Below are 57,371 nucleotides of genomic sequence, written 5' to 3'. Positions count from 1 at the left end.
GGTGCCATGTCGATCAAGCGTAGGCGGGGCGGTGCACCGGTGAACAGTGCCGGGCGAACCCCCGGTTACTGGCCAGTCATTTAGGGGGTCGACTACTGTGCGCACTGGAACATCAATCCGTGTGACGCAGCGAACATCTCACCGGGACCCCCTGTCGAAAAAACATACCGACGGGTAACGTCCGGGCCGTCCAGTCGTGCTCTGGCTTTCAACCACCGTCGCATCACACATCGTCGTGGCGCCGGCGCCCTATGAGGAGCAGCAGTCTTGCGCGAGTTCAGCCTTCCGGCTTTGTACGAGGTCCCTGCGGACGGCAACCTGACCGACATCGTCCGCAGAAACGCCGCGCAGCATCCCGATGTGGCCGTCGTCGCGCGCAAGTCCGGGGGCGTCTGGCAGGACGTGACGGCCCGGGACTTCCTCGCCGAGGTGCACGCGGCGGCCAAGGGCCTGATCGCCTCCGGCATCCAGCCCGGCGACCGGGTGGGCCTGATGTCCCGCACCCGCTACGAGTGGACGCTGCTGGACTTCGCGATCTGGAGCGCGGGCGCGATCACCGTGCCGGTGTACGAGACCAGCTCGCCGGAGCAGGTGCAGTGGATCCTGTCCGACTCGGGCGCGACCGCCTGCGTGGTGGAGCTGGACAACCACGCGGCCGCCGTGGAGTCGGTGCGCGAGACGCTCCCGGCGCTGAAGAACGTCTGGCAGATCGAGGCCGGCGGGATCGAGGAGCTGGGCCGCGCCGGGCAGGGCATCAGCGACGCCACGGTCGAGGAGCGCGGCTCGCTGGCGAAGGCGGACGACCCGGCGACCATCGTCTACACCTCCGGCACCACCGGCCGGCCCAAGGGCTGTGTGCTCACCCACCGCGCCTTCTTCGCCGAGTGCGGCAACGTCGTGGAGCGGCTGCGGCCGCTGTTCCGCACCGGCGAGTGCTCGGTGCTGCTCTTCCTGCCCCTCGCGCACGTCTTCGGGCGCCTGGTGCAGGTGGCGCCGATGATGGCGCCGATCAAGCTGGGCTGCGTCCCCGACATCAAGAACCTCACCGACGAGCTGGCCGCGTTCCGGCCGACGCTGATACTGGGCGTCCCGCGGGTCTTCGAGAAGGTCTACAACTCGGCGCGCGCCAAGGCGCAGGCCGAGGGCAAGGGCAAGATCTTCGACAAGGCGGCCGACACGGCGATCGCGTACAGCAAGGCGCTCGGCACGCCCTCGGGGCCGTCGCTGGGGCTGCGGATCAAGCACAAGACCTTCGACAAGCTGGTCTACAGCAAGCTGCGCGCGGTGCTCGGCGGGCGCGGCGAGTACGCCATCTCCGGCGGCGCCCCGCTGGGCGAGCGGCTCGGCCACTTCTTCCGCGGCATCGGCTTCACGGTGCTGGAGGGCTACGGCCTGACGGAGTCCTGCGCGGCGACCGCGTTCAACCCCTGGGACCGGCAGAAGATCGGCACGGTCGGCCAGCCGCTGCCCGGCTCGGTGATCCGCATCGCCGACGACGGCGAGGTGCTGCTGCACGGCGAGCACCTGTTCAAGGAGTACTGGAACAACCCGGGCGCGACCGCCGAGGCGCTGGCCGACGGCTGGTTCCACACCGGTGACATCGGCACCCTCGACGAGGACGGGTACCTGCGGATCACCGGGCGCAAGAAGGAGATCATCGTCACCGCGGGCGGCAAGAACGTCGCCCCGGCCGTGATCGAGGACCGCATCCGGGCGCACGCGCTGGTGGCGGAGTGCATGGTGGTGGGCGACGGGCGGCCGTTCGTGGGCGCGCTGGTCACCCTCGACGAGGAGTTCCTGGGCCGCTGGTGCGCCGAGCACGGCAAGCCGGCGGGTTCCACCGCGGCGTCGCTGAAGGACGACCCGGATCTGAACGCGGCGATCCAGGCGGCGGTCGACGACGGCAACGCCGCGGTGTCGAAGGCGGAATCGGTGCGGAAGTTCCGCATTCTGTCCTCCCAGTTCACGGAGGAGTCGGGCCACCTCACCCCGTCGCTGAAGCTGAAGCGGAACGTGGTGGCGAAGGACTACGCGGACGAGATCGAGGCGATCTACGCCAAGTAGGCCCCCTTCTACGCGAAGTAGGCCCCCTTTTCGCACAGCGTCATGGCGCGGTGTCCTCGGCGAGGACCCGCGCCATCGTGCGTTCGGCGAGCGCGGTGATGGTGACGAACGGGTTCACGCCGATGTTGCCGGGCACGAGCGAGCCGTCGGTGACGTAGAGCCGTGAATAGCCTTTGACCCGGCCGTAGTCGTCGGTCGCCCGGCCGAGCACGCAGCCGCCCAGCGGGTGGTAGGTGAAGTCGTCGGCGAAGACCTTGCTCGGGGTGCCGAACAGGTCGTAGCGGTAGATGGTGGCGTTGGCCGCGTTGATCCGGTCGAACAGCTTCCTGGCCATGCCCACCGAGACCGCGCTCTGCTCGGCGGTCCAGCCCAGCCGCACCGCCCCGGCGGCCGTGTCGTACGTGAAGGCGGCGCGCTCGGGGTTCTTGGTGATCGCCAGGTACAGGCTGACCCAGTGCTCGAAGCCCATGGGCAGCGGGGCGATCTCGGCGAAGACGGGGTTGCCGGCGTTGGACCAGTCGTCGATGCCCATGACCGGCATGGTCGCCTGGTTCGCGCCGACGGTGTCCCACACGTGGTTGGCGCGGCCGAGCATGGTGTTGCCGTTGGGGCCCCAGCCGGCGCCGACCTCGGCGTTCAGGTCGGGCAGGGTGCCGGTGTCCCGTGCGCGCACGAGGAGTTCGCTGGTGCCGAGGCTGCCGCCGGCGAGGAAGAGGTAGGTGCAGCCGTACTGCCGGGTGCCGGTGACCGCACCCGTGTCGTCGACGAGGTCGGCGGTCAGGACGTACGTGCCGTCGGCGGCCCTGCTGACGCTCCTGACCCTCTCCTGGGTGTGGACGGTGACGTTGCCGGTGCCGAGGGCCGCGGCGAGGTAGGTCTTGTCCAGGCTCCGCTTGCCGTGGTTGTTGCCGTAGATGACCTCGCCGGCGAGGGCGGACCTGGCGGCCGTGCCGGCGGCCTCCTTCTCCATGTAGCCGAAGTCGTAGACGTTGGGCACGAAGGCGGTCTTCAGGCCGGCGTTGGCGGCGGCCTGGCGGGAGGTGCGGGTGAACCGGTACCACTCGGTCGACTCGAACCAGTCCGGGTCCACGGAGTTGACGCCGAGCATGGCGCGGGCGCGCGGGAAGTAGGTGCCGTACATCTCGTCCACGTCGACGGCCGGGAACTGCTCGGCGAAGTAGTCGGGGCGCGGAGTGACGGCCATGCCGCCGTTGACCAGCGAGCCGCCGCCGACGCCCCGGCCGACGTAGACGGACATGGCGTCGAAGTGGACGCGGTCCAGGACGCCCGGGTACGGGCTGATGTCCCTGTTGACGACGTCCAGCCACAGGAAGGTGGCCAGCGGGGCCTCCGTGCGGGTGCGGAACCACATCGAGCGCCGGTCCGGGGAGAGGGTGGAGCAGAACACCTTGCCGTCGGGGCCGGGCGTGTTCCACAGCCGGCCCATCTCCAGGACCAGGGTGCGGATGCCGGCCCGGCCCAGGCGCAGGGCGGCCACCGCGCCGCCGTAGCCGGAGCCGACGACGACCGCGGGGGCGAATTCGACGGCGGCGGGCTCGGCGGCCCGGGCGGACTGGAGGCCGATCCGGGTGAAGCCGAGGGCGGCGGCCGTCTGGAGGGCCGCCATACCGAGGATGTGACGTCTCGTCAGCTGACGCTGCATCAGTTTTGCTGTCATGCGCGCAGCATCCGCGGATTCCGGCGTTCCGCCCAGAGCCGCGGCGATCCTCCCGCAACCGCTTTGGTCAAGCTTTTACAACAGCTCCTCCAGCCGCTCCGCGAGCAGGTCCCAGCGCCACTTCTCCTCGACCCAGCGGCGGCCCCGCTCCCCCATCCGCCGGCGCAGCTCCGCGTCGCCGAGCAGGGTGGTGACGCGGTCGGCGGCCTCCTCGGGGGAGCCGCCCCGCACGACCCAGCCGGTCTCGCCGTCGAGCACGGCGTCGGGCGCGCCGCCGGAGTCGCCGGCCACGACCGGCAGCCCGGTCGCGGAGGCCTCCAGGTAGACGATGCCGAGCCCCTCGACGTCCAGGCCGCCGCGCCGGGTGCGGCACGGCATGGCGAAGACGTCGCCGGCGCCGTAGTGGGCGGGCAGCTCCGACCAGGGCACGGCGCCGGTGAAGCGCACCGAGTCCGCGACCCCGGTCTCGGCCGCCATCCGCCGCAGGTCCTTCTCGTACGGCCCGCCGCCGACGATCAGGAGCACGGCGTCCGGCTCGGCGGCCAGGACGCGGGGCATGGCCCGGATCAGCGTGTCCTGGCCCTTGCGCCGCACCAGCCGCGAGACGCACACCACCACCGGCCGGTCGCTCAGCCCGAGCCGGGCGCGCACCTCGTCGCCGCCCGAGGCGGGGTGGAAGGTCTTCTCGTCCACGCCCGGCGGCAGTTGCACCATCCGCGCGGCTGCCTCCGGCGTCAGCGCGGCGGCGATCCGGGAGCGGGTGTACTCGCCGAGGTAGGTGATGGTGTCCGTGGACTGCCCGATCCGGCGCAGCAGGTCCCGCGCGGCGGGCAGCTGCGCCCACCCCGCCTCGTGACCGTGGGTGGTGGCCACCAGCCGCTCGGCGCCCGCCCGCCTGAGGGCCGGCGCCATCAGTCCGAGCGGCGCGGCCGCCCCGAACCACACCGAGGTGCACCCGTGCTCGCGCAGCAGCCCGGCCGCCCGCCGGGTCACGCGCGGGGTCGGCAGCAGCATGGTGGTCCGGTCGCGTACGACGGTGAAGGGCTGCTCGGCGTCGAAGGCGGCGGTCGCCTCCGCGCCCTCCCGGCCGCGCTTCCAGGTGGAGGCGTAGACGACCAGCCGCTCGGGGTCCAGCCGCAGCGCCATGTTGTGCAGGAACGCCTGGATGCCGCCCGGGCGGGGCGGGAAGTCGTTGGTCACGACGAGGGTCTTGTGCATCGCCGCCGACCCTATCCAACGGCGGTTGGGCGCCTGCCACGGCCGTGCCGCATGGCACGCGCACGGCTCCCGGGGACATCATGGGGGCCTCGGCGGTGTCGCCGGGGCGCGCCGCACGGCGGTGCGCGGAGGTGACGAAAGGCCGGCGGACAGGGGCTGACATGGACGGCGCGGGCAGGCGGTGGAGCGCGGGCCCGGCGGCGCCGCTCGCGGCATGGGGCGCGAGCCGGCTGGTGCTGCTGCTGTTCGTGCTCGGGGCGCTGGCCTTCCCCGGCCCGGACGTCACCACCGACGTGTCGGTGATCTACCGGGACTGGTACGAGGTGCTGCGGCACGGCTCCTTCCCGGTCGGCGACGTCAGCTGGCAGTACCCGCCCGGCGCCGCCCTGGCGATCCTCGCCCCCGCCGCCCTGCCCTTCCTCGGCTACGCCACCGCGTTCGCCGTGCTGGCCCTGCTGGCCGACCTGGCGGTGCTCTGCCTGCTGCTGTACGGCGGCCGCGGTCCCGGCCGGCCGCTGCACGGCGCCTGGTTCTGGACGGCGGGCGCGCCCCTGCTCGGCCCCACCCTCTACGCCCGCTACGACGTGATGGTGACCGCGGTGGCGGTGGCCGCCCTGCTGGCGGGCCTGCGGCGGCCGCGCCTGTTCGGGGCGCTGGCCGGGTTCGGGGCGATGCTCAAGGTGTGGCCGCTGCTGCTGCTCGCGGGCGCGCGCGGGAGAGCGGGACGGCGGGCGTGGGCGGCGGCGGCCGCGACCGTGGCCGCCTCGGCCTCGGCGGCCGCGCTGACGGTGCCGGGCGCGCTGTCCTTCCTGACCGCGCAGCGCGACCGGGGCACGGAGGTGGAGTCGCTGGGCGCGCTGGTCGTCCACGTGGCCCGGCACTTCGGCTGGAGCGGGCAGGTGCTGCTGCACTACGGCTCGGTGGAGTTCGTCGGCCCGTACGTCGGCCTGGTCAGCGGCGCCGCGCTGGCGCTGACCGGGGTGGCGTTCGGCTGGCTGGCGCTGTGGTGGCTGCGGGCGCGGAGGTCCCCGCCCGGGGCGGCCGGGCTCGCGGACGCCGCGTTCACGGCGGTGCTGCTGTTCACCACCACCAGCCGGGTGATCAGCCCGCAGTACCTGGTGTGGCTGGTGGGGCTCGGCGCGGTGTGCCTGTGCTTCCCCGGCAGCCGGATGCGGCTGCCGGCCTGGCTGGTGGCGGCGGCCGCGCCGGTGACGGTGCTGGAGTTCCCGGTGTTCTTCGTCGACGTCGTCGCGAGCGACCGCCTCGGCATCGCCCTCCTGCTGGTGCGCAACGGCCTGCTGCTGACCGCCTGCGTCACGGCCGCCCACGGCCTGTGGCGGGCCGCGGCCCCGCGCCCGGGGGCGTCCGCCCCGGCCCCCCGGTCCGCTCCGGACGGGCTCAGTCCAGCTGAGCGCTCAGGTACGCGCGCCACTGGGCCGTGAAGCGGTCCAAAGAGGTGCCCAGCTCCTTCTTCAGGGCGTCCTCCACCGCGCCCGCGCGGCGGTCGTGGGCGCCCACGGCGCGGTAGAACGCGTCGAGCCGTTCCTCGCCCCAGTGGGCGGCGATCATGCGGCAGGCCATCCAGCCGCCCTCGTAGGCCTGCGCGAGCCGCGTGGCTTCGCCGGCGAAGCCGAAGTCCGCGTCGGCGGGGAGCGCGGCCGGCACGTCGCCGTCCGCGACCGCGCGGGCGAGTTCGGGCGCGGCCTGGTCCGGGGTGCGGCCGGTGCGGCGGTAGCCGACCCAGTCCGCGTAGCCCTCGGAGAGCCACAGCGGCGTGGCCGGGTCGGTGTGGGCCCGGGTGGCCACATGGGTGGTCTCGTGGGTGAGCACGACCTGGCGGCCCAGCGCGCCGAGCATGCCGTACGCCTCGGGGTTGACGATGATCCGGTCTGCGGGCGCCTGCCCGGTGCCGCCCGCCTCTCCCGTGGTGACGGCGGCGATCCCCCGGTAGCCGGAGGCGGGCGAGCCGAGCAGACGGGCCATGCCGTCCAGCGACTGCGGCACGATCACGACGACGTGCCGGCTCCAGTCCGTACCCCAGGCGTCCGAGACGGCGGGCACCGCGTGGTCGGCGAGGTCGGCGTACCCGTGCAGCGCCCGGCCGCTCTGCCCGACCCCGAGGACCAGGCTGCTGCGCCCGCGGACCACCGAGACCGGTCCCTGGTCCCACAGTTGCTGCGCCGACTTGTTCTCGGGCCGGTCGGTGTCGACGTACCACTTCCCGTCCGCCGTGGTGGACAGGGTCAGCGTGCGGCCGGCCCGCACCGGCGCCCGGTCGTAGCCGCTCACGCGGTAGCGCAGCTCGGCGTCGGCGGTGGCGTGGCCGCCGCTGCGGCGCAGCGCGGTCACGCGGTAGGACCAGGCGGCGAAGGGCACCGCCTTCAGGGCCGCGTAGGAGGCGGGGGTGCCGGTGGCCGCGTAGGCGGCCGGGTCGTGGTGCAGGACCGCCGCGGCCCGCCGGTCGAGCACCCGCTGCACCTGGTCGCGGGCCGCGTCGGTCGCGGTCTGCCCGCCGCACCCGGCCAGGGACGCCAGCAGCAGGCACACCGCCACGACCGAGGATCCCGGCACCCGCCCACGACCAGCCATTTCCCGATCGTACGGCGACCGGGGCGCGGCCGTCAGACCCTCGTGACCGAGGAGATCGGCATCATGTTCACCGGGTCGTAGCGCACGGGGGCACCCGGGTAGGGGGCGTGGATGACCCGGCCGTGGCCCGCGTACATGGCGACGTGGCTCGCGTCGGAGCGGTAGACGACCAGGTCCCCGGGCCTGATGCGGGACAGCGGGACCTGCCGGCCCGCGTACCGCTGCTCCTGCGAGGTGCGCGGCAGCTGCACCCCGGCCCGCGCGTACGACCACTGCATCAGCCCGGAGCAGTCGAACCCCGAGGGGCCGTTCGCGCCCCACACGTAGGGGCGGCCGAGGGCGGAGCGGGCGGCGGCGAGCGCGGCGGCCGCCCGGCCGGAGGCGGCCGGGTCGTCGTCGCCGAGGCCGGGCAGCCCGGACAGGTCGTCGCGCCCGGAGCGGGAGGCCCGGTCGTAGGCCTCGCGCTCGGACGGGGACAGGGAGTCCAGGAGCCGGCGCGCGCGGGCGAGCTTCTGCTCGACGGTCCGCTTGTGGCGGACCAGGGCCGTGCGGCTCCGGTCGAGTTCGGCGAGGGCGCGGGTGGCCTCCACGCGCTCCTGGGCGAGCTCGCGCATCGCCCGCTGGAGGTCGCGCAGTTCGCGGGCCTGGTGGACGCCGATCCGGTCCAGGGCGGCCGCCTTGTCGAGGTATTCGGCCGGGTCGCGGGAGAACAGCAGGGCGAGGGACGGGTCGAGGCCGCCGGAGCGGTACTGGGCACCGGCCACCGAACCGAGCGACTCGCGCAGGGTGTTGACGCGCAGCTGCTGCCGGGCGATGCGGTCCTGGGAGTCCCGCACCCGGTCGCGCAGCAGGCCGGCGCGCTCGTCGGCCTTGTCGTAGGCCTCGGTCGCCTTCTCCGCGTCCTGGTAGAGGCGGTCCACCTCCGAGCGGGTGTCGCCGGGCGGGGCGGCGACGGCGGAGGTGGCCGGCAGGGCGCCGAGGGCGGCGGCCGCGGCGGACAGGACGCAGATTGCGGCGCCGGCACCCCGGTCGAAACCGGACGGTGCGAGGCGGCGATGGAACCCCACGGGAAGCCGAACTCCCTCCACTGGCCAGCACGGACTGCCTCCCCGGACACTCGGGGCGCGGCGCGCCCCGAGTGCGGGGGAAACGCGCCAGACAGTAGCCGCGCGGGCACACGGCGGACAAAGGCCGCCGCGGGCGCACAACGCGACGCCCCGCCTCTGACGCAGGTCATGGGCGGGGCGTGGGGTTCGCGGGCCTCCCCGCGATTCGCCCGTTCGGGCGGTATGACGGCTAGACGCGGACGCCGAACTGGAAGGGCATGTTGGCGATCGCCTCGTAGCGGACGACGGCGCCGGTGTGCGGGGCGTGCAGCACCTGGCCGTTGCCCGCGTAGAGGCCGACGTGGTGCAGGTCGCCGTAGAAGAACACCAGGTCGCCGACCTGGAGCTGGCTCTGCGAGTAGATGCGGGTCCCGATGTTGGCCTGGGACTCGGAGGTGCGCGGGATGGAGACGCCGGCCTGGGCGTAGGCCCAGGAGGTCAGGCCCGAGCAGTCGAAGGAGGACGGGCCGGTGGCGCCGTAGACGTAGGGCGAGCCGATCCTGCTCTGGGCGGCCGAGAAGGCGGCGCCGGCCCGGCCCGAGGCGGGGGGCGTGTTGCCGTCCAGGGCGCTGCGCTCGCTGGCCCGGCTGGCGCGGCTCTGGTCGGCGGCGAGCTGGGCCTTCTCCGCGGCGGTCAGGGAGTTGAGCAGCTTCTGCGCCTCGGCGAGCTTGCTCTGCACTTCCTGCTTCTTCTTGCCCAGCTCGGTGCGGGTGGAGGCGAGGTCCTTGAGCTTCTCGGTGGCCTCGGCGCGCTCCTGGGCGAGTTCGCGCTGTTTGTCCTGGATCTTCTTCAGCGCGTCGACCTGCTGGCCGCTCAACTGGTCGAGCGTGGAGGCCTTGTCGAGGTAGTCGTCCGGGTTGGAGGACAGGAAGAGCTGGAGCGAGGGGTCGATCCCGCCCGAGCGGTACTGGCCGGCGGCGAGCGAACCGAGGCTGTCGCGCAGCTTGTTGAGCTCCTGCTGGCCGCGGGCGACGTTGTCCTGGATGGTGGAGATCTCCTTCTGGAGCTTCTCCTGCTTCTCCTTGGCCCCGTTGTACTTCTCGGTGGCCTGCTCCGCCTGCCCGTACAGCGCGTCGACCTTGGACTTGACCTCGTCCTTGCTCGGCTTCGCGCTCGGCGCGGCGTTGGCTGCCTGGGCACTGATGGCCACGGCGGCAGCGGCTGCGGTGGTGAGCACGGTCACACGTGCACGACTCGGCTGCTTGGGTCGACGGTGGGACGCCACGGAAGCGAGCTCCTTCTTCTGAGTGATCACCCGCTCGGAGGTTCGACGCCAGACCCTAGTGACCTCATCGTGATGAATTCAAATCCCACAGCAAAAAATCCCGTCCCGCAAGCCATTCTTTGCACTCAACTCACCCGATGTATGGCGTGGTTGACGCTGGGTGGCGTGACGGTTCCGTCAATTCGGGCATTAAGCCCCTACGTTGGAATTGAGGAACTGATAGCGCTTTGCCCGTTTTGAGGCGGACCGGGACCAGGACCCTCAGCCGCGCGAGAGCCGCCTGAGGAGCACCGCCGACGCCACCGGCCGCGCCCCCGCCCTCGCCACGCCGTCGGCCACCTCGCGGTCGGTGGAGGCGACGATGACGGGCCGGCCGGGCGGCTCGGCGCGCACCAGCTGGCGGATCAACTCGTCCGCGGTGACGCCCGGCTTGGAGAACAGCACCCGCACCCCGCGCGGCGGTGCCAGCAGCACGGGCGCGGCCAGCTCGGCCCCGTCGAAGACACAGGTGACCTCGGCGCCGGTCTGCGCGGCCAGCTGCGAGAGCTGCCCGAGCAGCCGCAGTCGCTGCTTCTCCAGGGGCATCTGGGGATAGCCGGTCTTGGTGACGTTGTAGCCGTCGACGACCAGATGGGCCTGCGGCAGCGCGAGCAGCTGGTCCAGGATCGCCGGGTCGTGCTCGGACAGCGCGCGGGCGGCGATGTCCTTCGGGGTCATCCGCCCCGGCTCGACCGCGTCCACGGTCTCGGCGGGCCTGACGGACACCGGCGGCAGCGCGAGCTCGCGGCGCAGCCCCTGGGCCGCGTCGAGCACGGTGTCCAGCAGCAGCCGTACGCGCATGTCCTCGACGCTGCGCCCCTCGCGGGCCGCCCGGCGAGTGGCCTCCAGGGCGGCCTCCGCCTCGCCGAGGCGCGCCTTGAGCCGGCGGGTCTCGCTCTCGGCGGCCGACACCTGGGCCTGCCCCTCGGCGCGCGCCGCCTCCAGCTCGCCCTGGGCCTTGCGCAGCGCGGCCTCGCCCCGCTTGACGTCGCTGAGCGCGGCGCGCAGCTTGCGGTGCAGCGCGTCGCTCTCCCTCTTCGCCGCGTCCAGCTCGGCGCGCAGCCGCTCGGTCTCGGTGCGGATCTGCTCGCGGGCGGCGGCCAGTTCGGCGGTCAGCCGCTCCAGCTCGGCGCGGCTCTCCTCGCCGGCCCGCTCGGCGTCGGCCCGCTGGGCCTCCTCGCCGGCGGCGGTCACCAGCTTCACCCAGCCGGCCGGGCGCAGTACGTAGGCCGCGGCCGCCACGTCGAGCGGGTCCGCGGCCGGGGGCGGCGAGCCGGAGTCGAGGGCGCCGGACAGCTCCGGCTGGGCCTCTCTGAACTTCTCCCCGATGCGCTGGCGGAACAGCGTGTCGCTCTCCACCGCGGCGGCCATCGCGTTGCCCGCGAACTTGGTGCGCCGGTTGGGGGCGAAGCGGGCGTACTGCCGCAGCTGGGCCGGCAGCTCGCCCACGGTCAGCCCGCCGAAGCCGTCGGAGACGATCTGCACGACCCGGCGCCGCACGCCCTCGGGCAGCGGACGGTCGAGCACCTCGGCGGCGCCGTCGCCCGGCTCCCCGCCTTGTGTCTCCACCATCCGTCACCCCAATGCCTAACGGGATCCCCCGCGGGGATCACCTGTGCGGGGCCCGCTCCGCTCAGGAGCCGGCGCCCGGCCTGTCCACGAGCTCCACCTGGTCCACCGCGTTGCACCAGCGGCAGCGCACCGACTCGATGCTCTCACTGACCACCTCGCGCTCCTCGACGTTCGGCTCTCCGGCCAGGTCGAGGTGGACGTACTCGACGACCTTCGACGAGCGCGTCACGTCGAAGCGGGTGAGGTTGCCGCAGAGGGTGCAGCGCCACCGCGTCGTGGCGGTCGGCAGGGGAACCGTCATCGTGACTGTTCGCTTTCCTTCTGGTTTCCGTGACGCGCCGGCTTCCCCGGAGCGTGTGGCTCGTACCCTACGGCCTGGCGGCGAGTCGCCGCCCGTGTGTCCACGGCGGCGAGGCGGTCCGTGCGGTTGCGTCCCGGTACGCCATGCTCTGTGCCCATGACCGGCGACAGGAACGCGGTGCTCCGCAGGACTCTCGGGGCGCTCAGGGCGGTGCGGACGGCGCCCGCGCCGGTGACGGGCGCGCTGATCGCGTCCTGCTGCCTGATCTTCGCGATCGGCCCGGCCTCGGGCCTCGACCCCGCCTACGGCACCGGGAGCGCCCTGCTGCCCGCCCAGCGGGCCTACTTCCGGCACTGGGGCGTGATCCCCGCCGATCTGCTCACGGGCGCCCCACGGGCCCTCCTCACCCCCGTGACGGCCCTGTTCGTGCACGGCAGCTGGGTGCATCTGCTCGGCAACATGCTCTTCCTCTACGTCTTCGGGGCGATGACCGAGGAACGGATGGGCCGCGTGCAGTTCACCCTCTTCTACGCCGGCTGCGGCTACCTCGCCCTGCTGGGCTACGCGGCCGCCAACGCCGCCTCCGGCCAGACCCTGGTGGGGGCCTCGGGGGCGATCTCGGCAGTCCTCGGCGCCTTTCTGTACCTGTTCCCCCGGGCGCGCGTGACCAGTCTCTTCCCGTTCCTGTTCTTCCTGCCGCTGCGCTTCCCCGCCTGGGTGGTGCTGCCGTTCTGGGCGGCCCTGCAGTGGCTGGCCGCCGGCCGCGCGGCCCAGGGCCCGGGCGTGGCCTACCTGGCCCATGTGGTCGGCTTCGCCCTGGGCTTCGCCTTCGCGTGGGTGCGGTTCGGCCGCCGGACTAGAGTGAGGGTCAGCCCTGCTCCGGCCCCCGAGGGAGAGAAACAGCCGTGATCACCGCGATCGTCCTGATCAAGACCAGCGTGGACCGGATTCCCGAGATCGCCGAGCAGATCGCGTCGCTGGACAGCGTCAGCGAGGTGTTCTCGGTGACCGGGACGTACGACCTGATCGCCATGGTCCGGGTGCGGCAGCACGAGGACCTCGCGGAGGTCATCCCCGGCCGCATCAGCAAGATCCCGGGCGTGCTCGGCACGGACACGCACGTGGCGTTCCGTACGTACTCGCAGCACGACCTGGAGGCGGCGTTCGCGATCGGCCTGGACTCCTAGGGCCTGTCTTCCGGATCAGGCCGGCTCCGAGCCACCTCGCCTCCCGGCAGGCCCGAGCGGTGGCTGGTGCGTGCAGCTGCAAGGCGGAGGAGGGAGTCGACGCGGAGCATCGGCGACCGGCGACAACGCCGCAGATGTGCGTGCCAGCCACCGCGACCGGCGGCAAGATCCGGAAGAGAGGCCCGAGGGCCTGTCGCCGCCTGCGGCTCGCACACCCGGCTCGCAGCCGCGCGTCAGACCGCCGGCACGCAGCGGCCGTCCCGCGTGCGGTACCGCCACTTCGCGCCGTCCCTGACCAGCTCCCCGACCGCCGCCACGAACCGCTCGACGTGCTCGTCGGGGGTGCCGGCGCCGAAGCTGACGCGGATGGCGTTCAGGGACCGCTCGCCGGGCGCCGCCTCGGGGGCGCCGCACTCGCCCTGGGCCTGCGGGCCGCCGCCCAGCAGGGTGCGCACCAGCGGGTGGGCGCAGAAGAGGCCGTCGCGCACGCCGATGCCGTACTCGGCCGACAGCGCGGCGGCGAAGTGGGAGCTGTTCCAGCCCTCCACCACGAAGGAGATCACGCCGACCCGCGGGGCGTCGTCGCCGAACAGCGACAGCACCCTCACCCCGGGCACCTCGGCCAGGCCCTCGCGGACCGTGCGGATCAGGTGCCGCTCACGGGCCACGAGCGCCTCGAAGCCGGCCTCGGTGAGCGCCTTGCAGGCGGAGGCGACGGCGTGGGCGCCGATGACGTTGGGCGAGCCGGCCTCGTGGCGGGCGGCGCCCTCGTGCCACTCCACGTCCACTCCCCCGTCGGCGCGCCGGGTGACCTTGCGGCTGGCGCCGCCGCCCGCGAGGTACGGCTCGGCCTCCCGCAGCCAGTCGGCGCGTCCGGCGAGGACGCCGGAGCCGAAGGGCGCGTACAGCTTGTGCCCGGAGAAGGCGACCCAGTCGACGTCGAGTTCCCGGACGTCCACCGGGTGGTGCGGGGCCAGCTGGGCGGCGTCCAGGACGATGCGGGCGCCGTGCGCGTGGGCGGCGGCGGCCAGTTCGCGTACGGGCCACAGCTCGCCGGTGACGTTGGAGGCGCCGGTGACGCACACCAGGGCCGGGCCGTGCGGCTCACGGGCGGCCAGGGCGCGCTCCAGGGCCGTCACGGCCTGCTCGGGGCTGCGCGGGGCGTCGAGGAAGGTGACCTCGGCCTGCTGCCACGGCAGCAGGGAGGCGTGGTGCTCGGTCTCGAACACGAAGACCCGGCAGCCGGCGGGCAGCGCGCGGGCGAGGAGGTTGAGGGAGTCGGTGGTGGACCGGGTGAACACCACCTGGTCCCCCTCGCGGCAGCCGAGGAACTCCGCGACCGTCCTGCGGGCGTTCTCGAACAGGTCGGTGGAGAGCTGGGAGAGGTAGCCGGCGCCGCGGTGGACGCTGCCGTAGTAGGGGGCGTACGCGGCCACGTCGTCCCAGACGCGCTGGAGGGCGGGGGCGCTGGCCGCGTAGTCGAGCGCGGCGTAGGCGACCTCGCCGCCGGTGACGAGCGGCACGGTGACGTCACGTCCCAGGACGGGCAGCGGGGCACAGACGGTCTGGCCGGCGGCGGCGGTGGAGACGGTGGAGACGGACATGGGTGAACTCCCGTGGAGGCAGCTGGAATCACCGCGCGAGCGGACGGCGCTCGAGCGCGGGTGAGGTGAAAAGGGGGTGTGCGGCGGCGGGGCCGTCGGCCCCGAGGGGGCTGTCGCCCCTATCGCATTCGCTTGCTCACGGAAGGCTCCTCGACGACCAGGACCCCTGGAATCGCGAGGGGTCCGCGCTTGCCGCAGACCTCGCTGCCTGCGGCCTGGTCCTCACCCGGGGCACCCCGCCACGGACGGAGGGTTGCCGGACAGCCGGCCGGGGCCGAATGGCTGTCACTCATGACCTGGTTCAGTATCCTGCCACACGATCTTACGGACGCAAGGCGGAGTCCGGATCGCGGACTGCGCCTCGCGTCACACCGCGCACGGGCCGCCGGGGCTCAGGCGTTGCTGGCCCTCACCCAGCGCTCCAGCGTGCGCCGGGCGGCCCCCGAGTCGATCGCCTCCGCGGCCATGGCCATCCGCCCCCGGATCTGCTCGGCGAGCGACCCGGGGCCCGGATCCAACGCCACCAGCGCGGCCGCCGAGTTCAGCAGCACGGCGTCGCGCACCGGGCCCGGCTCGCCGTCCAGCAGCCGCCGCGCGACCTCCGCGTTGTACGAGGCGTCGGCGCCCCGCAGGGCCTCCACCGGCACGAGGTCGATGCCGACGTCGCGCGGGTCGAAGCGCTCCTCGCTCACCTTGCCGTCCCGGACCACCCACACCCGCGACGTGGAGGTGGTCGTCAGCTCGTCGAGGCCGTCGTCGCCCCGGAAGACCAGGGAGGAGTTGCCGCGTTCGGCGAAGACGCCGGCCACGATGGGCGCCATGCGCGGGTCGGCGACCCCGACCGCCTGGGCTCTGACCCGGGCCGGATTGGTGAGCGGGCCGAGCACGTTGAACGTGGTCCGGATGCCCAACTGGCCGCGCGCGGCGGCCACATGGCGCAGCGCGGGGTGGAACTTCACCGCGAAGCAGAAGGTGATGCCGGCCTCCTCGGCCACCGCGGCCACCCGCTCCACCGGCAGGTTCAGATTGACGCCGAGCTTCTCCAGCACGTCCGAGGCGCCCGAGGCCGAGGACGCGGCGCGGTTGCCGTGCTTGACGACCTTGGCGCCGGTGCCGGCGACGACGATGGAGGACATGGTGGAGATGTTCACCGTCTTCGCGCCGTCGCCGCCGGTGCCGACGATGTCGACGGTGGCGCCCGGCACCTCGATGACGTTCGCGTGCGCGTACATCGCCCGGACCAGGCCGGTGATCTCCTCGACCGTCTCGCCCTTGGCCCGCAGGGCGACCACGAAGGCGGCGATCTGGGCGTCCGTCGCCTCGCCGCGCATGATCCTGTCCATCGCCCAGGCGGTGTCGTCCGCGCTCTGGTCGCGGCCGTCCAGCAGCCCGTTCAGCACGGCGGGCCAGGAACGGCCCGCCGCGGTGTCGCCTCCAGCGGGGGTCACAGCGCTCATAAGCCGCTCCTGGGTCGGTGTCCCGCAGTGCGGGACGCTCGTCTCGAACGACTCCACCCTATCCAGCCCCGGGCAGCGCGAAGGGCCCCGTCCGGATGGGGGTACCCCCTGCTCGTCAAGAGCTTGGGGGAGGACGGGGCCCCTCGACCGTGGCGTGGCGACGCTCAGCGGTCAGTGATCAGTGGTGGCCGTGGCCGCTCGTGATCTCCCTGTACTCCTCGACGGTCGGCTTCTGGATCTGGTTGTCCTCGCCGTAGTACGCGTTGCTGAGCTTGGCGCGCAGCTTCTGCGAGCCCTTGATCTTGCGCTCGACACCGTTCTCGTCGACCGTCGGGCCGAGCTCGACCGGCTCGTACTGCTCGTGCGCGGTGAGGGTGTAGAGCTGCTCCTGGCTGAGCGGCTCGTGGACCTCGATGAACTCACCGTGCGGCAGGCGCTTGATGATGCCCGACTCGCGGCCGTGCAGCACCTTGTCCTTGTCCCGGCGCTGGAGGCCGAGGCAGACGCGCTTGGTGACGACGAACGTGATGACCGGCACCACGAAGAACGAGATCCGCACGAACCAGGTGATCGCGTTGATCGACAGGTGGAAGTGGGTGGCCCACAGGTCGTTTCCACCGCCGATGAGCAGCACGAAGTACCAGGAGATCCACGCTGCGCCGAAGGCGGTGCGGGTCGGGGCGTTGCGCGGGCGGTCCAGGATGTGGTGCTCGCGGCGGTCGCCGGTGACCCAGGCCTCGATGAACGGGTAGACCGCGATGGCCACCAGCACGAGCGGGAAGATGATCAGCGGGATGAACACGCCCAGGACCAGGGTGTGGCCCCAGAAGTTGATCTCCCAGCCGGGCATCACGCGGATCAGGCCCTCGGAGAAGCCCATGTACCAGTCGGGCTGGGCGCCGGTGGAGACCTGGTCGGGACGGTAGGGGCCGATGGCCCAGATCGGGTTGATCTGCGCGATCGCCGCGATGGCCGCGATGACGCCGAAGACCAGGAAGAAGAAGCCTCCGGCCTTGGCCATGTAGACCGGCAGCAGCGGCATGCCGACCACGTTGTTGTTGGTCTTGCCCGGACCCGCGAACTGCGTGTGCTTGTGGTAGAAGACCAGGATCAGGTGCGCCACCAGCAGGCCCAGCATGATGCCGGGCAGCAGCAGGATGTGGATCGAGTAGAACCGCGCCACGAAGTCGTGGCCGGGGAACTGCCCGCCGAAGAGGAAGAACGACAGGTACGTGCCGACGATCGGCACGGACAGGATCGCGCCCTCCATGAAGCGGACGCCGGTGCCGGAGAGCAGGTCGTCCGGGAGCGAGTAACCGGTGAAGCCGGTGAACATGCCGAGGACGAACAGCAGGAAGCCGAACAGCCAGTTGACCTCACGCGGCTTGCGGAACGCGCCGGTGAAGAACACGCGCATCATGTGCACGAACATGCCGGCCAGGAAGATCAGCGCGGCCCAGTGGTGGATCTGCCGGATCAGCAGACCACCGCGCACCTCGAAGGAGATGTGCAGGGTCGAGTTGAACGCCTCGCTCATCAGCTGTCCCTGGAGCGGGACGTAGCTGCCGTGGTACACCACCTCGTTCATCGAGGGGTGGAAGAACAGCGTCAGGTACACACCCGTGAGGATGATGATGATGAAGCTGTAGAGGCAGACCTCACCCAGCATGAACGACCAGTGGTCGGGGAAGATCTTGCGCATGTTCGACTTGGCCAGGGAGTAGATCCCCAGCCGGCCGTCGGCCCAGTCGGCGAGACGCTCGCCCGCCGGCGCCGGTCCGCGCGAGCGGCCGCCGCCGGACGCGTTGGTGTTGCTCGCAGTAGTACTCATCCGCGCTCCCAGAATGCAGGACCGACGGGCTCCTCGAAGTCGCCGAGCGCCTGGAGGTAACCCTCGCTGTCCACGCCGATGCGCAGCTGCGGCAGGGCGTGACCGGCGGGGCCGAAGATCACTCGGGCACCGTCGGAGAGGTCGAAGGTGGACTGGTGGCACGGGCACAGCACGTGGTGCGTCTGCTGCTCGTACAGGGAGATCGGGCAGCCCACGTGGGTGCAGATCTTCGAGTAGGCGACGATCCCCTGGTGCGACCAGTCGAGCTCGCGCTTGTCCTTGATGTTCTCCGGCTGGAGCCGGACGATCATCAGGGCCGCCTTGGCGATCTCTTCCTGGAAGCTCTCGTTCGTCTCCTCCAGGCCGTCCGGCTTGGCGAAGGTGAGCGAACCGACGGCGACGTCCTCGGGACGCAGCGGCAGGTTCGTGTTCATGTTCACCAGGCGCTTGCCCTTGGCCCACAGTGTGTGGCGCAGGCTGCTGTGGGGCAGCGGACCGAGGTCGCGCAGCAGCATGACGCCGGACAGCGGCACCAGGGTGAGCGCGCCGAACATCGTGTTGCGGATCAGCTTGCGACGGCCGATCGCCGACTCCTTGGCGCCCTGCTTGAAGTCCGCGTGGACCTTCGCGCGGACCTCCGGGGGGGCCTCGATCGGGTGCCGCTCGTCGGCGACCTCCGCGTCGGACATCAGGGTGCGGGCCCAGTGGACCGCGCCCGCGCCGATGGCGAACAGCGCCACGCCGAGGGTGATGCCCAGGGCGAAGTTCAGCGCGTTGATGTGACCGAGCGGGAAGACGAAGATCGACTTGTCGTGCGGGATCCCCACGTAGGAGGCGATGAAGCCGATGGTGGCCAGCATCGAGATCGTGAACAGCAGGGCGACGGTGCGCTCGGACCGCTTGGCGGCCCGCTCGTCGACGTCCTGGATCCGGTGCTCGTGCGGGGGCAGGCCCGGGTCGGCGAACGGGTGCTTCTCGTCCGCCAGGGACACCGCGCCGTGGCCGTGCTCTGCGGCCTGCTCTGCGGGCAGGTTCTCTTCTGGAATGTCTTGGCTACTCATGACTTCTTGGCCTTTGCGGTCCGAGCGGCGACCCAGACGGCGACCGCGATCAGGGCACCCAGTCCGAAGATCCACGCGAACAGGCCCTCGCTGACCGGCCCGAGGCCGCCCAGCTCCAGACCGCCGGGGTTCTCGGTCTCGTCACCGTTGACCGCGTTCAGGTACGCGATGATGTCCTTCTTGTTCTTCTCCGTCATCGTGGTGTCGGGGAAGGAAGGCATGTTCTGCGGGCCGGTCTGCATGGCCTCGTAGATGTGCTTGGGGCTCACACCGGTCAGCTCCGGGGCGAACTTGCCATGCGTCAGCGCGCCGCCCTTGCCGGTGAAGTTGTGGCACTGGGCGCAGTTGGTGCGGAACAGCTCGCCGCCCTTGGCGACGTCCGCGCCCTCGGGGCTGTACTGGTTCTTCGTGGGCACGGCCGGGCCGGCACCCAGGGACGCGATGTACGCGGCCAGCTGGTCGATCTGGGCCTGGTTGTAGATGACCCGCTTGCGCGGGACCTGCGCGCCCGGCTGCTGGGCCGGCATACGGCCCGTGCCGACCTGGAAGTCGACCGCGGCGGCGCCCACGCCCACCAGACTCGGACCGTCAGTGGTGCCCTGACCCCCGGTGCCGTGGCAGCTGGCGCAGCCGACCTCGTAGAGCTTCTTGCCCTCCTCGATGGTGAGGGACTGGGCGGTGTCGTCGGCCTTCGCCTTGCTCGCGGGCGCGAACGCGGTGTACAGCCCCCCAGTGGCCGCCAGCGCGAGGAGTAGGACGACGACCGCCGCCAGCGGATGGCGTCGTCGTGCGGAGAGCTTTTTCACGGATTACCCCGGTGTCAGGATCTTCTGCGTCGATGCTTTGCGGACTTGGAGCGGCTCGTCGCTACTGGATCAGGTAGATCGTGGCGAAGAGGCCGATCCAGACGACATCGACGAAGTGCCAGTAGTAGGACACGACGATGGCCGCGGTCGCCTGCTCGTGGGTGAACCTCCGGGCCGCGTAGGTGCGCCCGAGCACCAGCAGGAAGGCCATGAGGCCGCCCAGCACGTGCAGGCCGTGGAAGCCGGTGGTCAGGTAGAACACCGAGCCGTACGGGTCGGAGGACAGGGAGATCCCGTCCTTCTTCACCAGCTCCGTGTACTCGAAGATCTGACCGCCGATGAAGATCGCGCCCATGATGAAGGTGACGATGAACCAGCCCCGGAGCTTCTTCACGTCACCGCGCTCGGCGGCGAACACGCCGAGCTGGCAGGTGAGTGAGGAGAGCACCAGGATCGTGGTGTTCACCGACGAGAAGGGGACGTTGAGAGCGCCCGCCATCTCCTTCCAGTGCGCCGGACCCGTCACCGATCGCAGGGTGAAGTACATCGCGAAGAGGGCCGCGAAGAACATCAGCTCGGAACTCAGCCAGATGATGGTTCCGACGCTGGTGAGGTTCGGCCGGTTGACCGACGGGTGCGCGTGCCCGGTTTCTACTGTCGTTGCTGTCGCCACGACCGACATTATGTCGGTCGCTTATCCCGCCCTCACCCCGGGGGGTGCCGTTCGGAGTGTTGGCGGCATGTGTCCAGCTCGGATGGCCCATCGAAGAGCCGTTCCGAGCGCCTGTCGACCAGGAGTTGAAGGGAGTAGCATCCGCGCCATCGGTACCCGGGGTCGCGACGAGTGTCCGGCGGGTTCCGGCGAGGTTCCCGACCAACGACGCGGAGGAACAATGCAGGCGACCGCCACGGTGCTGGTCTACAGCGACGACGCAGGCACCCGGGAGCAGGTGCGGCTGGCCACCGGTCGCAGGCCGGCCCAGGACGCCCCGCTCGTGGAGTTCGTGGAGTGCGCCACCCCGGCCGCGGTGCTGCGGGAGCTGGACCGGGGCGGCATCGACGTGTGCGTCCTGGACGGCGAGGCCGTGCCGATGGGCGGCATGGGGATGTGCCGTCAGATCAAGGACGAGGTCTTCGACTGCCCGCCGGTGCTGCTGCTCATCGGGCGGCCGCAGGACGCCTGGCTGGCCACGTGGAGCCGTGCGGACGCGGCGGTGACCCTCCCGGTGGACCCGGTGGAGTTCGCCGGGGCGCTGGCCTCCCTGCTGCGGCGCAAGGCCCTGATCGCGCAGTAGCCCGTACGGGGTCCGTACGGGGTCCGTACGGGGCCGGTACGCGAGTCCGTACGCGGCCCTCACGGGACCCGGCCGGCCCGCGGCCGTGAGGCGGCGGGCCGGACGGCTGGGGGGCCTCAGAGCGCCTCTCACAGGCTCTGCGGGCGCAGCCTGGCCTCGTTGGTCTGCGGGGCGGCGTCCGGGGCGGTGGAGGTCAGGGCGCTGCCCTGGAGCCACTTCTGCCAGGGCAGGTTCCAGTCGCCGAAGCCGTTGGCGAAGGGTTCCATCGGCTGGCCCTTGGAGTTGACCACCTGCACCAGGTCGCCCTCGTGGATGTTGTCGAAGAACCACTTGGCGTTGGCGGTGCTCATGCCGGTGCAGCCGTGGCTGACGTTGGCGTAGCCCTGGGAGCCGACCGACCAGGGCGCGGCGTGCACGAACTCGCCGCTCCAGGTCACCCGGGTGGCGTAGTACACCGGCAGGTCGTAGGAGTCCGAGGTGCCCTCGGCGATGCCGACGGTGGAGCTCTTCATCCGGACGAAGTACTGCTTGGCCAGGACGACCTTGACGCCGTTGCGGGTCTCGAAGCCGGGTTTGCCGGTGGTCACCGGGATCTGCTTGATCTTCTCGTCGTTCTTGAAGACCGTCAGCTGGTGGGTGGCGGCGTCGGTGAGGGCGACGACGCGGTCGCCGGTGGTGATCGTCAGCGGCTTGGCGGTGCCGCCCCAGAGCCGATCGCTGATCTTGATGTCCTCCAGGTTGCTGTGCACCTCGATGGTGGCGCCGGCCGGCCAGTAGTCCTGGGGGCGGTAGTGCAGCTGCTTGTCGTCCACCCAGTACCAGGAGCCCGTCACCGCGGGGGTGGACTCGACCTTCAGGGCGCGCTCCACGACGGCCCGCTGGGCGTTGTCGCGGACCGGCTGGTCCAGCGTGGCCGTGATGGGCTCGCCGACGCCGTAGGTGCCCGCCTCCGGCCCGAACGAGATGTTCAGGCGCTTCTGGGCCTTGGGCTTGCTGGTGTCGAGGGTGAGGACCTTGCGGCCGGGCGCGCCGTCGCCGTTCTCCGTGCTGACCCGGATCGTGTAGTGGGCGCCCGCGGCCAGCGGTGAGGTGCTGTGCCAGCGGCCGCCGTCGGCGGCGAGCTCGCCGGAGACGTAGCGTCCGGCGGAGTCCACCGCGGTGACGTCGGTGATGCGCCCGCCCGAGCCCTCCGCGGTGATCTCCAGGGGCTTGTCGGGGTCGGCCTTCTTCCCGGCTCCGGTGGGGCCGCTGAAGGTGATCTGGTCCGCCGCGTCGTAGGGGCTGGCGGCCAGCGGGTTGCCGTCCGCGCCGCCGCAGGCGGTGACGCCCGCGCCGAGGGCGGCCACCAGCAGAGTGCAGCCGACGCCGGCTCCCGCACCGCGGGAAAACACGTTGGTGCTCATGGCCTCACGCTAAGTAGCTCCGTCAGCTCCTGCGCGGTGGATCGTCCGTACGGGGGACGCGGTACGCGAAAACCCGGGCCCTCCGTGAGGAGAGCCCGGGTTTCGGTGTCGCTCAGCGCGTGGTGCCGCGCCGTGTGTCACTGGGTGCGGTTCTCACCGCGGTAGTACTCGAAGACCCAGCCCCACAGGGCGACCACGATGACGGGGGCGGCGAAGTACAGCAGCCACCAGCCGACCGCCACGCCCAGGAAGGCGAGCGCGCCGCCGACGCCGAGGGCGAGCGGCTGCCAGCTGTGCGGGCTGAAGAAGCCCAGCTCGCCGGCGTCGTCCGCGACATCGGCCTCCTTGTTGTCCTGGGCGCCCGCGTCGACCCGCCGGGCCGTGAAGCCCAGGTAGAAGCCGACCATGATGCTCAGGCCGAAGGCCAGGAAGAGCGCCGTCGTACCGGCCGGCTCCTTCGACCAGGCGCCGTAGACGACCGCCATGATCAGGAAGAAGAAGCTCAGCCACAGGAACATCTTGCCCTGGATCTTCACTTGCCGGCCTCCTTGTTGCCGGCGAGGGCCTTCTCACCGTGGCCGGCGTTCTCGAGCTCGTCCAGCGCGGCGATCTCGGGGTGGTGCAGGTCGAACGCCGGGGATTCGCTGCGGATCCGCGGCAGGGTGAGGAAGTTGTGGCGCGGCGGCGGGCAGGAGGTCGCCCACTCGAGCGAACGGCCGTAGCCCCACGGGTCGTCGACGCCGACCGGCTTGCCGTACTTGGCCGTCTTCCAGACGTTGTAGAGGAACGGCAGGATCGACAGGCCGAGCACGAAGGAGAAGATCGTCGAGATCGTGTTCAGGGCGGTGAAGCCGTCGGCCGCCAGGTAGTCGGCGTACCGGCGCGGCATGCCCTCGGCGCCCAGCCAGTGCTGGATCAGGAAGGTGCCGTGGAAGCCGATGAACAGCAGCCAGAACGTCATCTTGCCCAGGCGCTCGTCGAGCATCTTGCCGGTGAACTTCGGCCACCAGAAGTGGAATCCGGCGAACATCGCGAAGACGACGGTGCCGAACACCACGTAGTGGAAGTGGGCCACCACGAAGTACGAGTCCGAGATGTGGAAGTCCAGCGGCGGCGAGGCCAGGATGACGCCGGTCAGACCACCGAAGGTGAAGGTGATCAGGAAGCCCGTCGCCCACAGCATCGGGGTCTCGAAGGACAGCGAGCCCTTCCACATGGTGCCGATCCAGTTGAAGAACTTCACACCGGTCGGGACCGCGATCAGGAAGGTCATGAAGGAGAAGAACGGCAGCAGCACGCCACCGGTGACGTACATGTGGTGGGCCCACACCGTCACCGACAGGCCGGCGATCGCGATGGTCGCGCCGATCAGGCCCATGTAGCCGAACATCGGCTTGCGGGAGAAGACCGGGATGACCTCGCTGATGATGCCGAAGAACGGCAGCGCGATGATGTACACCTCTGGGTGGCCGAAGAACCAGAAGAGGTGCTGCCACAGCAGCGCTCCGCCGTTGGTGGCGTCGAAGACGTGGGCGCCGAACTTGCGGTCGGCCTCCAGCGCGAACAGGGCCGCGGCGAGGACCGGGAAGGCCAGCAGGACCAGCACCGCGGTCAGCAGCACGTTCCACACGAAGATCGGCATGCGGAACATGGTCATGCCGGGGGCGCGCATGCAGATGATCGTGGTGATGAAGTTGACCGAGCCGAGGATCGTGCCGAAGCCGGAGAAGGCCAGACCCATGATCCACATGTCGCCGCCGATGCCCGGCGAGTGCACCGCGTCGGACAGCGGGGCGTAGGCGAACCAGCCGAAGTCGGCCGCGCCCTGCGGGGTGAGGAAGCCCGCCACCGCGATCAGCGAGCCGAACAGGTACAGCCAGTAGGCGAACATGTTCAGCCGCGGGAACGCCACGTCGGGAGCACCGATCTGCAGCGGCATGATCCAGTTCGTGAAGCCGGCGAACAGCGGCGTCGCGAACATCAGCAGCATGATCGTGCCGTGCATCGTGAACGCCTGGTTGAACTGCTCGTTCGACATGATCTGCAGACCCGGGCGGGCCAGCTCGGCACGCATGAGCAGAGCCATGACGCCGCCGATGCAGAAGAACGCGAAGGAGGTCGCCAGATACAGCGTTCCGATCGTCTTGTGGTCGGTGGTCGTCAGCCACTTCACCACGACGTTACCGGGTCGCTTGCGCCGGACCGGCAGCTCGCTCTCGTAAGAGCCCTCAGCCGCCGCGGCACCCTGGGGTTCATTGAGGATGCTCACAGGTTGTTCGTCTCCCGGTTCTTCTCGTGGCTCGTCTGCGCGATGCCGGCGGGAACGTAACCGGTCTGCCCCTTCTTAGCGAGGTCCTTGAGGTGCTGCTCGTAGCGCTCCGGAGAGACGATCTTCACGTTGAACAGCATCCGGGAGTGGTCCTGGCCGCAGAGCTCGGCACACTTGCCCCGGTAGGTGCCCTCCATGCTGGGGGTCACCTCGAAGGAGTTGGTGTGGCCGGGGATGACGTCCTGCTTCATCAGGAACGGCAGCACCCAGAAGGAGTGGATGACGTCCCGTGAGGTGAGGATGAAGCGGACGGTCTTGCCCTTCGGCAGCCAGAGCGTCGGACCCGGGTTGCCCGTCTGCGGGTTGCGCGTGGCAGGCGTACCGAAGTCGTAGACACCGCCGGCGTTGGCCGGGAAGTCCTTCTTGAACCGGTCCGGAATGGCGTTCAGGTTCGGGTCGGCGGCGGCGTTGCCCGAGGAACCCGCCACCGGCTCGATGTAGTTGAACGCCCAGCTCCACTGGTAGCCGACGACGTTGATGGTGACGTCCGGCTTCTTGGACTGGTCGAGGAGCTTGGACTCGTCACGGGCCGTGAAGTAGAAGAGCACCGAGACGATGATGAGCGGGACCACCGTGTACAGCGCCTCGATGGGCATGTTGTACCGGGTCTGCGGAGGTACCTCCACCTTGGTGCGGCTGCGCCGGTGGAAGAAAGCACTCCACAGGATCAGACCCCACACCAGGCAGCCGACGGCGATCGCGGCCGCCCAGGATCCCTGCCACAGCGAGAGGATCCGCGGAGCCTCTTCCGTGGTCGGGGTGGGCATACCCAGCCGGGGGAAGTCCTTGTATGTGCAACCGGTCGCGGTCGCCAGGACCAGGCCCGCAGTCAGTGCCTGCAGCAGCTTCCGCCGCATCGGGCGCCGCGGCGAGCGGTCGGAGCCGTTGGGACTCACGTAGCGCCTTCCCGAGAGTCTCGCCCGCGCGGTTGGCTGCGGCCTGCCTTCTCGCTGGTCGGTCGCCGCCCTGCGTCGGGCAGGGGTTTGGATGTTTATGCGGACCAAACCCTACTGGACGCCTTCCGGCGGGTCGCGGGGAGGGGTGCCTACTGGCTGGGGTGGTTCGCTGGATTGGCGGCGGCGGGTCCGAAGCGGCTGGTCGCGCCCTTCCCGGCGCCCCTGGGCCGGCCGCTCCCGAGGGGGTTTTAACGTTGCCGTATGGCCTACTTTGACGCTGCCTCCGCCGTTCCGCTCCATCCCGTCGCCCGCCAGGCGCTGTTGGCCTCGCTGGACGAGGGCTGGGCGGATCCCGCGCGGCTGTACCGGGAGGGGCGCAGGGCGCGGATGCTGCTGGACGCCGCGCGGGAGGCGGTCGCCGAGGCGGTCGGATGCCGGACGGACGAGGTGGTGTTCACCTCGTCCGGCACGCGGGCCGTGCACACGGGCGTCGCGGGGGCGCTGGCCGGGCGGCGGCGGGTCGGACACCACCTGATCGTGTCAGCGGTGGAACACTCGTCCGTCCTCCATTCGGCCGAGGTGTTCGAGGCGGACGGCGGGACGGTGACCCGGGTGCCGGTGAACCGGGCCGGCGCGGTGGACCCGTCGGCCTACGCGGACGCGCTGCGCGGGGACACCGCGCTCGCCGTGCTCCAGTCGGCCAACCACGAGGTGGGCACCGAGCAGCCGGTGGCTCAGGTCGCCGAGGCGTGCCGGGCGGCCGGGGTGCCGCTGCTGGTGGACGCGGCGCAGTCGCTGGGCTGGGGCCGGGTGGAGGGCGACTGGTCGCTGTTGGCGGCCAGCGCCCACAAGTGGGGCGGCCCGCCGGGGGTCGGGTTGCTCGTCGTGCGCAAGGGGGTGCGGTTCGCGGCCCGGGGGCCGGTGGACGAGCGGGAGTCGGGCCGGGCGGCCGGGTTCGAGAACATCCCGGCGATCGTGGCCGCGGCGGCCTCGCTGCGGGCGGTCCGCGCGGAGGCGGCCGCCGAGGCGGTACGACTGCGGGAGCTCACGGAGCGGATCCGGGCGCGGGTGCCGGAACTGGTCCCGGACGTGGAGGTGGTGGGCGATCCCCGGCGGCGGCTGCCGGGTGTCGTCACCTTCTCCTGTCTCTACGTCGACGGGGAGGCACTGCTGCACGAGCTGGACCGCGAGGGCTTCTCGGTCTCGTCCGGCTCCTCCTGCACCAGCAGCACGCTGACGCCCAGTCATGTCCTGAGGGCGATGGGCGTGCTGAGCGAGGGCAACGTGCGCGTGTCGCTGCCGCCGGGCGCGGCGGAGGAGGACGTGGAGCGGTTCCTGTCGGTGCTGCCGGGCGCGGTGGCGGCGGTGCGGGAGAAGCTGGGGGCACCGGCCGCGGGTCCGGCGGCGCCGGCGGCGGACGGCGACGCGGTGGTCGTGGACGCGGTGGGGCGGCGCTGCCCCATCCCGGTGATCGAGCTGGCCAAGGTCATCGGGGACGTGCCCGTGGGCGGCACGGTGCGCGTCCTCGCGGACGACGAGGCGGCGCGACTGGACATCCCGGCGTGGTGCGAGATGCGGGGGCAGGAGTACGTCGGCGAGGAGCCGGCGGACACGGGCATGGCCTACGTGGTCCGCCGGCTCTCGTAGCCGGTCTGCCGAAACCGCCCGGCGGTCAGGCGAGGTGGGCGCGGACCTCACGGGCCGCGTCGTCGCCGTAGGCCTTGGTGAAGCGCTCCATGAAGTGGGCGCGGCGCAGCTGGTACTCCTGCGTGCCCACGGTCTCGATGACGAGGGTGGCGAGCATGCAGCCGACCTGGGCGGCGCGCTCCAGGCTCACGCCCCAGACCAGACCCGACAGGAAGCCGGCGCGGAAGGCGTCGCCGACGCCCGTGGGGTCGGCCTTGCGCTCCTCGTCCGGGCAGCCGACCTCGATCGGCTCCTCGCCGGCGCGCTCGATGCGCACGCCGCGCGCGCCGAGGGTGGTGACGCGGTGGCCGACGCGGGAGAGGATCTCGGCGTCGCTCCAGCCGGTCTTGGTCTCGATCAGGCCCTTCTCGTACTCGTTGGAGAACAGGTACGTGGCGCCGTCCAGCAGTATCCGGATCTCGTCGCCGTCCATGCGGGCGATCTGCTGGGAGAAGTCGGCGGCGAACGGGATGGAGCGGCTGCGGCACTCCTCGGTGTGCCGGAGCATCGCCTCCGGGTCGTCGGCGCCGACGAGCACCAGGTCCAGGCCGCCCACGCGGTCGGCGACCGTCTTGAGCTCGATGAGGCGGGCCTCGCTCATGGCGCCCGTGTAGAAGGAGCCGATCTGGTTGTGGTCGGCGTCGGTGGTGCACACGAAGCGGGCGGTGTGCAGGGTCTCGGAGATGCGGACGGAGTCGGTGTCGACGCCGTTGCGCTCCAGCCAGGCGCGGTAGTCGTCGAAGTCGGAGCCGGCGGCGCCGACCAGGACCGGCCTGGTGCCGAGCTGGCCCATGCCGAAGGCGATGTTGGCGCCGACCCCGCCGCGCCGTACGTCCAGCTGGTCGACCAGGAAGGAGAGCGAGACCGTGTGCAGCTGGTCCGCGACGAACTGGTCGGCGAAACGGCCGGGGAAGGTCATGAGGTGGTCGGTGGCGATGGAGCCGGAGACTGCGATGCGCACGGCGTGGACTCTCCTGCAGGGAGGTGGATTGACAGTTCACGCTACCCGGTCGGAACGGACCACAGAAGTGGACGAAACTACCCGATAGTAGATCTTTCTCGGTCGGCTTCCGTGTGCTTACGGTTCGACCATGACGAACCTCAGGACCCATGCTGCCCCCGCTCCGGTGGATCCGGACACCGATCTGGCCGTACTGCGCGGGGACTGCGCCCGGATGGCTCCGCACTGGGCTGCTCCCGCGCCGCACGCCACCCGTCCGGTACCGCCGTCCCACATCCACGGCGTGTCCGTCCCGGCCTCCTCGGCCCGGCTGCTGGAGGCGATGTCCGACTACGGGGACTGAGCCGGCCTCCGGGCAGGCGTACGGGAGGGAACCGTGCGCTCCCCCGCTGCGTCCCATCGCCGTCCCCCTTATGGGGGAGTCGGGATACGCCCCGGTGCCCGGCCGCTTTGTCAGGGTCGGGTCAGGGTCATAGGGACAGCTGTAGCAGCTGTGCAGCCGAAGGAGCGATGCGGTGAACACCGACCGACCCGAGAACGACGACGCGCGCGCGGAGGCGGAGGCGCTCCGCGCGGAGAACGGGACTGTCGGCGAAACGCCCGCTCGGCCACCGGCCGGCACGGGGTCCCAGTCGCCGGCCGGCCCCACCGGGCAGGGTGACGCCGCGGGCGGCGCGGGGGCCGCGGACGGGGACGTCCCGGCGGGGGCGGACGGCACTCCGGGCGGCGAGCGCGCGGCGGACGCGACCGGCGCAGCGGCCAAGGGCGGCACGGCGGACGCGACCGGTACTCCGGGCGCGGAGCGCGCGGCCGACGTGACCGGTACTCCGGCCAAGGGCCGCGTGGCGGGTGCGGGTGCCGTTCCGGCCGAGGGCGTCCCGGCGAGCATGGCCGACGCCACGGGCGAGTCCGGCCCGGCGGGTGCGGGCGACGCATCGGGCGAGGCCGGCCCGGTGGGCGCGGGCGAGGGGCGGGCGGTGGGCGTGGCCGACGCCTCGGGTGAGTCCGGCCCGGTGGGTGCGGCCGACGCCACGGGCGAGTCCGGCCCGGCGGGTGCGGGCGACGCATCGGGCGAGGGGCGCGCGGTGGGCGCGGCCGACGTCACGGCGGGCGGGGACGACGGAGTGCTCGTGGGAGCCGCTCCCGGGTCCCGGCGCCCGCGTCGGGCGGGGGCGCCCTGGGCGGTGGGGATCGTCGCCGCCGCTGTGCTCGTGGTCGGGGGCGGTGGGGCCTATCTCGCCGGCGGGGCCTCGGGCGGGTCCGGGGGAGGTACCACGGGGAGCGAGGCGTCCGGGGGTCACGGCACCCCTCCCCCGCTCGCCCTGGACGGCTACTCCTCGGGCGGTACGAACGGGATCGCGCCCGGCGAGCCGAATCCGTACGGCGCGAGCTACCGGGCCGGCGGCACACTGCCCGGCGGACCCGGTTCGGCGGCGGTGTACCGGGCGCGGGGGGAGGTCACCCGGGACGAGGTGGCGCGGCTCGCCCGGGCGCTCGGGGTCGACGGGACGCCGGTGGCCGGCGCGCAGGCGTGGACGGTCGGCACCGGCAAGGACGGCGGCGGCCCGGTGCTGCGGGTCAACCGGCTCGCGCCGGGGACCTGGACGTTCAGCCGGTACGCGCCCGGCACCGACAACTGCAAGGGCGTGCTGTGCACGCACGACCCCGCGGCCCCGGCCGCGAACCCGGTGAGCGCGGCGGCGGCCGAGAAGGCGGCGGCGCCGGTGCTCAAGGCGCTGGGCCAGGACGACGCGAAGGTGGACGCGAGCCAGATCATGGGCGCCCAGCGGATCGTCAACGCCGACCCGGTGATCGGGGGCCTGCCCACCTACGGCTGGACCACCGGTCTGACCGTGGGCGCGCAGGGCGAGGTGGTCGGCGGCAGCGGCCAGTTGAAGGCGCCGGTGAAGGGCGACACGTACCCCGTGCTGAGTGCGCGTACGACGCTGGACCTGATGAACGCGGCCCCGCGCACCGACCACCGCATGGGCATCGGCGGCTGCACCGTTCCCGAGCCGCCCAAGGACCGCCTGGAGGCGCCCTGCGGCACGTCACCGTCGGGCTCGGCGGGCACCGGGGGCGACGCCTTCACCGTGGACGAGGCGGCGTTCGGCCTGGCCTCGCACTACTCCGGCGGGCGGCAACTGCTCGTACCGTCCTGGCTGTTCCACGTGCGCGGGGTGGACGGCGGCGGGTCCGGCGGCTTCACCGTCACCTACCCGGCGCTCGACCCGAAGTACCTGGCCTCCTCCGCCCCCTCCGGGCAGCCGACGCAGCCGACCCCCGCGCCGAGCGGCTCGGCGGGCGCCCCGGTCACGGAGGACGTGAAGGTGTCGGGCTACAGCACCTCGGGTGACGAACTGACCGTGGCCTTCGAGGGCGGGGTGTGCTCGGACTACAGGGCGTCGGTGCGGGAGGGGCAGGACCGGGTGACGGTCACGGTGACCGAGAAGCGCTGGCCGGACCGGGTCTGCATCGCCATCGCCAAGGAGTTCCGCCAGAGCGTGCACCTGGACCGGCCGCTCGGTGACCGGAAGGTCGTCGGCTCGGACGGCCAGGCGATCCCGCGGGTGAAGCCGGGCGCGCGGCTGCCGCAGACGCCGCCGCTCGCCCGCTGAGGCGCCCCGGCGCTCAGCACTGCGGCGAGGGCGGCCGCACGGCGCCGGGCTCGCCACGGCACAGGAAAGGGCGGCCGCCCCCGGGCAGGGGGTGGCCGCCCTTTTCCGTACGGTCGCACCGGTGCCGCCGGTCGTGCCGGCGCCCCGGGCGGACGGGTCAGCTGAAGGAGTCGCCGCAGGCGCAGGAGCCGGTCGCGTTCGGGTTGTCGATCGTGAAGCCCTGCTTCTCGATGGTGTCCACGAAGTCGACGGTGGCGCCCCCCAGGTACGGAGCGCTCATGCGGTCGGTGACGACCTTGACCCCGCCGAAGTCCTTCACCACGTCGCCGTCGAGGGAGCGCTCGTCGAAGAAGAGCTGGTAGCGCAGGCCGGAGCAGCCGCCGGGCTGGACGGCGACGCGCAGCGCGAGGTCGTCACGGCCTTCCTGGTCGAGCAGCGCCTTGACCTTGGACGCGGCGGCGTCGGTCAGGATGATGCCGTCGGTGACGGTGGTGGTCTCGTCCGATACGGACATCTACATCTCTCCCGGGTTGTACGGAGACTGCTTGCCGACGAGTGCAACCGGCAAGGCCGCGGATTCATTCCGGGCCGAGCACCTGCGTTCTCTCTTGTCCATGCTCGTCCTCTTCATGCTCGCACAACGCGCGGCGAAGGGAACAGCGCCCACTGGGCGAGCACGCCCGATGCGACGAACGCGACAACGCCGGGCGACGGGCGGGCGACGGCTGCGCGCCGGGATTCACGTCACATGGACGCTTGGGCCCATCGTCAAAGTGACGTGAACCGGTTATGATAGATAGCGTCAGTTCGACGAAAAGTAGAAAGGGTGCGTGTCGTGACCACCGCCCAAACCCAGGAGCTCGACGTTCAGCCGTCGCCGCTCGCCCTGCTGCTCCTCGGCCGCGAGGCCGACCCGAACAGCGAGCGCGGCGTGGAGTGTCCCGGCGAGCTGCCCTCCCCCTCCGACCCGGACCTGGTGGAGCGCGCCCGCGCGGCCAAGGAGAAGCTCGGGAACAAGGTCTTCGTGCTCGGTCACCACTACCAGCGCGACGAGGTCATCCAGTTCGCCGACGTCACGGGCGACTCCTTCAAGCTGGCCCGGGACGCGGCGGCGCGGCCGGAGGCCGAGTACATCGTGTTCTGCGGTGTGCACTTCATGGCGGAGTCCGCGGACATCCTGACGTCCGACCGGCAGAAGGTGGTCCTGCCCGACCTGGCCGCCGGCTGCTCCATGGCCGACATGGCCACGGCCGAGCAGGTCGCCGAGTGCTGGGACGTGCTGACCGAGGCCGGCGTCGCCGAGCGGGTCGTGCCGGTGTCGTACATGAACTCCTCCGCCGACATCAAGGCCTTCACCGGCAAGCACGGCGGCACCATCTGCACCTCGTCGAACGCGAAGCGGGCCCTGGAGTGGGCCTTCCAGCAGGGCGAGAAGGTGCTGTTCCTGCCCGACCAGCACCTGGGCCGCAACACCGCCGTGCGGGACATGGGCATGTCGCTCGAGGACTGCGTGGTCTACAACCCGCACAAGCCGAACGGCGGGCTGACCGCCGACGAGCTGCGCGCCGCCAAGATGATCCTGTGGCGCGGTCACTGCTCGGTGCACGGCCGCTTCAGCCTGGACTCGGTCGACGACGTCCGCGAGCGCGTGCCCGGCGTCAACGTGCTGGTGCACCCCGAGTGCCGGCACGAGGTCGTGGCCGCCGCGGACTACGTCGGCTCGACGGAGTACATCATCAAGACCCTGGAGGCCGCCCCGGCCGGTTCCAAGTGGGCCATCGGCACGGAGCTGAACCTGGTCCGCCGGCTGGCGAACCGCTTCGCGCCGGAGGGCAAGGAGATCGTCTTCCTGGACCGCACGGTCTGCTTCTGCTCGACCATGAACCGCATCGACCTCCCCCACCTGGTCTGGGCCCTGGAGTCCCTCGCCGAGGGCAACCTGGTCAACCGCATCGAGGTGGACGAGGAGACCGAGGCCTTCGCCAAGCTCGCCCTGGAGCGGATGCTGGCGCTGCCGTAGCGGCTCCGGCGCACCCACGGCCGTAGCCGCCCCCGCGCGCGAGGCCGTGGCGGCCGCGCGACACGACGGGGCCCGGCCCACGCGCACTCGCGTGGACCGGGCCCCGTCGTCGTGCTCACACGCCCGCGGTCTCCAGCGCCTCGGGCTCCGGGGCCCGCTTGGCCGCCCGCTTCTTCGCGCGGCGCTCCTTGCGCAGCTCGAGCATGGCGTAGAGCGTCGGGACGAGCAGCAGGGTCAGCAGCGTGGAGGTGATCAGGCCGCCGATCACCACCACGGCCAGCGGCTGGGCGATGAAGCCGCCCTCGCCGGTGACGCCGAGCGCCATCGGGAGCAGGGCGAAGATCGTCGCCAGGGCCGTCATCAGGATGGGCCGCAGCCGGTGCCGGCCGCCCTCCACCACGGCCTCGACGACGCCGTACCCCTGCCTTCTGTACTGGTTGACGAGGTCGATCAGCACGATCGCGTTCGTCACCACGATGCCGATCAGCATCAGCATGCCGATCATCGCGGGGACGCCCATCGGCGTGCCGGTGACGATCAGCAGGCCGAGCGCGCCGGTCGCCGCGAACGGGATCGACACCAGCAGGATCAGCGGCTGGGCCAGCGAGCGGAAGGCCGCCACCAGCAGCATGAAGACGATCGCGATCGCCGCCAGCATGGCCAGGCCCAGGTTCTTGAACGCGGAGTCCTGGTCGGAGGTGACACCGCCGATCTCGGCCGTGGCGCCCGCCGGGAGCTTCAGGGACTTGATCTTCGACTGGAGCTGGGTGCTGACCGCGCCGGTGTTGTCCCCGGTCGGCCTGGCGGTGACGGTGGCCGCGCGCTGCCCGTCGATACGGGTCATCGACACCGGCCCGTCGACCAGCTTCACGGTCGCGATGTCACCGAGCTTCACCGGGCCGAGGCGCAGGTTCCTCAGCTGGGCCAGGGTGGTGGCGGGCTCGGCCGGCTTCACGACGACGTCGCGCTCGGTGTCGTCGATGATCGCCTTCGCCGCCGTCGTACCGCGCACGGCCTGTGCGACCGCGGCGCCGAGCTTCTGGTCGTCGAAGCCCGCGGCGGCCGCCTTGGCGCCGGCCTGCACCGAGATGCGCGGCACGCTCTGCGAGAGGTCGCTGGTCACGTCGGTGACGTGGTCGAGTCCGGCCACGGTGGAGCGCACCTGCTCGGAGGCCTTGCGCAGCACCGCCGGGTCGGCCGCCTTCACCACGACGCTGAGGTCCTGGTTGCCGAAGCCGCCGCCGGCGGACACGGTGGTGGTGCCGATGCCCTTGAGCTTCTTCAAGCCGTCCTCGATGCGCTTCTGCACGCCGGTGTCGGACGCGGAGTCCTTCAGCATCACCTGGTACGAGGCCTGGTTGGTGTCCGTGCCGCCGCCGAAGGCCGCCATGAAGCCGGAGGAGCCGACGGTGACCTGGTAGTCCTTGACGCCCTCGGTGGAGGCGAGCAGCTTCTCCACCCGCCTGGCCTGCTCGTCGGTGGCCGCGAGGCCGGTGCCCGGCTTCAGCACCTGCTTGACGGTGAGGACCTGCTGGTCCCCCTGGTCGAAGAAGTTGGTCTTGAGCAGCGGGGTCATGCCGAAGGTGCCGACGAGCACCGCCACCGCGATGAGCACGCTGGTGAGCCGGCGGCGGGTGGCGAAGCGGAGCACGGGGACGTAGAAGCGCTGGAGGCGGCTGCGCGCCTCCTTCTCCTCGGCCAGGCGGCGGGCCTCGCCGGCGTCCTCGGGGGTGCCCTTCGGAGCGCGCAGGAACCAGTACGACAGCACGGGCACGACCGTGAGCGACACCAGCAGCGAGGCGAGCAGCGCCGCCGTCACGGTGATGCTGAACGAGCCGAACAGGGCACCCACCATGCCGCCGACCAGGCCGATCGGCAGGAACACGGCGACCGTGGTGAGGGTGGAGGAGGTGACCGCGCCGGCCACCTCGCGCACGGCGTTCAGGATCGCCTCCTGGCGCTCCTCGCCGTAGCCCAGGTGCCGCTTGATGTTCTCCAGGACCACGATCGAGTCGTCGACGACCCGGCCGATGGCGATGGTCAGCGCGCCGAGCGTGAGCATGTTCAGGGACAGGCCGCGCGTCCACAGCACGATCAGCGCCAGCACCACCGACAGCGGGATGGACACCGCCGTCACCAGGGTGGAGCGGACCGAGGCCAGGAAGACCAGGATGATCAGCACCGCGAAGAGCAGGCCGAGCGCGCCCTCGGTGGTCAGGCCGCTGATCGACTTGGACACGGCCGGGCCCTGGTCGCTGACCACGGTGAGCCGCGCCCCGGAGCCGAGGTCCTCGCGCAGCCCGTCCAGCTTGCCCTTGACGGCGTCGGAGATGGCGACCGCGCTGCCGTCGTGGTCCATGGTGACGTTGACGGCGAGGCTCGGGCGGCCGTCGGTGCGGGTGATGGAGTCGGCCGGGGCCGGCTGCTGCCGGACGGTGGCGACGTCGCCGAGGCGTACGGGCTTGCCGGCGCCGGTGACCATCAGGTCCTGGATCTGCTTCAGCGAGGTGAGGCCGCCGCCGACCTGGACGGTGCGGTTGGCGCCGTTCTCCTCGAAGGAGCCGGCCGGGACGGTGGCGCCGCCCGCCTGGAGGGCCTGGCCGAGGGCGGCCGGGGTGAGGTGCGCCCGGGCGAGCTTCGCGTCGTCGGGGGTGACGGTGACCTGGAGGGCCCGTACGCCGGTGACCTGGACGCGGCCGACGCCGTCGATGTTCTTCAGCGTGGGGACGACCGTGTTGTCGATCTGGTCGGCGAGCGCCTGCTGGTCCTTGCCGGAGGTGACGGCGAGGACCACGGTCGGCATGTCGTCGGTGGAGCCGGAGACGACCTGGGGGTCCACGCCGTCCGGGAGTTGGGGGCGGGCCCGGTTCACGGCCTGCTGCACGTCGGAGACGATCCGCTTGGTGTCGTTGCCGTAGTCGAAGGAGGCCCTGATGACGGCGTTGCCCTCGCTCGCCGTGGAGGTGACGCCGGTGACGCCGGAAACGCCCTGGAGGTTGTTCTCGATGGGCTCGACGACCTGCTTGTCGACGACGTCGGGCGAGGCGCCGTGGTACGGCGCGATCACCGACACCATGGGCAGTTCGATGGTGGGCAGCAGCTGCTGCTTGATCTGGGGTATCGCGATCAGCCCGAAGACGAGCGCGACGAGCGACATCAGGCCGATCAGGGCCCGTTGCGCGAGGCTGAATCCGGACAGCCGGGACATGGGTCAGGGTCTCTCTTCGTGAGCGGCGGCAAACGGACGCGGCGCGGGCGCGCACGGGTGGACGCCCACAGGTGGGCGCGCACAGGTGGACGCCCACCCCACACACTGGGCCATGCCGCGGGGCCGATCCGTAGGCCCCAGGTCCATTTCCGCCGGCGCCCGGTACTGCGCGCGCAGTAGACGCGGGTGGAGGTCAGTCCATCCGGGGGCGTACCAGACCGGATTCGTAGGCGATGACCACCAGCTGGGCGCGGTCGCGGGCGCCGAGCTTGGCCATGGCGCGGTTGACGTGCGTCTTCACGGTCAGCGGGCTGACCTCGAGGCGTTCGGCGATCTCGTCGTTGGAGTGGCCGCCGGCGACCTGGACGAGCACCTCGCGCTCGCGCACGGTCAGCGCGTCCAGGCGGTCGGAGCGGGCCGGGTCGCGGCCGTCGTCGGCCCCGCCCTGGGCGAGGAAGCGGGCGATCAGGCCCTTGGTGGCGGCCGGGGACAGCAGCGCCTCGCCGCCGGCGGCGAGGCGGATGGCGCTGAGCAGTTCCTCGGGCTCGCTGCCCTTGCCGAGGAAGCCGGAGGCGCCGGCGCGCAGCGACTGGACCACGTAGTCGTCGACCTCGAAGGTGGTCAGGATGACCACGCGGACCTGGGCGAGGGCGGGGTCGGCGCTGATCAGGCGGGTCGCGGCGAGGCCGTCGGTGCCGGGCATGCGGATGTCCATCAGCACCACGTCGGCCCGCTGCTCCTTGGCCAGCCGCACCGCCTCGGCCCCGTCGGAGGCCTCGCCGACGACCTCCATGTCGGGCTCGGAGTCGACGAGCACGCGGAACGCGCTGCGCAGCAGTGCCTGGTCGTCGGCGAGCAGGACGCGGATCGTCATGCGGCATCCCCCGGGGCGCGTGTGCTGGTCTTGACGGGCAGGATCGCATGGACGCGGAAGCCGCCGCCGTAGCGGGGGCCGGTGGTGAGGGTGCCGCCGAGGGCGGTGACGCGCTCGCGCATGCCGAGCAGCCCGTGTCCGCCGCCGGCCTCGGGGCCGCCGTCCAATCCGTCCTGGTCGCCGGCTCCGTCGTCCAGGACGGTGACCTCCACGTTCGGTCCCACGCGTACGACGCTGACCTCGGCCCTGGCCTGGACTCCGGCGTGCTTCTGCACATTGGTGAGGGCCTCCTGGACGACGCGGAACGCGGCCAGGTCGACGGCGGCGGGCAGGGTCGTGCCGTGGTCGGCGCGGGCGATCTCGACGTGCAGGCCCGCGCTGCGGAAGGTGCCGGCGAGTTCCTCCAGGCGGCTCAGGCCGGGGGCGGGTTCGGTGGGGGCCTCGGGGTCGCCGGACTGGCGGAGCAGGCCGACCGTGGCGCGCAGTTCGTTGAGCGCGGAGCGGCTGGCCTCGCGGACGTGGGCGAGGGCCTCCTTGGCCTGGTCGGGGCGCTTGTCCATGACGTGTGCGGCGACTCCGGCCTGCACGTTGACCAGGGCGATGTGGTGGGCGACCACGTCGTGCAGGTCGCGGGCGATGCGCAGGCGCTCCTCGGCGACGCGGCGGCGGGCCTCCTCCTCGCGGGTGCGCTCGGCCCGTTCGGCGCGCTCGCGGATGGCGTGCACGAAGGCGCGGCGGCTGCGGACGGCGTCTCCGCCGGCGGCGGCCATGCCGGTCCAGGCGAAGATCGCCAGGTTCTCCTGGGCGTACCAGGGCAGGGGCCCGGCGAGCATGGCGGCGCCGGTGAGCACGGTCATGGTGGTCAGGCCCAGGCGCCAGGTGGTGGGGCGGTCGGTGGCGGCGGCGACGGTGTAGAGGGCGACGACCGCCGACATGGCGACGGGGGCGCGGGGGGCGCCGGTGACGCACTCCACGAGGGAGACGGTGCCGGTGACGGCGAGGACGGAGCGGGGGGCGCGGCGGCGCAGGACGAGCGCGGCGGCGCCGAAGGCCATGAGGACCAGGCTGAGCGCGTCGGGCCGGCGCACGCCCCAGGTGACGCCGTTGTCCCCCCTGGGGTCGACGAAGGACCCCACGACCATGCACACCAGCACCCCGGCCGCGAGCGCGGCGTCCAGGGCGAGCGGATGTGCCCGGAGGCGGCAGCGGGCACGGTCGAGAGCAGTCACGCCGCCCAACGCTACGACGCCCCCACCCCCCGCGGAACCGGCCCCGCCCGCGAACGCCCCGGGGCGGGACCTCCCCGGCCGGGCCGACCCGGGCGCGGGCGGTCAGCGGGGCCGACCGGCGGTCCTCCCACCACAGGGGCGGGCAGGACGCGCGGGCAAGGCGTTGCGGGGCCGGCGGGCGGGCGCGCCCCGGCTCAGGGGCAGGCGGGGGTCAGCCCGGGATCAGGCCGCCGTCCGTCAGGAGGTCGCGGACCTCCTCCAGGGTGGCCTCCGGGGCCGGAAGGATCAGCTCCGAAGGCTCCAGGGAGTTGTCCGGGAGGGGGACGCCCAGTTCGCGGACCTTGGACAGCAGGGCGCCCAGGGTGCGGCGGAAGCCGGGGCCGTCGCCCTTCTCGATCTCGGCGAGGAGTTCGTCGTCCAGCTTGTTGAGCTCGGCGAGGTGGCCGTCGGCCAGCCTCACCTGCCCCTCCCCCATGATCCGTACGATCATGTCGCCCTCCTAGGCGGCGTGGGCCCCGCTCACTGCTTGTCGAAGCGAGGGGTGTCCTGCGGCTGCTGCTGGGACTCGGGCTGCGCCTGGCCGGCGCCGCCCTCGATCGCCTGCCGCTCGGCGGACGAACCTCCGGCCAGCTCCGCCTTCATGCGCTGAAGCTCCAGCTCTACATCCGTACCACCCGAGAGCCGGTCCAGCTCGGCCTGGATGTCGTCCTTGGCCATGCCGGAGGGGTCGTCGAGGGCGCCGGAGGCGAGGAGCTCGTCGATCGCGCCGGCCCTGGCCTGGAGCTGCTGGGTCTTGTCCTCGGCGCGCTGGATGGCGAGGCCGACGTCGCCCATCTCCTCGGAGATGCCGGAGAACGCCTCGCCGATCCGGGTCTGCGCCTGGGCGGCGGTGTAGGTCGCCTTGATGGTCTCCTTCTTGGTGCGGAAGGCGTCCACCTTCGCCTGGAGCCGCTGGGCCGCGAGGGTGAGCTTCTCCTCCTCGCCCTGGAGCGTCGCGTGCTGCGTCTCGAGGTCGGTGACCTGCTGCTGGAGCGCGGCGCGGCGGGAGAGCGCCTCGCGCGCCAGGTCCTCGCGGCCCAGCGCCAGCGCCTTGCGGCCCTGGTCCTCCAGCTTGCCGGACTGCTGCTGGAGCTGGTTGAGCTGGAGCTCCAGGCGCTTGCGGGAGGTGGCCACGTCGGCGACGCCGCGGCGCACCTTCTGCAGCAGCTCCAGCTGCTTCTGGTACGAGTAATCGAGGGTTTCGCGCGGGTCCTCGGCCCGGTCAAGGGCCTTGTTCGCCTTCGCGCGGAAGATCATCCCCATACGCTTCATGACACCGCTCATGGGCTTCGCGCGCCCCCTTCTGACGGACTCCAGCTCACAGCTCTGCGACAGAACCCACAGTACGGGCCCTGCATCCATTACCGCACTGTTCGGGAACGGATGCGGTCATCCCCAAGGACGACTGCGTACGTCGCCGCTCCGGCGCAGGGAGTAGGTGACCCCCGGGCACGCCGTACGCGGCGGCGGCCGCGACGCCCGCTCCGCGTCGTTCTGTGTCCCCCTACAGACGACCGGTGTTGCCGGATCGTTCCCCGCGGGGCTGGGGTCCATGCGGGTCATGCCCTTACCCTTGGGTTTTGTGTTCCGTAGCCGTGCCAAGGAAGAGAAGGCCCCCGCCGACAAGGCGCAGGTGAACTTCTCCAAGCAGACCCGTGACCCGCAGGCCCCCAAGGGCCGGCCCACCCCCAAGCGCAGCCAGGCCCAGTCCCAGCGCCGCAGCGTCGCCAACACGCCGCTGACGCGCAAGGACGCCGCCAAGCGGCAGCGCGAGGAGCGCCGTGCCGCGATGGAGCGGCAGCGCCAGGCGCTGGCCGGCGGTGACGAGCGCTACCTGCCGGCCCGCGACAAGGGCCCGGTGCGCAAGTTCGCCCGCGACTTCATCGACTCGCGGTTCAACGTCGCGGAGTTCTTCCTGCCGATGGCCGTGGTCATCCTCGTGCTGAGCATGGTGCGGGTCGGGTCGCTGCAGAGCATCGCGCTGCTGCTGTGGCTCGTGGTGATCGTCCTGATCGTGCTGGACTCGTTCGTCACCGCCTTCCGCCTCAGGAAGCGCCTGACCGAGCGCTTCCCCGGCCAGAACCGGAAGGGCGCGGTCGCCTACGCCCTGATGCGCTCGCTCCAGATGCGCCGGCTCCGGCTGCCCAAGCCGCAGGTCAAGCGCGGAGAGCGACCCTGAGCGCGACCGCTTTCTCCGGGGGCGCGGCAGACGCCTGGCTGAGCAGGCTGGGCGGGCTGCGTGACGTCGTGCGCCAGGAGCTGGTCGCCCGGCAGCTCGACGAGCAGCTCGCCGGGCTGTTCCCGGTCGGGCGGCGGCTGCGCGTGCTCGACGTGGGCATGGGCCAGGGCACCCAGGCGCTGCGGCTGGCACGGGCCGGGCACGAGGTGACCGGGCTTGAACGCGACGAGAAGATGATCTCCGTGGCGCGGGAGGCCCTGGCCGCCGAGCCGGAGGGCATCCGGGCCCGGATGCGGATCGTCGAGGGCGACGGCCGCGACACCGGGGTGCACTTCCTGCCGGGCAGCTTCGACGTGGTGTTGTGCCACGGCGTACTGATGTACGTCGAGGAGCCCGACCCGCTGCTGGCCGGGCTGGCGCGGATGCTGGCGCCGGGCGGCCTGCTGTCGCTGCTGGTGCGCAACGGCGACGCGCTCGCGCTGCGCCCCGGCCTCATGGGCGACTGGGCGGCGGCGCTGGACTCCTTCGGCACGACGGCGTACCGCAACCGCCTCGGGCTCGACGTGCGGGCGGACCGGCTGGCGGATCTGACCGCGACGCTCGCCGGGATCGGCGCCCCGCTGCACGCCTGGTACGGGGTGCGCGTCTTCACGGACACGGCGGCGGACGGCACGCCCCCTGATGACGACGTGGAGTTGCTGCTCGCGGCCGAAGAGCGCGCGGGGCGCACGGACCCGTACCGCTCGGTGGCGGCGCTGCTGCACCTGTGCGGGGTGCGCGGCCAGGACCGGTCCGGCGCGAGTGTTCCGCGGGCCAGGGGCCGCACGTTCGGGTGATCCCGGCAAGCCGGGCGTTCACCCCGACGGGAGACTCGGGGCATGGATCTTTCCGGTGCCCGCGCCCGTGCCCTCCGGCTGACCGGTCCGCTCCTGGCGCTCGCGTGCTGCGCGGCGCTGCTCTCCGGGTGCGACGGCCCGGCATCCCCGCGGGCCGCCGACGCCTCCGCCTCCAAGGGCGCCGCGCCGGCGAAGGACCCCGGCACCGGGCAGGCGGCAGCGGTGCCCATGGCGGCGGGCGACCTGCAGAGCGCGTACCAGCGGGTGATCAGGAACGTGCTGCCCTCGGTGGTGCAGATCCAGTCCGGCAACGCCCTCGGATCGGGGATCGTCTACGACGACAAGGGCCACATCGTCACCAACGCGCACGTGGTCGGCGACCAGAAGACCTTCAAGGTGACCATCGCCAACAACGAGGGGACGCTCACCGCGCGCCTCGTCTCCTCCTACCCGCAGCAGGACCTCGCCGTCGTGAAGCTGGACAGGGCGCCGGCCGGTCTCCGGGCCGCCTCGCTCGGCGACTCCGCGAAGGTGGAGGTGGGGCAGATCGTGCTGGCCATGGGCTCGCCGCTCGGGCTGTCGTCGAGCGTGACGCAGGGCATCGTGTCGGCGACCGGACGCACCGTCAGCGAGGGCCAGTCGGGCGGCGGCACGGGGGCCACCATCGCCGGCATGGTGCAGACGTCGGCCGCGATCAACCCCGGCAACAGCGGGGGCGCGCTGGTCAACCTGGACGGCCAGGTCATCGGCATCCCGACGCTGGCCGCCACCGACCCCGACCTCGGGGGCAGCGCGGCGGCCGGCATCGGCTTCGCGATCCCGGCGTCCATGGTGCGGACGATCGCCGGGCAGATCGTCAAGTACGGCAGGGTCGTCGACTCCGGCCGGGCCGCGCTCGGCATCACCGGACGCACCGTCGTCGACTCCGGCTACCGGCCCGTCGGCGTGGCCGTGGTGGACGTGCGGGCGGGCGGCGCGGCGGACGCGGCGGGCCTGCGCCCCGGCGACATCATCACCAAGGTCGGCGACACGGACATCACCACCATCACCTCCCTCTCGGAGGCCCTGGCCTCCGACCGCCCGGGTCAGCACACCACGGTGACGTACACCCGCGACGGTCAGTCGAAGACGGTGGGGGTGAAACTGGGCGAGCAGTGAGCACCACTCGCGGCGGGCGCTGCGCGGGGCGGCCGGCTCCGGCCGCCCCGGCCGACGGCCCCAGCGGTGCTACGCCTGGGCCTCGTCCGCGTGCAGGCTCATCGGGCCGTAGATCTCCGTGGTGTCCTCGAAGAGCCGCACCTGGTCGGCGCCGCCGTCGACCAGGGCCTTCCAGTTCTCCCCGATCCAGGACTCGGCGTCGCCCTGCGTGGTGAACTCCTCGGGCTGCACCGCGGGCTGGACCTCCGTCCCGCCGGCCGTCTCGAACCGCCACGTCCATGCCACCATGTACGCCTCCCTGTGTGAGCACACTGAGCACACTGCACGACGGAAGCCGGGCCTTGATCGACTCCGGCTCCCGTACAGAGCCTAGGGCCTCTCTCCCGGATCCTGCCGCCGGTCGCGGGGTCCGGCAGCTCTCCCCCGAGCCCAGAAAGGCCCTCCGGGCGCGCAGGACGTGCGGGCACACTGGAAAATCGGGTGCGTGGACGTGACTTCGCTCGGCACCGGCGCTCCCGCGGGACTCCCCCGCCCCCACTGTTCCTGCGCGGCCTGCGCTACGGCCCTCGGCGAGCACGCGCGGGCCGCGACCGCGCTGCTCGTGGACGGCGTGCTGCTGCTGGACCTGACACCGGGCGCGGCGTTCGCGGCCGCGCGGGCCGGGCACTCGCTCGGCGGGGTGGCGCAGGTGCTGCTGTCCCACCCGCACGACGGGCCCGCGATGGAGGTGCCGGCCGGGCTGCCGCAGCCGGGGCGGGTCCCGGACGGGCGTGAGCTGGCGCTGCTGACGGGGCACCGGGTGCGGGCGGTGGCGCTGGACGCGCCGGGCACGGGGTACGCGGTGACCGGCCCGGACGGGCAGCGGCTGCTGTACCTGCCGCCGGGCGGGGCGCCGGCCGGCCTGGAGGAGGGCGCCGCGGAGACGTACGACATGGTCCTCGCGGACGTCGTGGGGCGCCCGGACGCGCTGGCGAAGCTGCGGGCGGTGGGGGCGGTCGGCCCGACCACGGACGTGATCGCCGTCCACCTGGACCACGACGTGCCGCCGGGCGCCGAGCTCGCCCGCCGGCTCGAGGCGGCGGGTGCGCGGGCCGTGCCGGACGGCACGACGCTGACGGTCGGTGTCTACGAGGACGTCCCGGACGTGCCCCGGCGCACCCTGGTGCTGGGCGGGGCCAGGTCGGGCAAGTCCGTGGAGGCCGAGCGCAGGCTGGAGACCTTCCCCGGTGTGCTGTACGTCGCCACCGGCGGCACCCGGGGCGGGGACACCGAGTGGGCGGCCCGGGTGGCCGCGCACCGGGAGCGGCGGCCCGGTTCGTGGCGTACGACCGAGACCTGCGACCTGGTGCCGCTGCTGAAGGAGGACGGGCCGCCGCTGCTGATCGACTGCCTGTCGCTGTGGCTGACGGACGCGATGGACGGCGTGGGCGCCTGGGACGACGCCGACTGGGCGGACGGCGGCGAGCGGGCGCTGCGCGAGCGGGTGACCGAACTGACGACCGCCGTGCGCACGACCGCCCGGACCGTGGTCGCCGTGTCCAACGAGGTCGGCTCGGGCATCGTCCCGGCCACCGCCTCGGGCCGCCGCTACCGCGACGAACTCGGCCGCCTCAACACCGCTTTCGCGGCCGAGTGCGAGCAGGTGCTCCTGGTGGTGGCAGGCCAGGCCCTCCCCCTGCGCGGCTGAACACCGAGCCACTGAGCGACCCGCGGCCGGACATCAGGCGGGTGGGCCTCGCACGGCCGGGTGTGAGGCAGGTGAGCCACGCGGCCGGGCGTCAGGCCCGTGGGCCTGGCACGGCCGGGCGTCAGGCAGGTGAATCGCGCAGGCGGCGGCAGGCGGCCGGGCATCAGGCCTGTGGGCCTCGCACGGCCGGACAGCAGGCGGCCGGCGTCGCGCAGTCGCGCGGCGCGCGGCCGGCCTCGCGCGGGCGGGTGGCAGGCAGGTGAGCCTCGCGGCCGGGACCAGGCGACCGGCCTCACGCGGCCGCACGTCACCCGACTCGCACCGCGCGGGCGGCGTCAGGCGGTCGGGCTCACGCAGCCGCGCAGCACGCGGCTGGCATCGCGTGGGCGGCGGCGCGCGGGCCACGTCAGGCGACCGGCCGCACGCGGCCGCGCATGGCCCTCGTGCGCGTGGGGGCCGGTGGCGGGCGGGTGGGGGTTCGGGGGGCGGACGGGGTCAGGGGGTGTCCTTGCGGGCGATGATCCGGTAGGTGTTGGACAGGCCGGGGACGTGGCGCAGGAGCGGGGACAGCAGCAGGTCGACCAGGGCTGCCGCGTCCACCAGGGGGCTGGTGAGGGCGGCCAGCAGGGCGCGCAGGCCGCGCCGGAGGGCGCTCGGCGGTGCGCTGCGCCAGGGGGCGTCGGCCGGGGGCAGGAGGCGGGCGAGGAACAGCGCGAGGGCGGCCGAGAGGTCGTTCGGGGTGTGGGGGGTGCGGCGGTCGGTGACGAGGACCGTGCAGCCGCGCGACTCCAGTTCGGCGCGCAGGTTGCACAGCGGGATCAGGTGCAGGTGGCGCGGCTGGCCGTGCGGCAGCCACCACTTGCCGAGCAGCAGCGCGAACAGGCAGCGCGGGTCGGGCAGTTCGACGAGCAGGTGCCCGCCGGGGCGCAGCGCCGTGAGCGCACCGCGCAACTCCGCGCGGGGGTCGGGGACATGGGCGAGGTGGTGGAAGACGCTGACCACGTCGTAGCGGCCGCGCAGCCGCGCGGTGACGTGCGGGTCGGCGAGGTGGCCGACGTGCGCCTCCTCGATCCGCTCCTCGCAGACGGCCCGCCGCACGCGCTCGGTCGGGTCGAGGCCGTCGAAGGAGGTGTACGGGAACACCTCGCGCGCCGCGGCCGGGAAATGGGCGTGGCCGGTGCCGACGTCCAGCCAGCTCTCGGGTTCGCCGAGGCCGCGCAGCAGGCGTGCGTCGTCTCGGTGCCGGCGGTGGCCGCGGCGGGTGGCGAGCGCCGGGTCGGCGAGGCCGTCGGGGTCGCCCTCGTCGAAGTCCCGGTGGTAGAAGGCCAGGCCGGCCGCGGTGAGCCGGGGGTTCTGGAAGGTGTGCCCGCAGTCCCGGCACTGGTCCAGGGTGAACGAGCCCGGCTTGTGCTGGAGCAGATCGGGCGCCGACAGGCGGGTGCGCAGCCGCTCCGAGCCGCACCAGGGGCAGTCCTCACGGCGCGGCTCGTGGAACCGCTCGGTGCCCTGGGCGAGTTCGGCGGCGTACGCGATGCGGCGCGGGTCGTAGACCTCCGGCGCGTACGGCAGGGGCGGCATGGGCGGCTCCCGGTGGGGCGAGAGGGGGCGCGGCGGCGGGTGGCGTGTGCCGTCCGCTCGCTGCCGACATTTCGCGGCAAAGGGAACGTATGGGATCGGGATCTTGGACGGAAAGACGCCGTCCGGGTGTGCCGCCGGTCCGGCGCGGTCGGGCTGAGGCGGGGCCGGTACTGTTCGGCGAATGAGCTCGCTGAATCTCGACGACTTCACCGATCTGATCGAGCGTCCCGACGGCGGTGTGCGCCGTGACGCGGAGGCGCGCCGGGAGCGCGGGGCCGTGCCGCCCGGCGCGCTGGGCCGGCTGGACGACCTGGGCGAGTGGCTGGCCGCGGCGCAGGGCGCCGTGCCGGTGCGGCCGGTCGAACGGCCGCGGGTCGTCCTCTTCGCCGGTGACCACGGAATCGCCGCGGCGGGCGTGTCCGCGCGGCCGGCGGGCGGCGCGGAGCACCTGGTGCGGGCGGTACTGGAGGGCGGCCGGCCGGTGTCGGTGCTGGCCCGGCGGCTGGGCGTGCCGGTGCGGGTGGTCGACATGGCGCTGGACTGCGACCCCGCCGCCCTGCCCGCCGAGGCCGTACGGCACCGGGTGCGGCGCGGCAGCGGACGTATCGACGTCGAGGACGCGCTGACACTGGAGGAGGCGGAGGCGGCCTTCCGGGCCGGGGTCGCGGTGGCCGACGAGGAGGCCGACTCCGGCACGGACCTGGTGGTCCTCGGCGATGTGAGCGTGGGCGGGACCACCCCGGCCGCGGTGCTGGTCGCGGCGCTGTGCGGGACGGACGCCTCGGTGGTCACCGGGCGGGGCGGAGAGCCGATCGACGACCTGGCGTGGATGCGCAAGTGCGCGGCGATCCGGGACGCGCTGCGGCGGGCACGGCCGGTGCTCGGCGACCAGTTGCAGCTGCTGGCGACGGTGGGCGGGGCCGACCTGGCCGCGATCACCGGCTTCCTGCTCCAGTGCGCGGTGCGCAAGCTCCCGGTGATCCTCGACGGGGTCGTCTCGGCCGCGTGCGCCCTGGTGGGCCAGCGGGTCGCCTTCCGCGCGCCGGACTGGTGGCTGGCGGGGCAGAGCAGCGGGGAGCCGGGGCAGGCCAAGGCGCTGGACCGGATGGCCCTGGAGCCGCTGCTGGACCAGGGCGTGACGGTCGGCGAGGGGGCGGGCGCCCTGCTGGCCCTGCCGCTGGTGCAGGCCGCGGCGGCACTGGCGGCCGAGCTGCCGGAGGCGACCGGGCCGAGGGAGTCGACCGAGCCGACGGAGCCGACCGGGCGCGTGGAGAAGGAGAAGGAGGAAGGGGACCTGTCTCCCGAGGGCCGGGGAATCTGACCGTACGGGTGAATAAGAGCGGTTCGCCGGGGCGGCACCCATATGATCGTTCCTCATGGGAGATGCCCGAATCGCGGCGTGTGAGGAGCGGGCGCCGGTTCGCGCGTCCGGGGCGGACCGGCCGACCGGTCCCACCGCGCGCCGGGCCGCCGCCCTCGCCGTCTGGTACCTGCGGGCGGTCGCGTTCGTCAACTTCCTCAGCGCGGTGTGGGTGTCGCTCGGCCAGGACGTGCGGCGCCACAACCAGGAGAACCTGTTCACGCCGTACCTGCTGACCGCCGGCTTCGCCTCCGGCGTCTTCACGGCGTTCCTCGCCGTCACCATGCGGCGCCGCAAGCGGGCCGCCTGGATCCTGAACCTCGGGCTCAGCGGTCCGTTCCTCGCGCTGTTCGCCTTCGCCATGGCCTTCCCGGAGATCCGCTCCAGCGCGCAGAACTGGGTCTCGCTCGCCCTGACCGCCGCCTTCGTCGCCGCCCTGCTGCTCGGGCGGCGCGAGTTCTACGCCCGCGGCGACCGCGCCAACCCGAAGTTGGCCGCCGCCGTCGCCGCGGTCGGCCTGCCGGTGGCCTCCGCCCTGGCCACACTGCTGGTCACGGTCACCAACCAGGCGGCGGACGCCTCCCGTTCGACGTACCTCCAGCGCTGGCACTACGGCACGCTGCGGCTGCTCTCGCTCGCCTCCCCCGAGTCCCGCTTCCCCGGCATCGACACCCCGAACTGGGCGGACGTCTGCGTCAACGTCCTGTCCACCGCCCTCGTCCTCGCCGTCCTGTACGCCGCCTTCCGCTCCCGCCGCGCCGTCGACCCGCTGACCGTGGAGGACGCCAAGCGGCTGCGCGAGCTGCTGGACCGGCACGGCGAGCGGGACTCGCTCGGCTACTTCGCGCTGCGCCGCGACAAGAGCGCCGTCTTCTCGCCGACCGGCAAGGCCGCCGTCGCCTACCGCGTGGTGGGCGGGGTGTCGCTGGCCTCCGGCGACCCGGTCGGCGACGTGGAGGCGTGGCCCGGCGCGATCGAGCCGTGGCTGGCCGAGGCACGGGCGCACGGCTGGATCCCGGCCGTGATGGGCGCGAGCGAGGAGGCCGGCACGGTGTACGCGCGGCACGGGCTGGACGCGCTGGAGCTCGGCGACGAGGCCGTGGTGGACGTCGCCGAGTTCACCCTGGAGGGGCGGGCGATGCGCACCGTGCGGCAGGCCCGCAACCGGGTGCGGCGGGCCGGGTACACCGTGCGGATCCGGCGGCACGAGGACATTCCGGCCGACGAGATGGCGTACCTCGTCCAGCGGGCCGACGACTGGCGCGACGGGCCCACCGAACGCGGCTTCAGCATGGCGCTGGGCCGGCTCGGCGACCCGGAGGACGGCCGGTGCGTGATGCTGGAGTGCCACGACGCGCGGGGGGATCTCAGGGCGCTGCTGTCCTTCGTGCCCTGGGGGCCGCGCGGGCTGTCCCTCGACCTCATGCGCCGGGACCGGCACGCCGAGAACGGGCTCGTGGAGTTCATGGTGATCGAACTGCTCGGCCGCGCCGGCGAGATCGGGATCACCCAGGTGTCGCTCAACTTCGCCATGTTCCGCTCGGTCTTCGAACGTGGTGCGCGCCTCGGGGCCGGGCCGGTGCTGAGGCTGTGGCGTTCGCTGCTGGGCTTCTTCTCCCGCTGGTGGCAGATCGAGTCGCTGTACCGCGCCAACGCGAAGTACCGGCCGGTGTGGGAGCCCAGGTTCCTGCTCTTCGAGAAGAGCGCGGACCTGCCCCGCATCGGCCTGGCGTCGGCGCGCGCGGAGGGGTTCGTCGGGGTGCCGGGCCTGCCGAAGTGGCCGCGCCGCGGGCACCTGGAGAGACAGCGATGAGGAACACCGGATGAAGAGGCTCGCCCGCTGGGCCCGCGCCGAATGGGGGCTCGTGCTCGGCGCCGTGCGCGGGCCGCTGCTCGAGCGGCGCCTGCGGGCGGTCCCGATGACACTGGCGGCGGTGTGCCTGACGGCCCTGCTGCAGGTGGTGCAGAACCGGCCTTGGGGCTACCACCTCATCCAGCACCTCGGCGCGGTGCGCGCCGAGGACCCGCTGTGGCTCGGCCTGCTGCGCACCCCGCTGTCGCTGTTCGTCCCCGCGCTGGACCTGCCCGTGTGGGGCGCGCTGGCGCAGGTCCTGTTCGTGTTCGGGATCGGCGAGATCTGCCTGGGCCGCCGCCGCACGCTCGCCCTCGCCTACGTCGCCACGCTCGCCGGCACCCTGTACGCGCGCCTGGGCATCGCGCTGGGCCCGCACCGGCCCTTCGGCCTGCCCGGCACCTACGCCCACGTGGTGGACACCGGCCCGTCGGCGGCGGTGGTCGGCCTCGCCGTCTACCTCGCCTGGCGCTACGGCGCGTACGTCACGGCGGGCGCGGTGACCCTGGCGATGACGCTGGAGGTCGGCCTCAAGGAGAACCTGGCCGGCAAGGAGCACATGGCCGCGATCATCGGCGTGGGCCTGATGTGCCTGCTCTCGGCGGCCGGCGAACGCCATCCGTACGGACGCCGGCCACAACCCGCTTCCGCCCGGCCCCCGGTGACCTGACGCCCCATCCGCACGGCCGGCCTCCTCGCGGGATCCGGCGCCCTGAGCGCTCGCCAGGGCGCTCCCCCGGCAGTCCGGCCGGCTCGGCCGCGCACCCCTACTCGGCCACCAGCCCGGTGCCCCAGGCCCATCGGCCCCACCGCCCACCGGGTCCGAGGAGCGACCGGACTCCGGACCCGAGGAGCGACCGGACTCCGGAGCCCGGCCACTCCGCCCATCCCGGCAGGACCGGTCGCCGGTCCCGGCACGACCGGCCGTCCGCCCCAGGCGGACCGGCCGCCCATCCCGGCAAGACCGGCCGCCGATCCCAGGCAGGTGGGCCGCCGTCCCAGGCGGACCGGCCGTCCGCCCCAGCGGCGCGGCCGCTCACCTGGACCCGGGAGTCCGGCCGGCTCGGCCGCGCACCCCTACCCGACTACCGACCACCAAGCCGGAAGCCCAGGCCCATCGGCCCCACCCACCGAGACCGAGGAGTGGCCGGACTTCGGAGCCCGGCCACTCCGCCCATCCCGGCAGGACCGGTCGCCCGCCCCAGCGGCACGGCCGTTCACCCGGACCCGGCGGCCTAGCCCCTCACCCCGGCCCGGCAGCGCGACCGCTCACCCCCGCCCCGCGGCCTCACCGCTCACCCGGGCCCGGGCCCCGGCCCGCATCCGGGAGTTGGGCAGGGGTGGTGTCCGGTTTGCCGCCGATCCAGTCCTGGATCGCGCGGCGGGGCCGCGACCAGCGGCGGTCGTGGCGGTAGGCGCGCAGGCCGGCGCGGGCCCGGGCGCGCGGGCGGCGCCGGTAGAAGCGCCGGGCCCAGTACGAGCCGGGCCGGGCCAGCCGGACCGCGCCGATCAGCGCCACGAAGGGCACGATCACGCCGAACAGGGCGATCCGCCCCTTGCCCTTGCTCAGCGCCACCAGCGAGAACACGAAGTTCACCGCCACGCTGAGGATGACCGTCCCGCGGTCCTGGAGCTCGGACGCGGACATCTCGTTGACGCCGAACGGGGAGAACCCGGCCAGCATCAGCCCGACCAGGGCCGCCGTCACCACGACGACCTCCACGCTCTTGCGGCCCGCCTCGGTCCAGTAGACGTCGTCCAGGTGCAGGATCAGCGCGAACTCGTCGAGGACGAGACCCGCGCCGATGCCGAAGACGACCGCGAAGGCGTCCGCGCCGAACCCGTGCCTGCTGCTGGCGACCGCGCCGAACCCGCCGAACACCGTGAGGACGACACCGGGCACCACGTGGTGGATGTGCAGCCCGCCGGCCTTGACGTTGCCGAACGGGCCCTTCCCCGCGCGGATCAGACGGGTGATGACCCGGGTGACCACGAACGTGGACACGAAGGCGCCGAGGGCCAGGAGCAGGGGCAGCTTGCCGGGTTCGACAATGTTGCGGTACAGCCAGTGCCCCATGTGGGCAGTTTGCACCCTGAGCACCGCGTTCGCCCACGGGCGGCCGCCAGGGGGCGCGCGGGGCTGCCGTAGTCTGCCCGCGTGTCCGCCCCCTCGCGCCCCTCGCCGTCCGACGCGCTGCACGGCCTCCGTTTCGCGTTCGGCACCCTCACCGTCCTGCCGGTCCGGGTGAGCCGCTGGGACCGCCCCGCCGCGCGCGGCGGGATGCTGTGCGCGCCGCTCGCCGGGCTCGTGGTCGCCCTGGCCGCCGCGGGCGCCGGCCTGCTGCTGCTCTTCCTGGGCGCCGGGACCCTGACCGCCGCCGTCGCCACCGCCGCCGTGCCCGCCGTGCTCACCCGCGGCCTCCACCTGGACGGGCTCGCCGACACCGCGGACGGTCTGGGCAGCGGCAAGCCCGCCGAGGACGCGCTGCGGATCATGAAGCAGTCGGACATCGGCCCCTTCGGCGTGATCACGCTCGTGTTCGTCCTGCTGGCGCAGGTGGCCGCCCTGTCCCACGCGTACGGACACTCCTGGTCCCGGGGCGCCCTCGCCGCCGTCGTGGCGGCGGTGACCGCCCGGCTGGCCCTGACGCTGGCCGCCCGCGCGGGGGTGCCCGCCGCCCGCCCGGAGGGGCTCGGCGCGGCGGTGGCCGGCGTGGTGCCGGTGCCGGGCGCGCTGGCTGCCGCCCTCGCCGTCCTGGCCGCCGCCACCGCGGCCGGCGCGGCGCTCGGCCCGCGCACCGCCGCGCTCGCCGCGGTCGCGGTGCTCGCCGCCCTGGCCGCCGCCGAACTCCTCCTGCGGCACTGCTCGCGCCGCTTCGGGGGCGTGACCGGCGACGTCTTCGGCGGCATCGCGGAGACGGCGGCCACCACCGCCCTCGTCGTCCTGTCACTGGGCTGAGCCGTTCCGCCACCGCACCGGGCCGTTCCGCCACCGCACCGGGCCGTTCCCTCACCGGCGGGCCGAGCCGCCACCGGCCGGGCCGTCCTCCCACCACCGGATGGTTCGCCACCGGCCGAGCCGTCCCGTACCCGCCGGGCCGTTCCGCCACCCGCCGAGCCGTCGTGTCACCGGCGGCCCGTTCTGTCACCGCGCTGAAACGGATCGCGCGCACGGCCCCTGCCCCGCCCCGTCCTTGGCTAGCCTGAGCCGCCGAAACGGACAGCGATCACGATCGGGGGACGTCCGTGCCGAAGCTGCGCCGCGCCACGGCCTGGCTCATCGACTTCGCGCTGGTGGCCGCGGTGGCCTCCGCGCTCGCCGTGCTCACCTTCCACCGCGTCTCGGCCCTCGTCGCCGACGTGCCCGGCCTCGCCACACGCGGCGGCTGGGACCTGCTCGCCTCGCGCGGCGACGTCGTCGGCGCCTCGGAGCGGCTGGGGCTGTCGCTGTGGGACGAGACGGTGCTGTACGTCGAGGAGGCCTTCGGGCTGCTGGTGCTGATCACCTTCGGCTACCAGTGGGCGTGCCTGGCCCTGACCGGCCGGACCGCCGGCAAGGCACTGCTCGGACTGAAGGTCGCGCCGGTCCTCCCGGACCGCGCGCGCCGCGCCGCGGCCCTGCGGGCAGCGGTCACCACGGCTGCAGACGTGGCCGTGTACGCCGTGGCCTGCGTGCTGCTCGTCGAGGGCGAGTTCGTGCTCTCGGTGCTGGTGTGGGCGGTGGCCGTGGCGCTCTTCCTGCTCAACGCGGTGCCGGTGCTCCTGCCGGGCAGGCGCTCCCTGGCCGACCGGCTGGCGCGCACCACGGTCGCCCCCTGAGCGGTGGGCCGCCGAACCTCCTCCGCGAACAGGCGTGTTGGGCCTGTTCGCCACCCGCACACGACCATGCGGCGACCACCCGGCGACCGCGGCACCGCCGCCGAGTGAACGACCGGGCGGCCGATCGGCGCAGCAACGCGCGTAGGCTCGTGCCGGGTGTTTGCCTGCCCGGGTGAGTACCGCGCCACGAAGGGGTTCTAGGGTCGGTCACCGGGCCCGGTCGACCCACCCCGTATTCGGCCACCACATTTCATAGGGAAGCGAGATTTCACCACCGTGACTGCTCTCACTCTCAGCACCGCCGCGGCGCCCGGCCTGCGGGCCGACGCGATCGTGATCGGGGTCGCCAAGGGCACGAAGGGCCCGGTCGTCGCGCCGGGCGCCGAGTCCGTCGACAAGGCCTACGACGGCAGGCTCGCCGGCGTCCTGGAGACCCTCGGCGCCTCGGGTGCCGAGGGCGAGGTGACGAAGCTGCCCGCGCCCTCCGGCTTCAAGGCCCCGCTCGTGCTCGCGGTGGGGCTCGGCGCGGAGCCCGAGAAGGACGCCGGGTACGACGGCGAGGCGCTGCGCCGGGCCGCCGGTGTCGCGGCCCGCGCCCTGGCCGGGACGAAGAAGGCCGCCTTCGCGCTGCCGCTGGTGGACGCCGCCGACGCCGGCGCGGCCGGCGAGGGCGCGTTGCTCGGCGCGTACTCCTTCGACACGTACAAGGAGAACGGCAAGGACGCCAAGGCGCGGGGCGGCAAGGCGCCGCTCGCCGAGGTCGTGCTGCTCGGCGGCAAGCCCCGCGACCGGGCCTTCAAGGCCGCCGTGGAGCGCGCCGCTGCCGTCGCCGAGGAGCTCAACCGCGCCCGCGACCTGGTCAACACCCCGCCGAACGACCTCAACCCGGCCGCCTTCGCCGCCATCGCGCAGGACGCGGCCAAGGCCAACGGCCTGAAGATCCAGGTGCTCGACGAGAAGGCGCTCGCCAAGGGCGGCTACGGCGGCATCCTCGGCGTCGGCGCCGGCTCCGCCTCGGCCCCGCGGCTGGTGAAGCTGTCGTACACCAGCCCCAAGGCGAAGAAGCACCTGGCGCTGGTCGGCAAGGGCATCACCTACGACTCGGGCGGCATCTCCCTGAAGCCGGCCGGCCACAACGAGACGATGAAGTGCGACATGAGCGGCGCCGCCGCCGTGTTCGCGGCCGTCGTCGCGGCCGCCCGCCTGGGCCTGGAGGTCAACGTCACCGGCTGGCTGGCGCTGGCCGAGAACATGCCCTCGGGTTCCGCCACCCGTCCGGGTGACGTACTGCGGATGTTCAGCGGCAAGACGGTGGAGGTGCTCAACACCGACGCCGAGGGCCGCCTGGTCCTGGCGGACGCGCTGTGGGCCGCCTCCCTGGAGAAGCCGGACGCCATCGTGGACGTGGCGACGCTGACCGGCGCGATGGTGCTGGCCCTCGGCAACCGCACCTTCGGCGTCATGGCCAACGACGACGCGTTCCGCACGGCGATCCACGAGGCCGCCGAGGAGGTCGGCGAGGAGGCCTGGCCGATGCCGCTGCCCGAGCACCTGCGCAAGGGCATGGACTCCCCCACCGCCGACATCGCCAACATGGGCGAGCGCATGGGCGGCGGCCTGGTCGCCGGCCTGTTCCTGCGCGAGTTCATCGGCGAGGGCATCACGTGGGCGCACCTGGACATCGCGGGCCCGGCCTTCAACGAGGGCGGCCCGTTCGGCTACACGCCCAAGGGCGGTACGGGCTCGGCGGTTCGCACGCTGGTGCGGCTGGCGGAGCTCACGGCCGCGGGTGACCTGGGCTGAGGTTCCCTCCAGTGCCGTGACGGCCCCGGGTGCCTTGCGCGCCCGGGGCCGTTCCGTCCCCTCACCCGGCGCGGGTGTCGTGCCTCACACCGCGGCCCCGCGTCTCGTTCGTCCCCGACAAGTGCGAAGATGGGCGTCGGCAGGACAGGGCCCCCCTTTAAGGGCCGAAGCACAAGCGGCCGGACACCAGCCGCCCGCCGGTCACCGACGACCGGTCTACGGCGCACATGCATGGAGGACGTGACGTGGCGAACGACGCCAGCACCGTTTTCGACCTAGTGATCCTCGGCGGTGGTAGCGGTGGTTACGCCGCGGCCCTGCGCGGGGCGCAGCTGGGCCTGGACGTCGCCCTGATCGAGAAGGACAAGGTCGGCGGTACCTGCCTGCACCGGGGTTGCATCCCCACCAAGGCCCTGCTGCACGCGGGCGAGATCGCCGACCAGGCCCGCGAGAGCGAGCAGTTCGGCGTCAAGGCCACCTTCGAGGGCATCGACGTCCCGGCCGTCCACAAGTACAAGGACGACGTGATCTCGGGCCTCTACAAGGGCCTGCAGGGGCTCATCGCCTCCCGCAAGGTGACCTACATCGAGGGCGAGGGCCGGCTGTCCTCCCCCACCTCCGTCGACGTGGGCGGGCAGCGGATCCAGGGCCGTCACGTCCTCCTGGCGACCGGCTCCGTGCCGAAGTCCCTGCCGGGTCTGGAGATCGACGGCAACCGCATCATCTCCTCCGACCACGCCCTCGTGCTGGACCGCGTGCCGCAGTCCGCGATCATCCTGGGCGGCGGCGTGATCGGCGTGGAGTTCGCCTCCGCGTGGAAGTCCTTCGGCTCCGACGTCACGATCATCGAGGGCCTCAAGCACCTCGTCCCGGTCGAGGACGAGAACAGCTCCAAGCTGCTGGAGCGCGCCTTCCGCAAGCGCGGCATCAAGTTCAACCTGGGCACCTTCTTCCAGAAGGCCGAGTACACCCAGAACGGGGTCAAGGTCACCCTCGCCGACGGCAAGGAGTTCGAGGCGGAGGTCCTGCTCGTCGCGGTCGGCCGCGGCCCGGTCTCCCAGGGCCTGGGCTACGAGGAGGCCGGGGTCGCCATGGACCGCGGCTACGTCCTCGTCGACGAGTACATGCGCACCAACGTCCCGACCATCTCCGCCGTCGGTGACCTCGTCCCCACGCTCCAGCTCGCGCACGTCGGCTTCGCCGAGGGCATCCTGGTGGCGGAGCGTCTGGCCGGTCTGAAGACCGTTCCGGTCGACTACGACGGTGTCCCGCGGGTGACGTACTGCCACCCGGAGGTCGCCTCCGTCGGCATCACCGAGGCCAAGGCCAAGGAGATCTACGGCGCGGACAAGGTCGTCGCTCTGAAGTACAACCTGGCGGGCAACGGCAAGAGCAAGATCCTGAAGACCGCGGGCGAGATCAAGCTCGTCCAGGTCAAGGACGGCGCCGTGGTCGGCGTCCACATGGTCGGCGACCGCATGGGCGAGCAGGTCGGCGAGGCTCAGCTGATCTACAACTGGGAGGCGCTGCCGGCCGAGGTGGCCCAGCTCATCCACGCCCACCCGACGCAGAACGAGGCGCTCGGCGAGGCCCACCTGGCGCTGGCCGGCAAGCCCCTGCACTCCCACGACTGACGCCTCAGTCATCGGGCGCGACGACCACAGACTTCCGTAATTCGTTAGGAGCAACCGAAACCATGGCGGTTTCCGTAACCCTTCCGGCGCTCGGCGAGAGCGTCACCGAGGGCACTGTCACCCGCTGGCTGAAGGCCGAGGGCGAGCGCGTCGAGGCCGACGAGCCGCTGCTCGAGGTGTCGACCGACAAGGTCGACACCGAGATCCCCTCGCCCGCCGCCGGTGTGCTGGCCTCCATCAAGGTCGCCGAGGACGAGACCGTCGAGGTCGGCGCCGAGCTGGCCGTCATCGACGACGGCTCCGGCGCCCCCGCGGCCGCTCCGGCCCCGGCCGCCGAGGCCGCCCCGGCCCCCGCCCCGACGCCCACGGCCGCCCCGGCCGCGCAGGCCCCGGCCGCCCCCTCCACCGAGCAGGCCGCCCCCGCCCCGGCGCCGACCGCCGACGCCACCGCCGGCGGGTCCTCCGCCGAGGGCACGGACGTGGTCCTGCCCGCGCTCGGCGAGTCCGTCACCGAGGGCACCGTCACCCGCTGGCTGAAGTCGGTCGGCGACTCCGTCGAGGCCGACGAGCCGCTGCTCGAGGTCTCCACGGACAAGGTCGACACCGAGATCCCGGCGCCCACCTCCGGTGTGCTGCTCGAGATCGTGGTCGGCGAGGACGAGACCGCCGAGGTCGGCGCCAAGCTCGCCGTCATCGGCGCCCCGGGTGCCGCTCCCGCTGCCGCCCCGGCCCCCGCCGCCCCGGCTCCGGCCGCGGCTCCGGCTCCCGCGCCCACCGCCCCGGCTCCGGCTCCGGCCGCGGCTGCCCCGGCGCCCGCTCCGGCGGCGCCCGCGGCTCCGGCTCCCGCGCCCACCGCCCCGGCCCCGGCCCCGGCCCCGCAGGCTCCGGCCCCGCAGGCTCCGGCTCCGGCCCCGCAGCAGGTCACCCCGGCCCCCGCGCCGGCCCCGGCCCCGGCCGCGGCTCCCGCCGCCCCGGCCGCCGCCCAGCCGACCGACGAGGGCGCCTACGTCACCCCGCTGGTGCGCAAGCTTGCCGCCGAGAACGGCGTCGACCTGTCCACCGTCAAGGGCACCGGCGTCGGCGGCCGCATCCGCAAGCAGGACGTCCTGGCCGCCGCCGAGGCCGCCAAGGCCGCCGCCCCGGCTCCCGCGGCCGCCCCGGCCGCCGCC

Annotated in this window: 49 protein-coding genes and 1 riboswitch (2 of these 50 cut by a window edge); of the genes, 21 read left to right on the top strand and 28 right to left on the bottom strand. The window is 72.8% G+C overall.

From position 1 onward, the window contains the following. Positions 1-8 carry the 5' portion of a metallophosphoesterase family protein gene (locus tag IE217_RS01010; protein ID WP_190175733.1) on the bottom strand. Its footprint begins 790 nt before the window's first position, so the window shows 8 of its 798 coding nt (coding positions 1-8); it begins with the start codon at positions 6-8; its stop codon lies off the left edge, out of view. 259 nt (positions 9-267) lie between these two features. Here IE217_RS01010 and IE217_RS01005 point away from each other — a divergent pair, with 259 nt between their 5' ends. Continuing rightward, a complete protein-coding gene (locus IE217_RS01005) occupies positions 268-2,064 on the top strand; it encodes an AMP-dependent synthetase/ligase (protein ID WP_190175732.1) in 1,797 nt (598 codons plus the stop codon). 40 nt (positions 2,065-2,104) lie between these two features. Here IE217_RS01005 and IE217_RS01000 read toward each other — a convergent pair whose 3' ends face one another. Continuing rightward, positions 2,105-3,742 carry a GMC oxidoreductase gene (locus tag IE217_RS01000; protein WP_373297937.1) on the bottom strand — a complete coding sequence of 546 codons (1,638 nt, stop codon included), beginning with the start codon at positions 3,740-3,742 and terminating at the stop codon, positions 2,105-2,107. Positions 3,743-3,817: 75 nt separating this feature from the next. Next, positions 3,818-4,960, bottom strand: a complete 1,143-nt coding sequence (locus IE217_RS00995; protein ID WP_190175731.1) for a glycosyltransferase family 4 protein — start codon at positions 4,958-4,960, stop codon at positions 3,818-3,820. A gap of 161 nt (positions 4,961-5,121) precedes the next feature. Between IE217_RS00995 and IE217_RS00990 the strand changes: the two genes are divergently transcribed. Continuing rightward, complete coding sequence (locus IE217_RS00990; protein WP_190175730.1) at positions 5,122-6,402, top strand: glycosyltransferase 87 family protein; 1,281 nt, start codon at positions 5,122-5,124, stop codon at positions 6,400-6,402. On the opposite strand, the gene IE217_RS00985 is transcribed toward IE217_RS00990, so the two are convergent. From IE217_RS00985 to IE217_RS00965, 5 genes are all read right to left on the bottom strand, one after another. Further along, the gene (locus tag IE217_RS00985; RefSeq protein ID WP_190175729.1) at positions 6,359-7,549 is read right to left on the bottom strand and encodes a hypothetical protein; all 1,191 of its coding nucleotides are present in this window, start codon (positions 7,547-7,549) and stop codon (positions 6,359-6,361) included. The genes IE217_RS00990 and IE217_RS00985 overlap by 44 nt on opposite strands. A gap of 32 nt (positions 7,550-7,581) precedes the next feature. Then, positions 7,582-8,616 (bottom strand): C40 family peptidase, encoded by a 1,035-nt coding sequence (locus tag IE217_RS00980; protein WP_190175728.1) that lies wholly within the window; start codon positions 8,614-8,616, stop codon positions 7,582-7,584. A gap of 229 nt (positions 8,617-8,845) precedes the next feature. Further along, positions 8,846-9,880 (bottom strand): C40 family peptidase, encoded by a 1,035-nt coding sequence (locus IE217_RS00975; protein ID WP_190175727.1) that lies wholly within the window; start codon positions 9,878-9,880, stop codon positions 8,846-8,848. Positions 9,881-10,141: 261 nt separating this feature from the next. Further along, complete coding sequence (locus IE217_RS00970) at positions 10,142-11,491, bottom strand: NYN domain-containing protein (RefSeq protein ID WP_190175726.1); 1,350 nt, start codon at positions 11,489-11,491, stop codon at positions 10,142-10,144. A gap of 61 nt (positions 11,492-11,552) precedes the next feature. Further along, the gene (locus IE217_RS00965; protein WP_190175725.1) at positions 11,553-11,792 is read right to left on the bottom strand and encodes a hypothetical protein; all 240 of its coding nucleotides are present in this window, start codon (positions 11,790-11,792) and stop codon (positions 11,553-11,555) included. Between the two features lie 156 nt (positions 11,793-11,948). Here IE217_RS00965 and IE217_RS00960 point away from each other — a divergent pair, with 156 nt between their 5' ends. Next, the gene (locus tag IE217_RS00960; RefSeq protein ID WP_190175724.1) at positions 11,949-12,701 is read left to right on the top strand and encodes a rhomboid family intramembrane serine protease; all 753 of its coding nucleotides are present in this window, start codon (positions 11,949-11,951) and stop codon (positions 12,699-12,701) included. Continuing rightward, positions 12,698-12,979 carry an Lrp/AsnC family transcriptional regulator gene (locus tag IE217_RS00955; protein ID WP_190175723.1) on the top strand — a complete coding sequence of 94 codons (282 nt, stop codon included), beginning with the start codon at positions 12,698-12,700 and terminating at the stop codon, positions 12,977-12,979. Before IE217_RS00960 ends, IE217_RS00955 begins: the two co-directional genes overlap by 4 nt. Positions 12,980-13,212: 233 nt before the next feature. Here the strand turns inward: IE217_RS00955 and IE217_RS00950 are convergent, their stop codons facing one another. The 6 genes from IE217_RS00950 to ctaE form a co-directional block, all read right to left on the bottom strand. Next, entirely contained in the window at positions 13,213-14,583 is a 1,371-nt protein-coding gene (locus IE217_RS00950; protein ID WP_190175722.1) for an aminotransferase class V-fold PLP-dependent enzyme, read from the bottom strand. Positions 14,584-14,763: 180 nt separating this feature from the next. After that, positions 14,764-14,880: riboswitch (SAM riboswitch) on the bottom strand. A gap of 95 nt (positions 14,881-14,975) precedes the next feature. Beyond that, positions 14,976-16,040, bottom strand: coding sequence for an anthranilate phosphoribosyltransferase (trpD, locus tag IE217_RS00945; protein ID WP_190175721.1), 1,065 nt, complete (start codon positions 16,038-16,040; stop codon positions 14,976-14,978). A gap of 178 nt (positions 16,041-16,218) precedes the next feature. Next, positions 16,219-17,871: a cytochrome bc1 complex cytochrome b subunit gene (gene qcrB, locus IE217_RS00940; RefSeq protein ID WP_190175720.1), complete on the bottom strand. Its 1,653-nt coding sequence runs from the start codon at positions 17,869-17,871 to the stop codon at positions 16,219-16,221. After that, on the bottom strand, positions 17,868-18,932 hold the full coding sequence (gene qcrA / locus IE217_RS00935) for a cytochrome bc1 complex Rieske iron-sulfur subunit (protein ID WP_190175719.1): 1,065 nt from the start codon (positions 18,930-18,932) through the stop codon (positions 17,868-17,870). The genes qcrB and qcrA overlap by 4 nt, the downstream gene beginning before the upstream one ends. After that, complete coding sequence (qcrC, locus tag IE217_RS00930; RefSeq protein ID WP_190175718.1) at positions 18,929-19,738, bottom strand: cytochrome bc1 complex diheme cytochrome c subunit; 810 nt, start codon at positions 19,736-19,738, stop codon at positions 18,929-18,931. The genes qcrA and qcrC overlap by 4 nt, the downstream gene beginning before the upstream one ends. Before the next feature lie 61 nt (positions 19,739-19,799). Then, positions 19,800-20,420 carry an aa3-type cytochrome oxidase subunit III gene (gene ctaE, locus IE217_RS00925; protein WP_189702991.1) on the bottom strand — a complete coding sequence of 207 codons (621 nt, stop codon included), beginning with the start codon at positions 20,418-20,420 and terminating at the stop codon, positions 19,800-19,802. Positions 20,421-20,631: 211 nt separating this feature from the next. Here ctaE and IE217_RS00920 point away from each other — a divergent pair, with 211 nt between their 5' ends. Further along, positions 20,632-21,033 carry a response regulator gene (locus IE217_RS00920; protein ID WP_190175717.1) on the top strand — a complete coding sequence of 134 codons (402 nt, stop codon included), beginning with the start codon at positions 20,632-20,634 and terminating at the stop codon, positions 21,031-21,033. Positions 21,034-21,161: 128 nt separating this feature from the next. On the opposite strand, the gene IE217_RS00915 is transcribed toward IE217_RS00920, so the two are convergent. From IE217_RS00915 to ctaC, 4 genes are all read right to left on the bottom strand, one after another. After that, complete coding sequence (locus IE217_RS00915) at positions 21,162-22,436, bottom strand: L,D-transpeptidase (RefSeq protein WP_190175716.1); 1,275 nt, start codon at positions 22,434-22,436, stop codon at positions 21,162-21,164. Between the two features lie 137 nt (positions 22,437-22,573). Further along, positions 22,574-22,972: a cytochrome c oxidase subunit 4 gene (locus IE217_RS00910; protein WP_190175715.1), complete on the bottom strand. Its 399-nt coding sequence runs from the start codon at positions 22,970-22,972 to the stop codon at positions 22,574-22,576. Further along, positions 22,969-24,705 carry an aa3-type cytochrome oxidase subunit I gene (gene ctaD, locus IE217_RS00905; RefSeq protein WP_190175714.1) on the bottom strand — a complete coding sequence of 579 codons (1,737 nt, stop codon included), beginning with the start codon at positions 24,703-24,705 and terminating at the stop codon, positions 22,969-22,971. The genes IE217_RS00910 and ctaD overlap by 4 nt, the downstream gene beginning before the upstream one ends. Next, the gene (ctaC, locus tag IE217_RS00900) at positions 24,702-25,661 is read right to left on the bottom strand and encodes an aa3-type cytochrome oxidase subunit II (RefSeq protein WP_190175713.1); all 960 of its coding nucleotides are present in this window, start codon (positions 25,659-25,661) and stop codon (positions 24,702-24,704) included. The genes ctaD and ctaC overlap by 4 nt, the downstream gene beginning before the upstream one ends. A 261-nt stretch (positions 25,662-25,922) precedes the next feature. Between ctaC and IE217_RS00895 the strand changes: the two genes are divergently transcribed. Then, a complete protein-coding gene (locus IE217_RS00895; protein ID WP_190175712.1) occupies positions 25,923-27,308 on the top strand; it encodes a cysteine desulfurase/sulfurtransferase TusA family protein in 1,386 nt (461 codons plus the stop codon). A 25-nt stretch (positions 27,309-27,333) separates the two neighbouring features. On the opposite strand, the gene IE217_RS00890 is transcribed toward IE217_RS00895, so the two are convergent. Further along, the gene (locus IE217_RS00890; RefSeq protein ID WP_190175711.1) at positions 27,334-28,308 is read right to left on the bottom strand and encodes a carbohydrate kinase family protein; all 975 of its coding nucleotides are present in this window, start codon (positions 28,306-28,308) and stop codon (positions 27,334-27,336) included. Between the two features lie 130 nt (positions 28,309-28,438). On the opposite strand from IE217_RS00890, the gene IE217_RS00885 reads away from it, so the two are divergent. After that, positions 28,439-28,651, top strand: coding sequence for a hypothetical protein (locus IE217_RS00885; RefSeq protein ID WP_190175710.1), 213 nt, complete (start codon positions 28,439-28,441; stop codon positions 28,649-28,651). A 544-nt stretch (positions 28,652-29,195) separates the two neighbouring features. Next, positions 29,196-30,926 (top strand): hypothetical protein, encoded by a 1,731-nt coding sequence (locus tag IE217_RS00880; RefSeq protein WP_229864984.1) that lies wholly within the window; start codon positions 29,196-29,198, stop codon positions 30,924-30,926. Between the two features lie 157 nt (positions 30,927-31,083). On the opposite strand, the gene IE217_RS00875 is transcribed toward IE217_RS00880, so the two are convergent. Next, positions 31,084-31,440, bottom strand: coding sequence for a HesB/IscA family protein (locus tag IE217_RS00875; RefSeq protein ID WP_061919812.1), 357 nt, complete (start codon positions 31,438-31,440; stop codon positions 31,084-31,086). Between the two features lie 321 nt (positions 31,441-31,761). Here IE217_RS00875 and nadA point away from each other — a divergent pair, with 321 nt between their 5' ends. Continuing rightward, positions 31,762-32,946, top strand: a complete 1,185-nt coding sequence (gene nadA / locus IE217_RS00870) for a quinolinate synthase NadA (RefSeq protein WP_190175709.1) — start codon at positions 31,762-31,764, stop codon at positions 32,944-32,946. A 115-nt stretch (positions 32,947-33,061) separates the two neighbouring features. On the opposite strand, the gene IE217_RS00865 is transcribed toward nadA, so the two are convergent. The 5 genes from IE217_RS00865 to IE217_RS00845 form a co-directional block, all read right to left on the bottom strand. Next, entirely contained in the window at positions 33,062-36,154 is a 3,093-nt protein-coding gene (locus IE217_RS00865; RefSeq protein ID WP_190175708.1) for an efflux RND transporter permease subunit, read from the bottom strand. A gap of 193 nt (positions 36,155-36,347) precedes the next feature. Beyond that, entirely contained in the window at positions 36,348-37,028 is a 681-nt protein-coding gene (locus tag IE217_RS00860) for a response regulator (RefSeq protein WP_190175707.1), read from the bottom strand. Continuing rightward, complete coding sequence (locus IE217_RS00855) at positions 37,025-38,257, bottom strand: sensor histidine kinase (RefSeq protein WP_190175706.1); 1,233 nt, start codon at positions 38,255-38,257, stop codon at positions 37,025-37,027. The genes IE217_RS00860 and IE217_RS00855 overlap by 4 nt, the downstream gene beginning before the upstream one ends. A 211-nt stretch (positions 38,258-38,468) precedes the next feature. Continuing rightward, positions 38,469-38,747, bottom strand: a complete 279-nt coding sequence (gene pspAA, locus IE217_RS00850) for a PspA-associated protein PspAA (RefSeq protein WP_190175705.1) — start codon at positions 38,745-38,747, stop codon at positions 38,469-38,471. A 29-nt stretch (positions 38,748-38,776) separates the two neighbouring features. Continuing rightward, positions 38,777-39,580, bottom strand: a complete 804-nt coding sequence (locus IE217_RS00845; RefSeq protein WP_190175704.1) for a PspA/IM30 family protein — start codon at positions 39,578-39,580, stop codon at positions 38,777-38,779. 298 nt (positions 39,581-39,878) lie between these two features. On the opposite strand from IE217_RS00845, the gene IE217_RS00840 reads away from it, so the two are divergent. From IE217_RS00840 to IE217_RS00830, 3 genes are all read left to right on the top strand, one after another. Further along, positions 39,879-40,475 carry a DUF3043 domain-containing protein gene (locus IE217_RS00840; protein WP_229864964.1) on the top strand — a complete coding sequence of 199 codons (597 nt, stop codon included), beginning with the start codon at positions 39,879-39,881 and terminating at the stop codon, positions 40,473-40,475. An 80-nt stretch (positions 40,476-40,555) separates the two neighbouring features. Beyond that, positions 40,556-41,311, top strand: a complete 756-nt coding sequence (locus IE217_RS00835; protein ID WP_190176075.1) for a class I SAM-dependent methyltransferase — start codon at positions 40,556-40,558, stop codon at positions 41,309-41,311. Between the two features lie 42 nt (positions 41,312-41,353). Continuing rightward, a complete protein-coding gene (locus IE217_RS00830) occupies positions 41,354-42,469 on the top strand; it encodes a S1C family serine protease (protein WP_190175702.1) in 1,116 nt (371 codons plus the stop codon). 69 nt (positions 42,470-42,538) lie between these two features. Here IE217_RS00830 and IE217_RS00825 read toward each other — a convergent pair whose 3' ends face one another. Further along, positions 42,539-42,757, bottom strand: a complete 219-nt coding sequence (locus IE217_RS00825; protein WP_190175701.1) for a hypothetical protein — start codon at positions 42,755-42,757, stop codon at positions 42,539-42,541. A 196-nt stretch (positions 42,758-42,953) separates the two neighbouring features. Here IE217_RS00825 and IE217_RS00820 point away from each other — a divergent pair, with 196 nt between their 5' ends. After that, the gene (locus IE217_RS00820) at positions 42,954-44,156 is read left to right on the top strand and encodes a bifunctional adenosylcobinamide kinase/adenosylcobinamide-phosphate guanylyltransferase (RefSeq protein ID WP_190175700.1); all 1,203 of its coding nucleotides are present in this window, start codon (positions 42,954-42,956) and stop codon (positions 44,154-44,156) included. Between the two features lie 495 nt (positions 44,157-44,651). Here the strand turns inward: IE217_RS00820 and IE217_RS00815 are convergent, their stop codons facing one another. Continuing rightward, positions 44,652-45,734, bottom strand: coding sequence for a class I SAM-dependent methyltransferase (locus IE217_RS00815; protein ID WP_190175699.1), 1,083 nt, complete (start codon positions 45,732-45,734; stop codon positions 44,652-44,654). Positions 45,735-45,915: 181 nt separating this feature from the next. Here IE217_RS00815 and cobT point away from each other — a divergent pair, with 181 nt between their 5' ends. Genes cobT through IE217_RS00800 form a run of 3 tightly spaced genes read left to right on the top strand, consistent with a single transcriptional unit; the run spans position 45,916 to position 49,616 of the window. Continuing rightward, the gene (gene cobT, locus IE217_RS00810; RefSeq protein WP_229864962.1) at positions 45,916-47,055 is read left to right on the top strand and encodes a nicotinate-nucleotide--dimethylbenzimidazole phosphoribosyltransferase; all 1,140 of its coding nucleotides are present in this window, start codon (positions 45,916-45,918) and stop codon (positions 47,053-47,055) included. Positions 47,056-47,110: 55 nt separating this feature from the next. Next, the gene (locus IE217_RS00805) at positions 47,111-48,907 is read left to right on the top strand and encodes a phosphatidylglycerol lysyltransferase domain-containing protein (protein ID WP_190175698.1); all 1,797 of its coding nucleotides are present in this window, start codon (positions 47,111-47,113) and stop codon (positions 48,905-48,907) included. Between the two features lie 10 nt (positions 48,908-48,917). Then, on the top strand, positions 48,918-49,616 hold the full coding sequence (locus tag IE217_RS00800; RefSeq protein ID WP_190175697.1) for a hypothetical protein: 699 nt from the start codon (positions 48,918-48,920) through the stop codon (positions 49,614-49,616). A gap of 618 nt (positions 49,617-50,234) precedes the next feature. On the opposite strand, the gene IE217_RS00795 is transcribed toward IE217_RS00800, so the two are convergent. Then, complete coding sequence (locus IE217_RS00795) at positions 50,235-51,023, bottom strand: hypothetical protein (protein WP_190175696.1); 789 nt, start codon at positions 51,021-51,023, stop codon at positions 50,235-50,237. A gap of 81 nt (positions 51,024-51,104) precedes the next feature. Here IE217_RS00795 and IE217_RS00790 point away from each other — a divergent pair, with 81 nt between their 5' ends. From IE217_RS00790 to sucB, 5 genes are all read left to right on the top strand, one after another. Beyond that, positions 51,105-51,905 (top strand): adenosylcobinamide-GDP ribazoletransferase, encoded by an 801-nt coding sequence (locus tag IE217_RS00790; RefSeq protein ID WP_190175695.1) that lies wholly within the window; start codon positions 51,105-51,107, stop codon positions 51,903-51,905. Positions 51,906-52,192: 287 nt separating this feature from the next. Continuing rightward, complete coding sequence (locus IE217_RS00785; protein WP_190175694.1) at positions 52,193-52,765, top strand: RDD family protein; 573 nt, start codon at positions 52,193-52,195, stop codon at positions 52,763-52,765. 276 nt (positions 52,766-53,041) lie between these two features. Then, positions 53,042-54,568, top strand: coding sequence for a leucyl aminopeptidase (locus IE217_RS00780; RefSeq protein ID WP_190175693.1), 1,527 nt, complete (start codon positions 53,042-53,044; stop codon positions 54,566-54,568). 245 nt (positions 54,569-54,813) lie between these two features. Continuing rightward, a complete protein-coding gene (lpdA, locus tag IE217_RS00775) occupies positions 54,814-56,202 on the top strand; it encodes a dihydrolipoyl dehydrogenase (protein WP_190175692.1) in 1,389 nt (462 codons plus the stop codon). A gap of 62 nt (positions 56,203-56,264) precedes the next feature. Further along, positions 56,265-57,371: the 5' portion of a 2-oxoglutarate dehydrogenase, E2 component, dihydrolipoamide succinyltransferase gene (gene sucB, locus IE217_RS00770; RefSeq protein WP_190175691.1), read on the top strand. It continues 750 nt past the right edge of the window; the window shows 1,107 of its 1,857 coding nt (coding positions 1-1,107); its start codon is at positions 56,265-56,267; its stop codon lies off the right edge, out of view.

Source organism: Streptomyces naganishii JCM 4654 (assembly GCF_014650575.1).
Lineage (GTDB): Bacteria > Actinomycetota > Actinomycetes > Streptomycetales > Streptomycetaceae > Streptomyces > Streptomyces naganishii.
Note: the sequence above shows the minus strand (reverse complement) of the source record. Positions and strands in the feature narration are given on the sequence as shown.

Bases quoted from the DNA above. Each gene is read 5' to 3' on its own strand.
- IE217_RS01000 (WP_373297937.1), bottom strand. From the start codon at position 3,742: ATGACAGCAAAACTGATGCAGCGTCAGCTGACGAGACGTCACATCCTC.
- IE217_RS00995 (WP_190175731.1), bottom strand. From the start codon at position 4,960: ATGCACAAGACCCTCGTCGTGACCAACGACTTCCCGCCCCGCCCGGGC.
- IE217_RS00990 (WP_190175730.1), top strand. From the start codon at position 5,122: ATGGACGGCGCGGGCAGGCGGTGGAGCGCGGGCCCGGCGGCGCCGCTC.
- IE217_RS00985 (WP_190175729.1), bottom strand. From the start codon at position 7,549: ATGGCTGGTCGTGGGCGGGTGCCGGGATCCTCGGTCGTGGCGGTGTGC.
- IE217_RS00970 (WP_190175726.1), bottom strand. From the start codon at position 11,491: ATGGTGGAGACACAAGGCGGGGAGCCGGGCGACGGCGCCGCCGAGGTG.
- IE217_RS00965 (WP_190175725.1), bottom strand. From the start codon at position 11,792: ATGACGGTTCCCCTGCCGACCGCCACGACGCGGTGGCGCTGCACCCTC.
- IE217_RS00960 (WP_190175724.1), top strand. From the start codon at position 11,949: ATGACCGGCGACAGGAACGCGGTGCTCCGCAGGACTCTCGGGGCGCTC.
- IE217_RS00950 (WP_190175722.1), bottom strand. From the start codon at position 14,583: ATGTCCGTCTCCACCGTCTCCACCGCCGCCGCCGGCCAGACCGTCTGT.
- trpD (WP_190175721.1), bottom strand. From the start codon at position 16,040: ATGAGCGCTGTGACCCCCGCTGGAGGCGACACCGCGGCGGGCCGTTCC.
- qcrB (WP_190175720.1), bottom strand. From the start codon at position 17,871: ATGAGTACTACTGCGAGCAACACCAACGCGTCCGGCGGCGGCCGCTCG.
- qcrA (WP_190175719.1), bottom strand. From the start codon at position 18,932: ATGAGTAGCCAAGACATTCCAGAAGAGAACCTGCCCGCAGAGCAGGCC.
- ctaE (WP_189702991.1), bottom strand. From the start codon at position 20,420: ATGTCGGTCGTGGCGACAGCAACGACAGTAGAAACCGGGCACGCGCAC.
- IE217_RS00920 (WP_190175717.1), top strand. From the start codon at position 20,632: ATGCAGGCGACCGCCACGGTGCTGGTCTACAGCGACGACGCAGGCACC.
- IE217_RS00915 (WP_190175716.1), bottom strand. From the start codon at position 22,436: ATGAGCACCAACGTGTTTTCCCGCGGTGCGGGAGCCGGCGTCGGCTGC.
- IE217_RS00895 (WP_190175712.1), top strand. From the start codon at position 25,923: ATGGCCTACTTTGACGCTGCCTCCGCCGTTCCGCTCCATCCCGTCGCC.
- IE217_RS00885 (WP_190175710.1), top strand. From the start codon at position 28,439: ATGACGAACCTCAGGACCCATGCTGCCCCCGCTCCGGTGGATCCGGAC.
- IE217_RS00880 (WP_229864984.1), top strand. From the start codon at position 29,196: ATGGCCGACGCCACGGGCGAGTCCGGCCCGGCGGGTGCGGGCGACGCA.
- IE217_RS00875 (WP_061919812.1), bottom strand. From the start codon at position 31,440: ATGTCCGTATCGGACGAGACCACCACCGTCACCGACGGCATCATCCTG.
- IE217_RS00865 (WP_190175708.1), bottom strand. From the start codon at position 36,154: ATGTCCCGGCTGTCCGGATTCAGCCTCGCGCAACGGGCCCTGATCGGC.
- IE217_RS00860 (WP_190175707.1), bottom strand. From the start codon at position 37,028: ATGACGATCCGCGTCCTGCTCGCCGACGACCAGGCACTGCTGCGCAGC.
- pspAA (WP_190175705.1), bottom strand. From the start codon at position 38,747: ATGATCGTACGGATCATGGGGGAGGGGCAGGTGAGGCTGGCCGACGGC.
- IE217_RS00845 (WP_190175704.1), bottom strand. From the start codon at position 39,580: ATGAGCGGTGTCATGAAGCGTATGGGGATGATCTTCCGCGCGAAGGCG.
- IE217_RS00830 (WP_190175702.1), top strand. From the start codon at position 41,354: ATGGATCTTTCCGGTGCCCGCGCCCGTGCCCTCCGGCTGACCGGTCCG.
- IE217_RS00825 (WP_190175701.1), bottom strand. From the start codon at position 42,757: ATGGTGGCATGGACGTGGCGGTTCGAGACGGCCGGCGGGACGGAGGTC.
- IE217_RS00815 (WP_190175699.1), bottom strand. From the start codon at position 45,734: ATGCCGCCCCTGCCGTACGCGCCGGAGGTCTACGACCCGCGCCGCATC.
- cobT (WP_229864962.1), top strand. From the start codon at position 45,916: ATGAGCTCGCTGAATCTCGACGACTTCACCGATCTGATCGAGCGTCCC.
- IE217_RS00805 (WP_190175698.1), top strand. From the start codon at position 47,111: ATGGGAGATGCCCGAATCGCGGCGTGTGAGGAGCGGGCGCCGGTTCGC.
- IE217_RS00800 (WP_190175697.1), top strand. From the start codon at position 48,918: ATGAAGAGGCTCGCCCGCTGGGCCCGCGCCGAATGGGGGCTCGTGCTC.
- IE217_RS00795 (WP_190175696.1), bottom strand. From the start codon at position 51,023: ATGGGGCACTGGCTGTACCGCAACATTGTCGAACCCGGCAAGCTGCCC.